The following is a 56,719-nucleotide window of genomic DNA, read 5'->3' on the forward strand; positions in this document are numbered from 1 at the left end:
CGCCCAGCTTCGTCAGCTTGGCTTCGCGCTCCTGCGCAGCAAAAAGGTTGGGTTTCATCATGGCAGAGTCGTCAAGGTTGATGCGCTGACATCATGCCACGGCCGGGCCGGTTTTTCGAGGCCCCCAGAAATCTTAGATTCGTCAACTTCCGCTTTGGGGCGCAAGCGGACTCACAGAGCTTCCCGACGAGTTAATTCATAACCGGTGCTACGACCGCCGGCGGTGGTTTTGCGTAGTAAACCTTGCTTGAGCAGATCGTTGATGTCGCGGAGCGCGGTGTCGGGAGAGCATTTGGCGATGGCGGCCCATTTGGCGCTGCTCAGCTTGCCGTCCATGCCGTCCAGTAATCTGTTGAGAAGTTTGATTTGGCGCTCGTTTAGGGCGATACCGGAGCAGTCACGCCAGAATCAGGCCTTGGTCAACACGGTGTCAAGGCTGGCGTGGGCTTGGTTGATGGCGTGGTGCAGCACGTCGAGGAACCATTAATAACCATGCTGTCACGTCCATGGTGCCCTTCTGCGTGCGTTCAAGAATAGCGTAGTAGGCTTTGCGTTCGCGTTGGATCTGCGCGGAAATGCTCTAGAAACGCTGGCGGCCGCCGTCGGCACGGGCCAGCAACAGGTCGCCGATGGCGCGGGCGATCCTGCCGTTGCCGTCATCGAATGGATGGATGGTGAGGAACCACAGATGCGCCAGGCCTGCTTTAACGAATAGCGGCTCGTCGGTTGGCGTCTCGATCCACTCAAGCAAGCGGCTCATCTCCTTGTCCAGTTGCGATGCGGGCGGCGCTTCAAAATGCAGGCGCTGCCGCCCCACCGGGCCGGATACGACTTGCATTGGAGCGGTCGCATCGTCACGCCAGCCGCCGACACGGATGCGCGTGAGACCGGAGTACCCCGTCGGGAACAGTGCGGCATGCCAGCCGAACAGACGTTCGCGGGTCAATGGTGCCTGGCAATTGCCGGTGGCGTCCAGCACCATGCCCACCACGCCGTCGACGTGGCGATCCACCGGTGCCAGTGCGCCGATGTCCAACCCAAGCCGGCGCGCGATGGACGAACGTACCGACTGCACATTCAGGCTCTGGCCTTCTATCTCACTGGTCTTCACCGCATCGTCCGTCAATGCGGCGAGGCTGACCTGGTCACGCAGCGGCATGCCGACATCGGCCATCCTGCCTAACAGAAAACCATGGGCATGGCTGACTTCCGCCATGGGCGTGGACAAGGCCGCCAGGTCAAAACGCCACCGTGGCCACGGCCGTCCCGCCAGATGTAATCTCCGCATTTCATGCGGAGATTATGCGCTTATTCACTGCACGCGGAAGCACGCATGTCGTGGACAGACCGTTCCAGATTAACAACACCGCTTCAGCTATGTAACGGAGCGCCCACCCATTTCGCCATTTAACATTGTAATATAGGCATCGATTAGCACCCATCTATGCAGCACTCCAGAGGAGACGGCATGGTCTCATCCCGCAGCTTATCGGCTTTATTGGTTTTGAGTACGCTTGCCTGTCGCGCTTACGCGCAGCAGGAAGCCAGCCCCCCTCCTCCGCAGCGCGCGCCCGATACGATGGAGGCGCGTACTTTGGCTTGCGTCGGCTGTCATGGCGACAAGGGCCGTGGCGTCGCCAATGTCTATTTCCCGCGCCTGGCAGGCAAGCCGTCCGGCTATCTGTACAACCAGCTGATCGCGTTCCAGGAAGGCCGCCGCCGCTATGCGCCGATGAATTATCTGCTGGCCTATCTGCCGCCGGCCTACCTGAAGCAGATGGCCGATTACTTCGCCGCCCAGAGTCCCGATCCGATCCCCATTGCGGCCCCGTCCGCGCCGCCGGCCATCATCGCCCAGGGCCAGCAGATCGTCACCAAGGGCCTGCCGGACAAGAAAATTCCCGCCTGTACCACCTGTCACGGCGCCACGCTGACCGGCCGCGAACCGGGCATCCCCGGCCTGCTCGGCCTGCGCACCGATTATGTCAGCGCCCAGCTCGGCGCCTGGCGCTACGGCACCCGCACCGCGCTGGCGCCGGACTGCATGCAACTGATCGCCTCCACGCTGTCGGAGCCTGAAGTGGCTGCCGTGTCTTCCTACCTGGCCACGCTGCCGGTGCCGGCCAACGACAAGCCGGCCGCCGCCAATACCCCATTGCCGATGGGCTGCGGCAGCCAGAGTCCGCATCTGGCGGCGGGGGCCAAGCCATGATCAAGCGCATTCTGCTCGCCCTCTTGCTAATCCTGCTGGTGCTGGCCGGCGCCGCTTGGTGGCTGATGCAGCGTGGCGCGTCGGCGCCCGAGACCACCGTCAACATCGCGCAGATCGAGCGCGGCAAATACCTGGCGCAGGCCGGCGATTGCATCGCCTGTCACACGGTGCCGGGCCAGGCCATTTTCTCCGGCAACCGCGCCATGCCTACGCCGTTCGGCAACCTCTACGCGCCCAACATCACGCCGGACAAGGACACCGGCATCGGCAAGTGGACGCCGGCGCAGTTCTACGACATGCTGCACACTGGCCGTTCGCCGGACGGCAAGCTGCTCTACCCGGCGATGCCGTTCGCCTCCTACACCAAGGTCACGCGCGAGGATTCGGACGCCATCTTCGCTTACCTGATGTCGGTGCCGGCGGTGCACAAGGTCAACCGCGAGCATGAGCTGCGCTTCCCGTACAACAATCGCAGCCTGCTGATCGGCTGGCGCACGCTGTATTTCCAGGAGGGCGAATACAAGACCAATCCACAGCAGTCGGTGGAATGGAATCGCGGCGCCTATCTGGTGCAGGGTCTGGGCCACTGCGCGATGTGCCATTCGCCGATCAACGCGCTGGGCGGTTCGGCCGAGGCCAAGGCTTTCCAGGGCGGCCTGATTCCGATGCAGAACTGGTACGCGCCGTCGCTGACCTCCAACCGCGAGGCCGGCCTCGGCAACTGGGCGCTGCAGGACATCATGGATCTGCTGCAAACCGGCGTCTCGCATCGCGGTACGGTCTACGGGCCGATGGCGGAGGTGACCTTCAACAGCCTGCAATACCTGAGCGACGCCGACGTCAAGGCGATGGCGGTCTACTTGAAGAGCCTGCCGGGCGACGACCCGCCCGCGCCACCGCCGGCGCCGCTGACCAACGACGTGCAGCAGCAGTTCGCCGAAGGCCAGCGCATCTACGAGGCGCACTGCGCCACTTGCCACGCGGCGGACGGACGCGGCATGCCGCCGCACTTCCCGCCGCTGGCGGCCAACCAGTCGATCCTGATGAGTTCGTCCGTGAATCCGGTGCGCATGATCCTCAACGGCGGCTATCCGCCGGGCACGCGCAAGAACCCGATGCCCTACGGCATGCCGCCGTTCGCGCAGGACCTGAACGATGCGCAGGTGGCGGCGGTGGCCACCTACATCCGCAATGCCTGGGGCAACGGCGCCACGCCGGTCACGCCGCAGCAAGTCAACCAGCTGCGCAGCGCGCTGCTTGAATAGGAGGACTGCCATGATCGTGGAACCCGATACGCCGGTGGAAACCGAGGCGGCCAATCAGCAGCGTGTGGACGCCATCGTGGCGCGCGGGCCGGGCGGCGCGTTCGCGCTGGCCGGCGTGGCGCTGGCGGTCGTCATGCTGATCTGGTTCGCCTTCTACTTCCTGGTGTTTGTCGCGCGCGGAGGTGCCTAGATGAATGACCAACAGACCGCCGCCCACGTTGCCGAGCGGGCGGAAACGCGCTGGGCGTGGGTGGTGGGCATCGTCATCGCCACGCTGCTGTGCATGATGGCCTACATGAGCCTGCACTGGATCACCATGCCGCCACAGCGCATGGAAACCGTCAATCCCGGCACGCTGCACCTGGCCGGTGAATTTGTCGAGGCCAATCTCGGCAGCGCCGCCGAGGCCGACGGCAGCGTCACCGTGCGGCTGGTCGGCAACCAGTATTCGTTCTCGCCGCAATGCGTACTGGTGCCGGTCGATACGCCGGTCACCATCCGCGCCACCAGCGCCGACGTGGTGCACGGCTTCAGCGTCACCCACACCAACATCAACGTCAACCTGGTGCCGGGCTATGTGTCGACCTTCCGCGCGCGCTTCCGCGAAACCGGCGAGCACACCATGCCCTGCCATGAGTTCTGCGGCGTCGGCCATGCCGCCATGTGGGCCCACGTGAAGGTGGTCGACAAGGAAACCTTCGCCCGCCAGGCGCAATCGAAACGGAGGCTGAGCTGTGCTGAACGTTCCTAACCGGCGCCTGGTGCTGGCCCATTTCTGGCTGGCCTTCCTGGCCTTCTTCCTGGCGCTGCTGCTGGGCGAATGGCAGATGTTCATCCGCAGCCCGCTGTCCAACTGGCTGGGCAATCCCGAACTGTATTACCGCTCCGTCACCGCGCACGGCTCGGCCATGGGCTATGTGTTCCCGACGCTGGTGGCGATGGGCTTCGGCTACGCCATCGTCGAACTGGCGCTGAAGCAGACGCTGGTCGGCCTGAAGTGGGCCTGGGCCGGCTTCGCGCTGGTGGTGGTCGGCACGGTGGTGGCGATGGTGCCGGTGGCGCTGGGCAAGGCCTCGGTGCTGTACACCTTCTACCCGCCGCTGATCGGCAATGCCTTTTACTACATCGGCGTGGTGCTGGTGGTGGTCGGCTCGTGGATCTGGGTGGCGCTGATGGCGGTCAATCTGCGCGTCTGGCGCCGCAATCACCCCGGCGAGACGGTGCCGCTGGCGATGTTCGCCAACAACGCCGGCGCCTATCTGTGGGCCTGGACCTCGGTCGGCGCGGCGATTGAAATCCTGTTCCTGATCCTGCCGGTGGCGCTGGGCTTCAAGAGCACCATCGACGCCGGCCTGGCGCGCGTGTTTTTCTCGTGGACGCTGCACGCCATCGTCTACTTCTGGCTGATGCCGGCGTATATCGCCTTCTACACGCTGGTGCCGCGCGCCATCGGCGGCCGGCTCTACAGTGACGCCATGGCGCGCATCTCCTTCGTCCTGTTCCTGGTGTTCTCGATGCCGATCGGCGTGCACCACCTGTTCCAGGACCCGCAGGTCGGCAGCGGCGTCAAGTTCCTGCACGCGGTGTTCACCGCCATGGTCTCGGTGCCGACGCTGCTGACCATCTTCACCATCTGCGCCTCTGTCGAGATTGCCGGACGGCTGCGCGGCGGCGCCGGCCGCTTCGCCTGGATCGCCAGGCTACCGTGGAAAAATCCGCTGATGCTGGCGGTGGCGCTGTCGTTCATCATGCTGGGCTTCGGCGGCGCCGGCGGGCTGATCAACATGAGCTATCAGCTCGACTTCGCCATCCACAACACGCAGTGGATCACCGGCCACTTCCACCTGATCTTCGGCGGCGCCATCGTCATCATGTATTTCGCCGTCGCCTACGACCTGTGGCCGCACCTCACCGGCCGCGCGCTCGATTGCTGGCAGCTGATGCGCGTGCAGCTGTGGCTGTGGTTCATCGGCATGATGGTGGTGACGCTGCCGTGGCACTGGGTCGGCATCCTCGGCATGCCGCGCCGCATGGCCTACTACGACTACAGCGCCGCCGATCTGGCGCCGATGGCGGTGTCGGTCATCATCACCTTCAGCGGCGGGCTGCTGTTGCTGGCGTCCGGCGTGCTGTTCCTGTGGATACTGTGGCGCGGCCACCGCGCCGCGCACATCGAGCTGCCGCCGTTCCGCTTCAGCGCGCCGGTGCATGCGACCGCGCGCATTCCGGCGGCGCTGAACGGCTTTGCACTGTGGCTCGCGCTGATGATCGGCCTGAGCCTGATCAACTACGGCTTCCCGATCGCGCAGTTGCTCAACACCCCGAATACCGCCGTGCCGGCCGTTCCGATCAGGTGATGCCATGCAAGAACCTTCCGTCCTTTCCCTGAAAAACCGCTGGACGCGCTACAGCGTCGTCATCGTGCTGGCGACGGCGCTGGTGGCGGCGGCGGTCGGCTTCATCTGGGTGCCGTTGGCCAATAATCGTCAGGCCGGGCTGTCCCTGTGGGACGCCATCTGCAGCGCCGCTGGCGTTGCCGGCGGCGCCACATCGAGCGCGCTGGGCGACGACGCGGCGGCGCGGCCCAGCAACGTCATCGTCAGCGCCACCATGATGCGGCCGGCCAACGCCGAATCGATCGGCCGCGGCGCCACGCTGGCGATGCGCTGCACCATGTGCCACGGCATTCGCGGCGTCAGCGAAGCCAACTCGCCCAACCTGGCCGGGCAGATCGAAGGCGCCATCTACAAGCAGCTGCGCGACTATCAGTCCGGCCACCGCGTCAGCGCCATCATGCAGCCGATGGTGACGCCGCTGAGCGACCGCGACATGCGCGACCTGGCGGCCTACTACGCCTACCTGCCGCACGAGCGCGAGCCGGGCGCCGCCGGGCGCACACCGCCGCAACTGGTCAGCAACGGCGCGCCGATGCGCAACATCGGCGCCTGCGCCAGCTGCCACGGCGGCTACGCCCAGCAAACAGCCACGCCGATCCTGGACGGCGAGCCGGAAGCCTACATCCGCAACCAGCTGCACGCCTTCCGCAACGGCGCCCGGCGCAACGACCTCAATCAGCAGATGCGCAACGTCGCGCGCCAGCTCACCGATGCCGAGATCGCCGAGCTGGCGGCCTACTATGCGGCGCGCTAGACCAGCCAACGGATGCCAATAAAGTATCGGTCCACACAAAAAAGTGATTGGATGCGCAAGCGGTTTCGTCCCATCATCTGCGGAAAAATACCACGGAGACGATGAATGAAACGCTTGGCTTTGACGCTGGCCGCAATCCTGTTGATGTCGAACGCGCCGGCGGCGCCGGTACTGCACAATCCGCTGGTGCCGCAACGCGCCGATCCGCATGTGACGCTGCATAGCGACGGCTATTACTACTTCACCGCCACCGTGCCGGAGTATGACCGCATCGAACTGCGGCGCGCCAAAGACCTGAACGATCTGGGCCGGGCCGAGGTCAAAACCATCTGGCGCCAGCACGCCACCGGGCCGATGGGCGCGCATATCTGGGCGCCGGAGATTCATCACATCGACGGCAAGTGGTATGTGTACTTTACCGCCGGCCAGGCGGAGAAACCGTGGGAGATCCGGCTGTATGTGCTGGAGAACGCGTCGGCCAATCCATTTCAGGGAGAATGGATCGAGCGCGGCCAGCTGAAAACCGGCTGGGAAACCTTCTCGCTGGACGCCACCACCTTCATCGTCGGCAAGCAGCGCTATCTGGCCTGGACCCAGCGTCCGCCGGCGCTCGACAAGCAGCTGACCGCGATTTATCTGGCGAAGATGGATACGCCGCTGTCGATCACCGGCCCGGCCGTCATGCTCAGCCAGCCCGAACTGGCGTGGGAAAAGATCGGCTTCGATGTCAACGAGGCGCCGGCGGCGCTGGTCAAACATGGCCGTGTGTTCATGACCTATTCCGCCAGCAAGACCGACGCCAATTACGCGATGGGCTTGCTGACGGCCGACGCCGGTGCCGACCTGATGAATCCGGCATCATGGAAAAAGTCGCCGACGCCGGTGTTTGTCAGCAGCGCCGAAAACGGCCAGTACGGTCCGGGGCACAACGCCTTCACCACCACGCCGGACGGCAAGACGGACATTCTGCTCTACCACGCGCGCAATTACCGCGATATCCAGGGCGATCCGCTGCACGACCCCAACCGCAACACCCGCGCGCAACCGATCCAGTGGCGCGTGGACGGCACGCCGGACTTCGGCGTGCCGGTGGCCGACCAGCCGCGCCAGGGCGCCGGCGTGGACAAAAAACAAAGACTTAACGACTCTGGCATAAAATAGCGGCTTTCTCACATTGCGCCGGTGCGCCACCCACATGGAAATTGCCATACTACTGGGATTGATTTTATTGAACGGCCTGTTTGCGATGGCCGAAATCGCGCTGATGACGGCCCGCAAGGCCAAGCTGACCAAGCAGGCCGACAGCGGCGACCGCAACGCCGCCGCCGCCCTGCAACTGGGCGAAGATCCCACCAAGTTCCTGTCCACCATCCAGATCGGCATCACCTCGATTGGTGTGCTCAATGGTATCGTCGGTGAAGCCACGCTGGCCCGGCCATTCGGCGAGTGGATGCTGTCCCACGGCGTGCCCGAAAAATGGGCCGACAACGCCGCCACCGCGTCCATCGTGGTGATCCTGACCTATTTCTCCATCGTGCTTGGCGAGCTGGTGCCCAAGCGTCTGGCGCAGCTCAATCCGGAGCCGCTGGCGCGCCTGATCGCCCGCCCAATGCAACTGCTGGCCCTGATCGCCCGCCCGTTCGTGCGCCTGCTGTCGGCCTCGACCCAACTGGTGCTGCGCCTGCTCGGCGTGCGCAACACCGGCCCGCAAGCCATGACCGAGGAAGAACTGCACCTGATGCTGGAGGAAGGTTCGGATTCCGGCGTTATCGAGGAGCAGGAGCACCAGATGGTGCGCAATGTGTTCCGCCTGGACGACCGCCAGATCGCCTCGTTCATGATCCCGCGCCGCGACATCATCTACTTCGACGTCGATGAAGACCCGTCCGTCAACCTGGGCCGCTTCAACGCCAGCACGCACTCGCGCTTCCCGGTGCTGCGCGGCGGCTGGCGCCAGGTGCTGGGCGTGGCCAGCGCGCGCCAGATGCTGATGCAAACGCTCAACGGCAGCCCGCTCGACCTGTCGGTGCAACTGGAAGAGCCGGTGTTTGTGCCGGAAACCCTGACCGGCATGGAATTGCTGGAACACTTCAAGCAGTCCGGCGCGCAGCTGGCGTTCATCGTCGACGAGTACGGCGAGGTGCTGGGCATCGTCACGCTGCAGGACGTGATGGAAGCCATCACCGGCGAGTTCAAGACGCCACATCCGGAGGAGGCATGGGCGGTGCAGCGCCACGACGGTTCATGGCTGCTGGACGGCCTGATTCCGATTCCCGAACTGAAGGATCGCCTGGCACTGCGCGACGTGCCGGAAGAGGAACGCGGCCGCTACAACACGCTGAGCGGCATGGTGATGCTACTGCTGGGCGACATTCCGCGCACCAGCGACCGCTGCCACTGGCAAGGCTGGGACTTCGAGGTGGTGGATCTGGACGGCCTGCGCATCGACAAGGTGCTGGCCACGCGCCAGGAAGCCCCAGTCACGCCGGAGCACGGCGCACACGCGGCCTGAGGCGTGGTCAGGGCGCGGCCCGGTCCTGCCCCGGCAACTGCCCCGGCAACTGCCCCAGCAACTGCCGCACCCGCCTGTCCAGCCCATCGGCGGTGAACGGCTTGGTCAGCACCTGCGTGCCCGGCGCCAGGTGGCCGTGATTGAGCACGGCGTGCTCGGCATAGCCGGTCACGAACAACACGGGCATGTCCGGGCAGCGCGCGCGGACAGCGTCGGCCAACTGGCGGCCATTCATGCCGTTCGGCAGCCCGACATCGGTGACCAGCAGATCGATGTCCGGATGCGCGCCCAGCACGACCAGCGCGCCGGCGCCATCTTCCGCCTCGACCACATCATAGCCAAGATCGGCCAGCACCTCGACCGCGACCAGCCGCACCAGTGGCTCGTCGTCCACTACCAGGATTTTCTTGCGCCACAGCGCCGGCGCCGCTGACGGCGTGGCCGGCGCGGTGTCGTCACTTTCAGCAGCGCCGGCGTGGCGCGGCAGCAGCAACGACACCGTGGCACCCCGACCGGGAGCGGAATCGATGCGCACCGTGCCGCCGGACTGGCCGGCAAAGCCGTACACCATCGACAGCCCCAGCCCGGTACCTTGGCCGGCAGGCTTGGTGGTGAAGAACGGTTCGAAGGCGCGCGCCAGCACCTCGGGCGTCATGCCGGCGCCGGTATCGCTGACCGACAGCGCCACATAGTCGCCGGCGGCGACACCGTGCGACGCCGCCGCCTGCTGATCCAGCGTGCGGTTGGCGGTGGCGATGGTCAGCTTGCCGCCATCGCTCATCGCATCGCGCGCGTTGAGGCACAGATTAAGCAGCGCGTTCTCGATCTGGCCGATATCGACAAAGGTATTCCACAGGCTGCCGGTGGCGACGGTCTCGACGGCGATCGACGGTCCCACGCTGCGGCAGATCAGCTCTTGCATGCCGCCGACGATGCGGTTCAGGTTGGACGGTTTGGGGTCGAGCGTTTGCCGGCGCGAGAAGGCCAGCAGGCGCTGGGTCAGCGCCGCCGCGCGCCGCACCGCCGATTGCGCGCCGCTGACGTGGCGTTCCAGATCGCCCATGCGGCCTTGCGCCATACGGATCTTCATCAGCTCCAGGCTGCCGCCGATGCCGGCCAGAATGTTGTTGAAGTCGTGCGCCAAGCCGCCGGTCAGCTGGCCGACCGCCTCCATTTTCTGTGCCTGGCGCAACGCGTCCTCGGCTTTGAGCAAGGCGGCGGTGCGTTGCTCGACCCGCTGTTCCAGCGTGTCGTTGAGTGCCCGCAGCGCCGCCAGCGCACGGTCGCGCTCGGCCTCAAGCGCGCGCTTGCCTTCGATATCGATCAGCACACCGGGGAAAGAGCCGGGCTGGCCATCGGCCGTCAGCTCGACGCGGCCATTGGCCTCCAGCCAGCAATAATTGCCGTCGCGGCGCCGGGTGCGGTACTGGTGGGCGTAGGCGCCGCCACGGCTCAGCGCCGCCGTGATCGCCGCCATCAAGCCGGCGCGGTCGTCCGGGTGCACGCGCTCGATCACGTCCGGCAAAGTCAGACCGGTCTGCGCGCGGGCCGGCGCAAAACCGAAAGCGGCGGCAAACCCCTCGTCGATGCTGAACCGGTCCGACGGCACATCCCACACCCAGGTGCCGATGATGGCGCCGGCCGCCATCGCCAGCTGCACGCGCTGCACGTTTTCCCGCAGCGCCGCCTCGGTCCGCTTACGCGCGGTGATGTCGCGGAACAGCACCGACACCTGCCCCATTTCCACCGGCCCCAGGCGGGTGGCGGACACCTCGATGTGACGGCCGACGGCCTGGAATTCCTGCTCAAAACGCAGCGTCTCGCCGGTGCGCAGCACCTTGCCGTAGAGGTCGAGCCAGGTCTGGGCATTGTCCGGCTCGATTTCGCGCAGGCGCTTGCCGACGATGTCGCCGATGCCGGTGTGGCGCTGGTAGCCGGAATTGGCCTCGATGTGCAGATAGTCGCTGAGCGGCCCGTGCGGGCCGTCGATGAACTGAATGATGCAGAAGCCGTCATCAATCGCCTCGAACAACGCGTGACGCTGCAACCGGCCAAGGGCCAGCAATTCTTCCAATGCCGCGCGGCTGAGCGATGACAAGTCCCTGTTCAAAGTAGCGCCTTCCGTGTTGAGCAGCAATGATTATAACTGCGCTACCCGGTCGCCACACAGGCGTGCGCGTCAGTCCAGCGGCGTCTTGCTCAGTTCGGACCGCTCCAGTATGGCCTGCACCACGTAGCGCGGACGGGCGCGCACCTGCTGATAGATGCGGCCGATGTATTCGCCCAGCAGGCCGATGCCGAACAGAATAATGCCCATCAGGAAGAACGTCACGGCGAACAGCGTGAACACGCCCTCCGCCTCGGCGCCCAGGAACAACCGGCGCGCCAGCAGCAGCACCACCAGCACGGCCGAGGCCAGCGACATCAGCATGCCCAGCATCGAATAGAACTGCAACGGCACCAGCGAGAAACCGGTGACCAGATCGAAGTTCAGGCGAATCAGGCTGTACAGCGAATACTTCGACTCCCCGGCCGCCCGCTCCTCATGCGCCACCACCACCTCGGCGGGATGGCGGGCGAAGCGGTAGGCCAGCGCCGGCACGAAGGTGTTGACCTCGCCGCAGCGGTTGATCAGGTCGACCACATTGCGGCCATAGGCGCGCAACATATTACCCTGGTCGGTGATCTGAATGTTGGTGATCTTTTCGCGGACCCGGTTCATCGCCTTGGAGGCCCAGGTGCGCCAGGCGGCGTCCTGGCGCTTGCGGCGGATCGAACCGACGTAGTCGTGCCCCTCGCGCATCTTTTCCACCAGCACGCCGATTTCCTCCGGCGGGTTTTGCAGGTCGGCGTCCAGCGTCACCATGATGTCGCCCCTGGCCGCCTCGAAGCCGGCCAGAATCGCCATGTGCTGCCCGTAGTTACCGTTGAACAGCACCACGCGCGTCACATCCGGCCGCAGCCGGAACTGTTCGGCGAGCATGCCGGCCGAGCGGTCACGGCTGCCGTCATTGACGAAAATGACTTCGTAAGAGGTGTTGAGCCGCTCCAAGGCCGGATACAGACGCGTGAACAAGGCCGGCAAACCGGCCTCTTCGTTATAGACAGGAATGACTATCGACACTTCGGGTAATGGCAGATCGCGGTTCATGATCGGACAAGGGCTTGTAAAACCCCGATTGTCCGCCAACGATCATTAACAGCGCATTAAAACGGCGCTGGCAATCCGGCCGGCAGGGGGATGGCAGGGTGATAAACGCACGAAATCCCAAGCTGCTTTACAATAGCGCAATGTCCTCCATCCTGCATCGCCGCGTACTTGTCGCCTGGATCGCCTTGCTGGCCATCCTGTTCGGCGCGCTCGCGCCGGCGGTTTCGCATGCGATGACGGCCAAGGGCCAGCCGCCGCAATGGCTGGAGCTGTGCGGCGCCAACGGCATCAAGCGGGTGCAGTTGCCGGATGACGGCGCGCCCAAGCAGACCGATCTCATGCAGCACATGGAGAAGTGTCCTTACTGTGCCGCCCACGCCAGCCCGCAGGCGCTGACGCCGCCCGCGGCCTTCAGCTTTGCCGTCATCGGCGGACACGACCTCTACCCGACCCTGTTCCACCAGGCGCCGACGCCGCTGTTCTCGTGGGCCGCCGCCAAGCCGCGCGGGCCACCCGCCACTTCCTGAGTCCATTCCCGCCGTTTTTACATGGCGGTGCCAGCGTTCGCTTGCGCCGCAGGAATCTCTACAAGGAAGTTTCAAATGTCTTCATCTGCAAAAATATTGGCGCGGGCGGCGTTGCTGCCGGCGTTGCTGGGCGTCGCGCCATTCGGCATGGCCGAGGAAAATACCGACGACGCGGCGCTGGTGCTGGGTCGCGTGGAAATCACCGCGCAACGCAGCGGACCGATGGCGGCGCGCAGCGTGCTCAGTTCGGTCGATATCCTGGGCCCGGAGCTGATCCAGGATCAGCAGGCGCAGCACACGTGGGAACTGCTGGCGCGCGCGCCGGGCGTCATGCTGACGCAATTCCGCCAAGGTAACGAATCGGGCAAGCTGTCCTTCCGCGGCTTTAATGGCGAAGGCGAGGTCAACGCCGTCAAACTGCTGATCGACGGCATCCCCAGCAACGACAACGGCGGCGGCATGCCCTTCCTCGACATGCTGTTTCCGCTTGAAATCAACAGCATCGAGGTGGTGCGCGGCACCAACGACCCGCGCTACGGCCTGCACAATATTGCCGGCAACGTCAACGTCAACACCCGCCTCGGCGGCAACGACACCGAGGTGCGCTTCGGCTACGGCAGCTTCGCCACCCGCCAGGTGCAAGTGGCGCAGGGCATCGAGAACAAGCACTGGACGCAAAACTATTTCGTCGGCTACAGCAAGTCCAACGGCTACCGCGACAACAGCGAGTTCGACAAGCTGACCGTCGGCGGCAAATGGTTCTACACCAGCGACGACGGCCGCACCCGCTCGGGCCTGATCGTGCGGCATACCGAGAGCAACGGCGACGAGCCCGGTTATCTCGAAGCCAGGGATGCGCGGAATGACCCGACCTCCTCCTACGCCTACGCGCGCGCCACCGGCGGCAACCGCGAGATGACCCAGCTCAGCCTGCACCTCGACCATCAGCTCAGCGACCAGCTGTCGCTGGCGGCCAAGCTTTACCGCAACGCGGTGCAGGATCAGCGCTGGCTGCGCTACTCCAGCATCACCTCGCAGCAGGAACGCGTGATCGATGAAACCCACGCAGGCCTGTTGGCCAGCCTGACCTATCGCCTGCCCGGCGCCGCCATCGAGGCCGGCGTCAACGCCGAGCATCAGCACGACGCCAGCCCCCGCTACAACACGGTGGATCAGGTGCGCGTGAGCACCACGCGCGACCAGCACTTCCGCTTCGACACCTACGGCGCCTACGTTCAGGCGGTGCTGCAACCGCTGCCCGGCGTCAAGCTGATTCCCGGCTACCGCGTCGACAAGATCGAGGGCGACTTCGACGACCGCGCGCGCAATGTGCACTACGGCATCCAGGACTACGGCCTGATCAAGCAGCCCAAGTTCAGCGCGGTCTACTCGCCCAGCGACGCCGCCAGCATCTATGCCAACTGGGGCAAGACCTTCCAGGTCGGCGCCGGCGCGGCGGCATATCAGAGCACCAACAGCGCGCTGCGTCCGTCGATCAACGAGGGTTGGGAAAGCGGCGTCAAGTTCACCCCGGTCGATTGGCTCAACGGCCGCGTCGCGCTGTGGCGTCAGGACGCCTCGGACGAGGTCAAGCGCCGCCTCAACGATCCGGCCGGTGGCTCGGAGAATGTCGGCAGCACGCGCCGCGAGGGTGCCGACCTGCAGTTCAATCTGCGCGCCGGCGACAATGCGTCGGCGTGGCTCGGCTATTCGTGGCAGCGCTCGCGCATCACCCGGCCCGATCCGGCGGCGCCGGCCACGCTGGGCAAGCAGATCGATCACCTGCCCGGGCGCCTGTACTCGGCCGGTTATGAACTGCAGGCGACGCCGGCGCTCAAGCTGTCGGCCTGGGCCAACGGCCAGGGGGATTACTACCTGACCACCGCCAACACCGGCAACAAATATGGCGCCTACACGCTGCTGAACGCCAGCGCCAGCTACCGGCTGTCGCGCCAGTGGACGCTGGAGCTGCAAGTGAAAAACCTCGCCAACCGCTACTACGAGTACGTCTGGCTGAACGACCAGACCCGCCACGCGCCGGGCGATGGCCGCGCCGTCTATGTCTCGGCCAACCTGAGCCTGTGAGCATGAAGCGCTGGCTGTTCCTGGGCCATCGCTGGCTGGGCATCGTGCTGTGCCTGTTCTTCGCGATGTGGTTTTGCTCCGGCATGGTGATGATGTACGTCGGCTACCCGAAGCTGACCGAGGCCGAGCGGCTGCACCATCTGCCGCCGCTGCCGGCCGGCGCGCCGCTGCTCGGGCCGCAACAGGCGCTGGCGCGGGCCAGCGTCAGCGGTCCGTTCGCCGAGCTGCGGCTGGCGGTCGCCAGCGCCGGCGCGCCGGTCTACCTGGTGCGACCGACCGCCAGCCAGTCGACCATCGTGATCGATGCGCGCACCGGACGGCGCGCGCTGGTGACGGACGCGCAACGCGCCGTCGCCAGCGCGGCCGCCTATGCCGGGCCCGGCGTCGGCGTGCATTATCTGGACATGATCGACGAGGACGCGTTCACGCATCCACGCAGCATGGACCGCTATCGTCCGCTACACCGCGTGCAGCTCGACGATCAGGCGCACACGCTGCTGTACATCTCCGCCCGCACCGGCGAAGTGGTACGCGACGCGTCGCGCAGCGAGCGCCTGTGGAATTACGCCGGCGCCTGGATACACTGGCTGTACCCGTTCCGTGGCGGCCTGTTCGACCGCTACTGGGCCGACATCATCAACTGGTCGGCGATCGCCGGCACGGTCATGGTGCTGGCCGGCGCCACGGTCGGCATCCAGCGCTGGCGTTTTTCGCAACCGTACCGCAACGGCAGCCGCTCGCCCTACCCCGGCGCCCTGATGCGCTGGCACCATATCGGCGGCCTGTTGTTCGCGGTGGTGGCGACCACCTGGGTGTTCAGCGGCCTGATGTCGATGAATCCGTGGCGTATCTTCACCAGCAACGCCTCGCAGTTGCGCATGACGGCCATCGAGCAAGGCGCGCTGCAACCGTCCGCGCTGGATGCCACGCCGGCCGCGCTGCTGTCCGCCGCCGGCGGTGACGTGCGCGAACTGCGCTGGATACGGGTGCTGGGCAAGACCGTGGTGCTGGCTCAGCCGCCCAGCGGCAAGCCGTTGCTGCTCGATGGCCGCAACGCGCAACCGGTCGGCATCGACCGGCAGGCACTGGTGAGCGCCGCGCGCGGCCTGCTGCCCGCGCCGCTGCTGGAGGTTGAAACGCTGTCGGCCTACGATTTTTATTACTACAGCCGCGATGAACACAGCATGACCAGCACCAGCGTCAAGCCGCTGCCGGTGTTGCGTCTGGCGTTTGCGGATGCGCAGGCGAGCTGGATCTATCTCGATCCGCACACCGGCCTGGTGGTCACCCGCTGCGACCGGCTGCAGCGCTGGAGCCGCTGGCTGTTCTCGCTGCTGCACAGCTGGGATTGGTTGCCGCTGGTGGAGCGCCGCCCCTTGTGGGACGGCGTGCTGATCCTGTTCAGCCTGGGCGGCGTGGTGATGAGCCTGACGGGCATCGTCCTCGGCTGGCGCCGGCTGGGGCGCAAGCTGCGGACTTAGCGTTCAGGCGGTGGCGCGGGCGCGCAGCCAGCCGGCGATTGCCGGCAGAATAGACAGCACCACAATGCCCATCACCACGGCGGTCAGGTTTTTGCTGATCCAGGGAATGTTGCCGAACAAGTAGCCCGCCGACACCAGACTGCCGATCCACAGGAAGGCGCCACTGACGTTATAGGCCAGGAACAGCTTGCGCGGCATCGAACCCAGCGCGGCGACGAACGGCGCCAGCGTGCGGACGATCGGCACGAAACGGGCCAGGATGATGGTCTTGCCGCCATGCTTGTCGAAGAATTTCTGCGTATGGACCAGGTGCTCCTGCTTCACGAATGGAATCCTGCTGGTATCCAGCGCCCGGCTCTTGAACCAGGCGCCGATGCTGAAATTGAGCGCGTCGCCGGCAACAGCGGCGATAAACAGCAACACGCATAGTGTGATCGGGTCCAGCAAGCCCTTGGCGGCCAGCGCGCCGGCGATGAACAGCAGCGAATCGCCCGGCAGGAACGGCATGACCACCACGCCGGTTTCGATGAAAATGACCAGGAACAGGATCAGGTAGACCCAGTCGCCATGTTGGTCGATCAGCTGCGCCAGATGCGCGTCCAGATGTATGAACCACGCCATAAAGGTGGCCAGCAACTCTTCCATCAAAATCCCCTTGGTCAAAAGAGCCTGAATTGTAAAGGGATTATGATTAAAAAGGTATTAAAGTTGGCCAACTCAAGGCGACGCTTGCACCGTGCTATGCACCATGACAACGGCATCCCGCAGGCCGTCAGCCGTCACGCGCACCTTGATCGCCCCCGCCGTCCCCGGCTTGGCGCGCACGATGCCCAGCGCCAGCCCGTTGAAAGCGGCCCGTTCCGGCGACTGGAACGATGCAAAGCTGGTGGCGTCGCCATTGTCGGTGGCCACCAGTTCGCCCGGACCTTCCACCGTGAAACGCACGCGGTTGCTGGCGCGTGGCGCGGTGGCGCCAAGCTGGTCGGTGACGCGCACGCTGATGAAGGACAAATCCTTGCCGTCGCCGGCGATGACGCCCCGGTCCGCCGTGGCCTCCAGCGCCGCCGGCGCGCCGGTGGTCTTCACCGACGAGCGCGCCCACTCCTTGCCATCCTTGTAGGCCACCACGCTGATCTCGCCCGGCTCGTACACCACATAATCCCAGCGCAGGCGATAGGCGTAGGGCGCCTTCTTCAGCCTGCCCTGCGACTTGCCGTTGACGAACAGCTCGGCCTCGTCACCCGAGGTGAACACATGCACCGGCGTCACCTCGCCCACGCGCTCCGGCCAGGTCCAGTGCGGCAGGATGTGCAGCGTCTTTTCCTCCGGACGCCAGCGCGATTTGTACAGGTAGTAACGGTCTTTCTTGAAACCGGCCAGATCGAAGATGCCGGTGTAGGCGCTGCGCGCGCCGTAGTACGGCGTCGGCTCGCCCAGATAGTCGAAGCCGGTCCAGACGAATTCGCCGGCGGTGTACGGGTTCTGGTCCAGCGCCGCGAAGGCGCGGTCGGCCGAACTGCCGAAGTCGGCCGCGAACAATTCATAGGCGCTCACCTGCATGGTTTTCGGATCGCCGCCGATGCCGGGCCGCACCGCCGCGCTGGTCACGCCCGGCACCGGGAACTGGTACTCGCCACGGCTGGACACCGCCGACGCGCTCTCGCTATGCAGTATCACCTTGTCCGGAAACCGCGCGCGGAACATCGGGAACTTGCCCGGCAACGTGCGGATGCCCGTGCCCTGATAGTTCAGGCTGATGACATCGACGGTGGTCGGCAGCGGCATGTCGGCCTGGGCCCAGTTCATGGCGTTGGTGGTCGGCCGGGTCGGATCCTCCTCATGCACGATGGCGGCCAGCTTGCGGCCGATGTCGGCGCCGGCCTCGCCGGTGTACTGCTCGCCCACCTCATTGCCCACGCTCCACATCACCACCGACGGATGGTTGCGGTCGCGGCGCAGCATCGCGCGCAGGTCCTGCTCATGCCAGTCGGGGAAGATCAGATGGAAGTCCAGCGGCGTTTTCTTGCGCTCCCACGAGTCGAACACCTCGTCCACCACGACCATGCCCATGCGGTCGGTCAGTTCCAGCAGTTGCGGATCGGGCGGATTATGACTCATGCGGATGGCGTTGGCGCCCATCTCCTGAAGCAACGTCAGCTGGCGTTCAGCGGCGCGCAGGTTGAAGGCGGCCCCCAGCGCGCCGAGGTCGTGGTGATTATTCACGCCACGGATCGGAATGTGCTCGTCGTTGACGTACAGGCCGGCATTCGGATCGAAGCGCAAGGAGCGGATGCCGAACCTGGTCTCGTACTTGTCGACCACGCGGCCGCCGCTGCGCACGGTGGTGACGGCGACATAGCGGTGCGGCCGCTGCGTCGGCAGCGGCCCCCACAGACGCGGCTTGTCGATGGTGGCGGCGCCATGGAGCACGGCGCCGGCGCCCGGCGGCACCGGCGTGCGCGGCGTGACCACGGTGGCCACCGCCGCGCCGCTGATGGCGCCGTGATCGTCCAGCGCGTACAGCTGCGTGGTCAGCTCGGCCTCGGCCGGGGTGTTGCCGTCGTTGTCCAGCGTCACCTGCCACGCCACCTGCGCCGATGCGCGCGAGACCTGCGGCGTGGTGATGTGCACGCCCCAGTGGCCAACGTGCAGCGGCGCGGTCTTGGTCAGCCAGACATTGCGGTACAGGCCGGCGCCCGGATACCAGCGCGCCGATTCGGCGGTGTTGTCGAGGCGGATGGCGATCTGGTTGTCGGCGCCGGCCTTCACATACGGCGTCAGGTCGATGCGGAACGAGTTGTAGCCATACGGCCAGCCGCCGGCCAACTGGCCGTTGACCCACACACTGGAATAGGCCATGGCGCCGTCGATGTCGAGGAACACCGATTTGCCCTGGTCGGCGGCGGTCAGCGTCAGCGTCTTGCGGTACCAGGCCGGGCCCCAGGTTTTCAGGCGGCCCATGCCGCCATACGGGCCGGTGGTGAGGAACGGGCCTTCGATGGCCCAGTCATGCGGCAGTTGCACACTGCGCCAGGAGTGATCGTCAAAACCGGCCTGGGCGAATGGCGCCACAAGCGCCGGGCCGTTGGCGGGACGGGTGTAGCGCTTGGCCGGGTCCTTGATGAAGGCATTACCAGTCGGCATGATCCACGGCTTCAGCAACGCGACCTGGCCTCGCGCGGCGCGGACCGCCTCTTCCGGCATGGCGTCGGCCTGCTTGCCATCGGCCGACTGCCGCACGTCGGGGCGAATGTCGTACAGATAGGGGGCGGAATTGCCATCCGGGTCGCCCAGATGAAAGCGCCAGCCATCGTTGAACAGCATGCGCTGGCGTGGCGCCAGGTGGTCCGCCGCCATCGCAGGCGCCATGGCCGCGACCAACGCCGTCAGCATGGCCATGGCTACGCCCCGCCAGAAATAGTGTGCCTTCATTACACGCCTCCAAAAAATTGCGGCTTACTTGTCCCTGATGTCGATCTTCAAGCTGTAGCTGGCGCGCTGCGCGCTGCGCGCGGCACTTTCCATCAGGTAGACGCTGATCTTGTAGTCGCCGTCCCGCGCCACCTTGGCGCGGTAGCGGTTGCCGTCACGCGAGCCGACGAACAGCGCTTCGGCGTCGCCGGGGCCGCTGATGTTGAAACAATTGGCGCGCAGATTGGTTTTCAACGTCACCGCCAGCGACTGCCCCGCACGCAGGCGGATGCTGTACTCGGCCGTTTCATGCCCGCGCAGTTTGCCGCGCATGGTCTTGGTTTGCGGCGTGCCGCTCAGCTCGGTCATATGCCGCGCCAGTTGGCCGGCGGCCTGCGCCGGAGCGGAAGTCAGGACCAGCGCGCTGCACAGCGTGGCCAGTAGCAACGGGATTTTCATGTCAAACCTTGTAAGGTGGTAACTAAATTTCGTGCAACCATATCACATAGCTACTATTGCGGGCGCTGAGGGCGCCACGCGGCGGCCATGCAGACACACCGGGACGCATGCGTTACACTCACCTTTTTATCCGGGGAGAAGCATGTGGCAGGCAGGCGGGTTGCAGCATTATTGCTTGGCGTGGCCATGTCATTCGGCGCTGCCGCCGATCCCGGCCACGGCGCCATCGCGCCGGCCGCCGCCGGCACGGTCACCGTCGTCGGTCCGTGGGAGCTGACCGGGCTGGAGCCATCGCGCAGCGGCTATATGTTCACCCGCATGGAGGTGGCGCAAACGCTGCTGGACGTTGATGACCATGGCCGCTTGCAACCGGCGCTGGCCAGTGGCTGGGAAGTGTCGGCCGACCAGCGCGAATGGCGCTTCTTCATCCGCCAGGGCCGCACCTTCCACGACGGCACGCCGGTCACCGCCTGGACCGTGCTGACCTCGCTGAAACGCGCGCTGACCACGCCCGGCGTACTGCAACTGGTCAGCATCAGCGACCTGTACGCGGAGCGCGGCGCGGTGGTGGTGAAGTTGGCCAAGCCGCTGGCGCCGCTGCCCTATCTGTTCACGCATTACAGCACGCTGGTGCTGGCGCCCGCCTCGTTCGGCGCCGATGGCCGGGTGACGCGCATCATCGGCAGCGGCCCGTACCGCATCAAGACCATCCGCCTGCCGCAGCAGTTCGATACCGAGCTGTTCGACGGCTGGAACGGCCCGCACCCGCAAGTGGCGGCGGCGCGTTACATCAGTGTCTCGCGCGCCGAAACGCGCGCGCTGATGGCGCAAAGCCACCAGGCCGACCTGGCCTTCACCCTCGATCCGCCCAGCATCCGGCGGTTGCGGCGCCAGTCCGGCGTCGCGCTGAAAGCGCAGGATTTGCCGCGCACCACCTTCCTGAAACTGAACGCCAGCCATCCCTTCCTGCGCGACGCGCAGGTGCGGCAGGCGATCAGCCTCGGCGTGGAGCGCGACGGCATCGCCCAGGCGCTGTTGCGCGATGCCGACCTCGCCGCCACGCAGTTGTTCCCGCCGGCGATGGCGCAATGGCACCAGCGCACGCTGCCGCCGCTGCGCCACGACCCGGCGGCGGCCAAGCGCTTGCTGGCCGAGGCCGGCTTCAGGCCGGGGCCGGACGGCATCCTGTGGCGCGACGGCCGCCGCTTCGCGCTCACGCTGCACACCTTTGTCGACCGGCCCGAGCTGCCGCTGATCGCCACCGCGATTCAGGAAGAAATGCGGCAGATCGGCATTGCCGTCAGCGTCATCGTCGGCAACTCCAGCGACATCCCGGCCGGGCACCGCAACGGCACGCTGGACATGGGCCTGGTGGCGCGCAACTTCGGCACCACGCCCGATCCCACCGCCACGCTGATCGGCGACTACAGCGCCGGCGGCGGCGACTGGGGCGCGATGAACTGGCACGATCCGCTGCTGGACCAGGCGCTGGCACAGCTGTCCAGCGGCGAGGACAGCCGACACAGCGATGTCCAGCGCGCCACTGTGGCGCAACGCCTGCAAGCGCAACTGCCGGTGATTCCGATCGTGTGGTACCGGCAAACGGTGGCGGTCTCCACCCGCCTCGACGGCCTGAGCATCGATCCGTTTGAACGCAGCTACCGCCTCTCCACCCTGACATGGCGCCGATGACTGCCCTCGCCTCCCTGCGACGCTGGGCGCCGCTGCTCGGCCGTCGCCTGCTGCAAGCGCTGCTGGTCGCGCTGCTGGTCGGCACGCTGTGCTTCTTCATGACGCGCATGCTGCCGGGCGACACCGCGTTCCGCATCGCCGCCGGCCGCTACGGCTACGACATGGTCGACGCCGCCGCCGCCGAAGCCGTCCGCGCCGAACTCGGCCTGAACCGCCCGCTGCTGGCCGCGCTGGCGGACTGGTGGGGCCGCCTGCTGCGTTTCGACCTCGGCGTGTCGCTGGTGACGGCGCAGCCGGTGACCACCGAAATCGCGCTGCAACTGGGGCAGACGCTGCGCCTGTCGGCCTGCGCCATCGTGCTGTCGCTGCTGCTCGGACCGGTGCCCGGCGTGCTGGCCGGTCTGCGTCCCGGCGGCTGGCTGGACCGCGCGACGCTGGCGCTGTCGACAGTGCTGCGCGCGATGCCGCCGTTCGTCTTCGGCCTGATGCTGGTACTGGTCTTCTCGGTCGAACTGAACGCCCTGCCCGCCGCCGGCCACACCGACTACGGCAGCATCGCCCTGCCGGCGCTGACCTTGGCCGCCGGCCTGGCCGCCGTCTCCTCGCGCGTGGCGCGCGACGCCATGGTGTCGGTGCGCGGCAGCGCCTACTACGCCTTCGCGCTGACCAAGGGTCTGTCGCCATGGCAGGCGCTGCTGAGCCACGGCGTGCGCAATGTGGCCACCCCAGTGGTGGCCTACGTCGGCGTGCAACTGGTGTACCTGATCGAAGGCGTGGTGCTGGTGGAAACCATCTTCGCCTGGCCCGGCATCGGCCACGCGCTGGTGCACGCCATCTTCGGCCGCGACGTGCCGATGATCCAGGGTACGGCGCTGGTGCTGGGGCTGATGTTCGTGCTGTTTAACGCCCTGGTCGATCTGGCGTGCGCGGCGATCGACCCACGGCGCCGTCCACGATGAATAACGACCTCGATATCCTGCTGGCGCCGCCGCCAGCGCGCCGCTGGACCGGCGCCCGCGTCACCGGCGCGCTGCTGCTGTTGCTGATCGCCGCCTTCGCCCTGCTCGGGCCGTGGCTGATCGGCGTCGATCCGGCGCGCCAGACCTTGAGCCGCTTCCTTGAGCCACCAAGCCTGGCGCACCCGCTCGGCCTGGATCACCTTGGCCGCAGCATGCTCGCCCGGCTGGCGGACGCGTCGCGCCTGTCGCTGTCGATGGCCGCGCTGAGCGTGCTGAGCGCCGCCATTCCCGGCACCTTGCTGGGTCTGCTGGCGGCGTGGCATGGCGGCTGGCCGGAGCGCGTGCTGACGGCAGTGGCCGACGCTGTGCTGGCCCTGCCCGGGTTGCTGCTGGTGCTGCTGCTGGCGGCCTTCGCCCCCGGTCACTTCTGGCCGCTGTACGTCGGTATCTCGCTGGCGCTGTGGGTGGAATATTTCCGCGTGGTGCGCGCGGCCGCTTCGATTTTGCTGGCCAGCCCGCAGGTGGAAGCGTCGCAACTGCTCGGCTTCGGCTCGCTCTACGTGGTGCGCCGGCATCTGCTGCCCGAACTGCTGCCGCGCCTGCTGACACTGATGCGCTTCGGCTACGCCGGCGCCGTGCTGGCGATGGCCGCGCTGGGCTTTATCGGCGTCGGCCTGCAACCGCCAACGGCCGAGCTGGGCGTGATGATGATCGAACTGCTGCCGTACTACAGCGAGGCGCCGTGGCTGATCGCGTCGCCGATGCTGATCCTCTTCTTCACCTTGCTGGGCATGCTGCTGCTCGGCGGCGAGCGCAAGCCATGAACAGCCATCCTCCAACGCCGCTGAGCGTGCACAAGCTATCGATCGGCGCCGGCACGCAGACACTGGTGAACAATGTCTCGCTGCACATTCCCGCCGGTGGCGTGCTGACGCTGCTGGGCGAAAGCGGCTCCGGCAAGTCGCTGCTGGCGCAGGCGATGATGGGCAACTTGCCGGCGCCGCTGACGTGCTCCGGCACCATCGACATCGGCGCCCGTCACTTCGACGCCGCCGACCTGCGCGCCCGGCGCACGCTGTGGGGGCGCACGCTATCGCTGCTGCCGCAGGAACCCTGGCTGGCGCTCGATCCAACCATGCGTGTCGCCCGGCAAATCGGCGAGGTGCACGAGTTTGTGCTCGGCCGCAGTGAGGACCAGGCCGCGGCCGCCGCGCACGCCGCACTCACCCGACTGAACATGGCGGACGCCGCCGCCAAGTACCCGTTCCAGATTTCCGGCGGCATGGCGCAGCGCGTGGCCTTCCTCGCCACGCACGCGGCCGGAGCGCCGGTGCTGATCATCGACGAACCCACCAAAGGTCTGGACAGCGACCGCCGCAACGACGTGCTGGCGATGCTGCGCGCCGCCATCGAGGACGGCGTCACGCTGCTGGCCATCACGCACGATGTGTGGCTGGCGCGCCAGCTCGGCGGCACCATCGTCGTCATGCATAGCGGCGCCGTGGTCGAACAAGGCGCCGCCGCCGACGTGCTCGGTGCGCCGCGGCACGCCTACACCCGCCGGCTGCTGGCGGCCGAGCCGGCGGCCTGGCAGCGTGAGACCGGCCCGGCCGATCTGCCGCCGGTGGTCCGCATCGACGCCATCGGCAAGCGGTTCGGCGCGCAGCAGTTATTTGCCAACGTGTCGACCGACATCAGGCAGGGGGAATTCGTCGCCATCACCGGCCCCAGCGGCTCAGGCAAAACGACCTTCGGCAATATTATGCTGGGATTGCTGAAGGCCGATAGTGGCAGCGTGCGCCGCGCCGACGGTCTGGCGCGCACGGCGTTTCAAAAGATTTATCAAGACCCGGCCGCCGCCTTCGCGCCCACGGTGAGCTTGCGCCGCTCCTTGCAAGATCTGCTGGAGCTGCACCGCCTTTCGTGGGATGAGCTGACCACGCTGATGCAACGCCTGCGGCTGCCGAACGCCCTGCTGGATCGCCTGCCCAGCCAGGTCTCCGGCGGTGAGCTGCAACGCTTCGCCATCGCGCGTGTGCTGATGCTGCGGCCGGCGCTGATCTTCGCCGACGAACCAACCTCGCGCCTTGATCCGCTGACGCAGCAGGAAACCCTGTTCCTGCTGCGCGAGCACGCGCAGCGGCACCAATGCGCGGTGTTGCTGGTGACGCACGATCCCGACATCGCCGCCAGGCTGGCGCAACGGCAAATCAGCCTGCGGCCAGACGCAGCGTTTTAGCCGCGGCCACCATATTGGCCAGCGCCGGCAACACCTCCGCCCACTGACGGGTTTTCAGGCCGCAGTCCGGATTGATCCACAGGCGCTCGGCCGGCACGCGCTCGGCGGCTTTCCGCATCAGCTGCACGATGTGCCGCTCGCTTGGAATATTGGGCGTATGGATGTCGTAGACGCCGGGGCCGATCTGATTCGGGTACTTGAAGTGCTCGAAGGCATCCAGCAACTCCATGGCCGAGCGCGCCGTTTCGATCGTGATGACGTCGGCGTCCATGTCGGCGATCGCGGCGATGATGTCGTTGAATTCCGAATAGCACATGTGGGTATGGATCTGCGTGCGGTCCGCCACGCCGTTGGCGCTGAGGCGGAAGGACGCGACCGCCCAGTCCAGATACGCTTGCCATTGCGACTGGCGCAGCGGCAGCCCTTCGCGCAGCGCCGCCTCGTCGATCTGGATCACCTGCACGCCGGCCCGCTCCAGGTCCAGCACTTCCGCGCGGATGGCCAGCGCCAGCTGCGTGCAGGATACCGAGCGCGGCTGGTCGTCGCGGACGAAGGACCAGTTCAGCATCGTCACCGGGCCGGTCAGCATGCCCTTCATCGGCTTGGCGGTCAGCGACTGGGCGTAGCTGATCCACTCGACGGTCATCGCCTTGGGGCGCTGGATGTCGCCGAACAGGATGGGCGGCTTGACGCAACGCGAACCGTAGGATTGCACCCAGCCGAACTGGCTGAAGGCATAACCGTCCAGCTGCTCGCCGAAGTATTCGACCATGTCGTTGCGCTCGGCTTCGCCGTGGACCAGCACATCGAGTTCCAGCGCCTCCTGTTCGCGCAGGCTGCGGGCGATCTCGGCCCGCATCGCGGCCTGGTAAGCGCCTTGGTCCAGTTGGCCGGCCTTGAACGCGCTGCGGGCTTGGCGAATCTCGGCGGTCTGCGGGAAGGAGCCGATGGTGGTGGTCGGATAGGCCGGCAGCTTCAGCAGCGCGGCCTGCTCGGCGGCGCGCTGGGCGTAAGCGCTGTTGCGTTGGCCGAGACTGGCATCGATGGCGGCCACCGCTTGCCGCACGGCGGGATGATGCACACGCGGCGAGGCGCGGCGCGCGGCCAGTGCGGCGGCATTCGCCGCCAGTTCATCCTTGACCGCGACGCGGCCCTCGCGCAGGGCGCGCGCCAGCACCTGCAGTTCGTCCAGTTTTTGCAGCGCGAAAGCCAGCCAGGATTTGATCTCGGCATCCAGCGTCTGCTCACTATCGAGATCCACCGGCACATGCAGCAGCGAACACGACGGCGCGATCCACAGGCGCTCGCCCAGGCGCTCGGCCAACGGTTCAAGCCAGTCCAGCACCTGGTTCAGATCGGTCTTCCAGATGTTGCGGCCGTTGATGACGCCCAGTGACAGCACCTTGTGGTCGGGCAGCAGGTTCAGCAGCGGGCGGATATCGTCGTGGCCGTTAATCGCATCCACGTGCACGCCGGCCACCGGCAGGTTGGCCAGCAGGTACAGATTGTCCTGCAACTGGCCGAAATACGTCGCCACCAGAATCTTGACGCGGCAAGCTTTCAGCTGGTGGTAAGACAGGTTGAAGGCATGCTGCCAGTCCGTATCCAGCTCGGTAACCAGCACCGGCTCATCGATCTGCACCCACTCGACGCCCTGCGCCGCCAGCGTGTCCAGCAATTGCGAGTAGGCCGACAGCAGCGATGGCAGCAGCGCCAGCTTGTCGCTGTCGTCCCTGGCCTTGCCGAGCGCCAGATACGTCACCGGTCCGATCAACACCGGCTTGGCCTTGACGCCTTGCGCCTTCGCCTCGGCCAACTGCGCCAGCAGACGCGACGCATCTAGCTGGAACCCGGTGCCGGCGCTGAACTCCGGCACGATGTAGTGATAATTGGTGTCGAACCACTTGGTCATCTCGCCGGCCGCCACGCCGCCGCAGCAAGCTGCGTGCTCTTCCACCGAGCGGCCACGCGCAACGCGGAAGTAATTGTCCAGCGCGTCGCCATGGAAATCGTGCACGCGCTCGGGCAGATTCCCCAGCGTGAAACTCATGTCCAGCACCTGATCGTAGAACGAAAAATCGCCGACCGGCACCAGATCCAGCCCGGCCTGATGTTGCCAATGGCGCTGGCGCAGTTCGGCGCCGGTGGCCAGCAACGCCTCGCGCGAGGAAGCGCCCTGCCAGTAAGACTCCAATGCGAACTTCAGTTCGCGCTTGGCGCCGATGCGGGGAAAGCCGAGGTTGTGAACGATGGTCATGCTGTGTGCTCCCAATGAATAATCGAATGGACGCATGGTAAAGATCACAAACAATGAAGTAAAATGGTCTTTTCTCACACATCCATGAGCAAAATTCATGCTTGAGCGCATCCACCTCGCCACGCTGCTGGAGGTTGAAAAACAAGGTTCCCTGACCGCCGCCGCCGAAGTGCTGCACGTCACCCAGTCCGCGCTGAGCCACAGCATGAAAAAGCTGGAACAGCAACTCGGCACCGCCCTCTGGCTGCGCGAGGGCCGCAACCTGCGCCTGACGCAGGCCGGCCAATATCTGCTGGCCGTGGCCCAGCGCATGCTGCCGCAGCTGATCCTGGCGGAAGAGCGTCTGCGTCAGTACGCCCAAGGCGAGCGCGGCACGCTGCGCATCGGCATGGAGTGCCATCCCTGCTATCAATGGCTGCTGAAGATCGTCTCACGCTACCTGGCCGCGTGGCCACTGGTGGATGTGGATGTGAAGCAGAAATTCCAGTTCGGCGGCATAGGCGCGCTGTTCGGCTTCGAGATCGACTTGCTGGTCACGCCCGACCCGCTGTTGAAACCCGGCCTGCGCTTCGAGCCAGTGTTCGACTACGAGCAAGTGCTGGTGGTACACAAGGATCATCCATGGGCCGGACAGGAGGAAGTGGCGCCGGACCAGATGAACGAGGAAACCCTGATCACCTACCCGGTGCCGATCGAGCGGCTGGACATCTACAACATGTTCCTGCTGCCGGCCAACGTAACGCCGCGCAAGCACAAGACCATCGAGACCACCGACATCATGCTGCAAATGGTCGCCAGCGGGCGCGGCGTGACGGCGCTACCGAAATGGCTGGTGACCGACTACGCGCCACAGCTGCAACTACGCACCCTGCGGCTGGGACCGAACGGCATTCAGAAGCACATCTACCTCGGCGCGCGGGAGTCGGACTACCATACCGACTACCTGCAATCGTTCATCGAATTCGCCCGCCAGGCGGACCGCTACCCCTTGGTTCAGTCAATGACTACGCCGCACGCGGAGTGAGCGTGAGCAGGAATTAGCGCATCAAATCCAGAAATCGTCCAATCGGAAAAATCAATGCGTTGTGTACAAAAATGCTGACTGTTCAACACAAAGTCGTCCCCCTACACTCAACCCACTTATTGACCGTCAGATGACCACGAGATGGGCAACGATGATTTATTTCAGCGCTCACCATTTTCGTAAGGAAAACCTCACCAATGTTCAAGCGCACCGCTGCCCTCCTCGCCACCGCACTCTCGCTGCACAGTTTGCCGCTGAGCGCCGCTCCGCTGCCAGTATTGGCGCCCTCCAGCGCCAACAGCGACGTCAAGCAACTGCATGTTGACGGGCGGCCGTTCCTGATGCTGGCGGGCGAGCTGCATAATTCGAGCGCGTCATCGGACGCCTATATGGCGCCAATCTGGCCCAAGCTCAAGGCCATGCACCTGAATACCGTCGTCACCACCCTCAGCTGGGAGATGGTCGAACCACGCGAAGGCGAGTACGACTTCCGCTCACTCGACAGCCAGCTGGTCGCCGCGCGCGATAATGACCTGCGCCTGGTACTGATCTGGTTCGGCTCGTTCAAAAATGCCCGCTCGACCTATGCGCCTGGCTGGATCAGGGCCGACCGCGCGCGCTTCCCGCGCGCTGTGATCGAGCCGGTCAAGCCGCAGCGATTCACCTATGCGGGCGCGATGCCCAATCCGGTGCTGTCGCCGTTTTCTCCGGCGTTGCAGGAGGCCGAACGCAAGGCGTTTACGGCACTGCTGCGCCACCTGAAAAAGGCCGATCCCGACCACACGGTCATCATGATCCAGGTCGATAACGAGATCGGCCTGCTCGGTGACAGTCGTGACCGCTCACCACTGGCGCAACGCCAGTGGGAACAGCCAGTGCCATCGCAGTTGATGGACTATCTGGCGCGCCACCGCGACCGGCTGCGGCCCGAACTTGCCGCGCTGTGGGGTCGCCAGCAATTCCGCCGTCAAGGTAGCTGGGCCCAGGTGTTCGGTACCGACTGGCAGGCGCACGAAGTGTTCATGGCCTGGGCTTACGGTCGCTTCATCGATGCCGTAGTGCGCGACGCGGCGCAAGAGCTGCCGCTGCCGCTGTATGTCAACGCCTGGCTTGGCCCCCAGCCAGGGCAACCCGAGGCCGGCGACTACCCCAGCGGCGGCCCCGTGCCGCGCGTCGCCGACGTGTGGAAGGCGGCCGCGCCGCCCATTGCATTCATGGCGCCCGACATTTACATCGATGATTTCAAGGGCGCGCTGGCCGGCTTCGATCGGCCGGGTAATCCGGTCTTCATCCCGGAAGCCCGCTTCCAGACCGGCAATGCGTTCTGGGCCGTGGGCCGTCACAAAGCGTTGGGCTTTTCTGTCTTCGGCATCGAAGATGGCTTTCCAGGTAACCAGCTGTCACAGGCCTATGACGCACTAGGCGCCATGGGAGCCGTCATCACGACCGCCCAAGCCAATAACGGCATCCGCGCCGTGCTACTGGACGACGCCACACCGGTGAAGGAAAGCCTGGCCGGTTACGACCTCTTGCTACGCGGCACGGCTGCCACCACCGCCAAGATGCTGCTCGATGCCGGCATTCCGATTCCGCCGCAAGCGGCAACGCCGGTTGCGGAAACCGTCAACTCGTCGCATGGCCCCTCCTTTTCCGACACCCGCCCTTTCGGCATCGTGGTGGCGGGCAAGCAAGGCGAGTTTTTCCTGGTCGGACACGATTTCACCAGCGATTTTTCCCGCAACGGCAAGCCGGTCGAAATCGATGTTGTCGAAGAAGGCAAGTTCGTCGCGGGCAGCTGGGTGCCGGGCCGGCGCCTGAACGGCGACGAGCGCTTAAGTCTGCTGCCTTTAAACAAGATCACGACCATCCGCATGCAATTGCTTCAGACGGTCGATTAATCAGCAACAACAATAATGGGAAATACGCCGCAGTCTAAAGGCTGCGGCGACGCCCCAACGCAGCGGGCCTAGCGATGCGGTAACGCCAACCCGCTGTTCTGGATAGCCTCGGTGGCATACGGGGTGGTCAGAAACGCGACGAAGCGGGTTGCCGCCTCGACGTTCCTGGCTTTGGAGGAGACCGCGGCGGTCACCAGGCTGGCTTTTTGCAGCGCCTCCGGCAGCGGCCCCACCACGGTCACGCCTGGCTCCAGGCGCAATTCGCTCAGCTGTTGCAGCCCCAGCTCGACCTCGCCGGCAGCCAGCGCTTCACCAACGAATTTCCGGCCCAGGATGACTTTGCTTTTGGGCGTGACCTCTTTGGCGATACCGAGCTTGTCAAGCATGACAGTGGAAATGTAGTGACCGCTGGCGCCCTCGGAGTAGCCGATCGACTTGGCCGCGAGCAGGGTTTTGCGCACCGCATCGACGCTGCCGATGTCCGGCAGCGGTTGCCCCTTTTTCACGGCGACGCCAATCTGCGAGATGGCCACGTCGCGCCGCTGCAAGGGCACAAAATAGCCGCCGCGAATCAGTTCATCCATGCCCTTGTCGACCATGATCAAGACGTCGACCGGCTCACCGCTCTTGATGCGCACCTGGCTGGCCTCGGGCGAGTTGCCCGACGACGGCCCCCAGGACATGGTCAGCGTGTGACCGGTTTCGCGCTCAAACTGCGCGGCGATCTGCGCGAACGAGCCTTTCATGATGCAGGTGGTGAGCACCTTGATGTCATCGGCGCGGGCAGCGCCGGCCATGGCCAACGCGCCGCATGCGGCCAGCACCAGTTGCTTGAGTGGGTGGGAAATCATTGTCAGTCTCCTTGTCTTATCGTTGAAAGATGCCATCGTTTACTTTTATTTCCACACGCCGATCATCGGCCAGTACAGGAACATCGCCACCAGGATCAACGCGTACATCAGGACCGTCAGCGGCAGGCCGAGCCGCATCATGTCGCGGCTGGTAAAGCCGCCGGCGCCGTAGGCGATCATCGCCGGCGCCGAGGTCACCGGGATCACCGCCGTGCACTGCGCCACCAGCGACACGCCGAGCACGATGCCGGTGATCGGGATCGCCGGATTGTTCAGCGCCAGCAGGAAGCTGATGATGGCGGGCGTGATGGCGGTCAGGCACGACGTGATGCTGGTGAAGCAGAACCGCACAAAGAACATCACCACGAAGATCGTTAGCGCAAGCAACGAGACGCTGAGCGTGCCCATGCCCGACTCCACGAACGTCACCTGCGCCACCCATTTGGCGGCGCCGGTCCGGGTAAACATCTCCGCCATCGATATGCCGGCGCCGAACAGCAGGATCGAGGTCCAGTCCATGCGCTTGTACAAGTCGTTCCAGGTCGTGACGCCGATGTGGGGCAGGATCAGCAACAGCACCGCCAGCACCGAGATCACCGCCGCCTCGATGTGATGGAGGTGGTCGGTGGCCCACAGGCCGATGGTCAGCGCCATGATGCAGGCGGCGCGCACCTCGGCCGCCGACATCGGGCCCATTTCACTGACGCGCTCGTTCAGGTAGGCACGCCCGCCAGGCAACTCCGTCACCTCGAACTTGAACATCCGCACCACGAGAAAATACAGGCCCACCGAGTACGCTATCGTGTAGGGCAGCAGGTCGATCAGCCACTGCGTGTAGCTGATACCGGGCAGGCCGGCCCCGGTCAGAAAATTGACCAGCACCGGATTGGGCGCGGCGCCGGTCAGCACCCCCACGCCGGTCACCGAGGGCAGGATGGCGGCGAGCAGCAGCATGGCCTTGCCCACCTGGCTGTTGACCGGCAGGCCGAACGCGGCGATCAGTCCGAGTACGATCGGCACCAGCGTCGCGGCGCGCGCGATGACCGACGGGATCAGTAAGGTCAACGCGAACGACGTGATGATGATGCCGGCGAGCATGGCGTTGACCTTGGTGCCGACCAGCCGCAGGATCAGGTAGGCGACGCGCTTTTCCAATCCGGTCGAGGTGATGGCGGCGGCGATGGCCAGGCCGGCCGCGACGAACAGCCAGCCGCTGTTGGAAAAGCCGCTCAAGGCCAGCGAGACCGCCTTGCCGGTGCCGAGGGTAATCCCCCCAATTTCAAAGCTCTCCCCCCTTGGACAGGCAAAAATAGGGAGTCCATTGCGTACCTTTAACGCTGCCTTCGGAAGATTGCCAAGCCAAACGGCAAAGGTATTCGGCTTTTGAGTGGGCGCTTCAGGTCTGGCGATTCGTATTGTGAGTGAAGATTTACCATGGTTCCAGGCCATACAAAGGCATCGACAAGCTTCGTACCTCCTGAATTCCTAGTGATTTAATACAACAGGCTAAACTACTGGTGATTGCCGAATGGAAAAGGCGAGGCCAAAATCTGTAAGTGGCTTTTGTATTGGAGAATTCAATGAGTAATGACGGACGGCTGGACGCGGAATGGGTAGCACTAAACGCTTTTCGTGAGCTTGCGAAAATCGCGACAAAAGGGGATATGGCGAAGGCGACCTATGACAACGCTTTTGATCTCGGAGGCGAACTATATCCCGAATTGCTCGGCCCCGAATCTAGCATTTTGAAACGTGCTCGCGAAAGCGATCTTGCAAAAGAATATCGGCAGCGGGCGGCGGTGGAATCAATGAAGCAGCCGGAGAAAAAGGAGAAAGTTTCCGCTGCGGAACTTCTGGACAGCGAAATTGAGGTTTTGTCCGGGCTATTGGCAATAGCAAAAAAAGAGAAAGTCGGCAACAGAACAAAGGTTGACCAACTGAAACGTAAGCTGGCGTCCTTTCAGCACGCTCGGCAGGAGGTTGGCGCACAGGCTCACACTGAAAATCAGTTGATCTTTCGAGACGCTTACAACTTAGCTCGCACAGTTCCACCATTTGCATCGGGAAAGGCGCATCGCGATTTTAGACTACCAGATGCCAATGTTTTGCGGGTACGAGTCCTCCACCCGGATAAACCCGAACACGTTACCGGGGCCGACATAATTTATGAGCGTCATAGCCCATCGGAGGACAAAGCAAGTGTTGTAGCCATTCAGTACAAAATATGGGAGAAAAAGAAGCTGTCCCTTGGAGACGAGCGTATGAAGAAGCAGTTAGCTCGACTGGCCACATTCACGTGTGCAAATGGTATTTGCAAGTACGCCGAAGGGGATAACGAATACCGCTTTCCCTGTTGTGCCGCCTTCTTGCGGCCTACGGACAAGCTGCAGAATACAGACCAAAGCTTTCTTTCATCAGGCGAACATCTTCCTATCTGCCAGATCCCCAAGTTCAAGTCGGGAAATGGTGATGGAACCCTAGAGTACAAGAAGATTAAGGACGTGTCCTTATCAGCCGAAATGTTTGAACAGCTTTTCAACAAAGGAAAAATTGGATCTAGACTTCTGACTTATGACGAACTAAGGGAAATCTACCAGAAGCATAAAGTTGTCTCTTCGGAGGATTCGGTAATCATATACGCCCAAGAGTTTGAGTCGCTTTATGATAGTTCCGATGAATCTGATGAGTAATTAGAGCCGCGCTGGCCATAAGTTAACAACGACGCAGTGGCATGCCCCAGTCCGGCCGACGCGGCGGGCGGCAGGGAAATCCTGTAACGTTCGAAAAACCCGCGTACTCACTGGGAGAATCGCGGGCTTCGGGACGTTGCGGCACTGCTTGAAATCATTTCTTGGCGGAAACGGTGGGATTCGAACCCACGATACAGGTTTTGCCCGTATGCTTCCTTAGCAGGGAAGTGCCTTCGGCCACTCGGCCACGTTTCCAAGTCGATTACTCAACTATCTCCCCATGAGTGGATGGGCAGACCGGCAATATAGTATAGATGGAAACGCGTTTGGTCAAGGCGAGCAGCAACACGCCTCAGCCCGGGGCCGCCGCCTGCCCTCCTCCACAATAATCGGCCCACGCCTGCATCAGCACGATGCGCTTGGAGAACAAATCACCGCGCTGGCAGGCCGCCTCGACGCGATCCGGCAGGCTGTGTGCCAAGGCGTGCTCACAGACCTCGCGCGGAAAGGCATTCCCGGGCGCCTCCGGCCGACCAGTCGCGGAACGTCGAGCGGAAACCGTGGACGGTGATGTCGGGCCTTCCCATGCGCCGCAACACGGCGGACAGGCTCATGTCGGACAACGGTTGGCTCTTCTGCCCCGGGAACAGCAGGCCATCCCGACCTGGCAAGCCGCGCAGCAGCGCGATAGCGGCATCCGACAGGGGCACGCGGTGCTCGCGGCCCGCTTTCATGCGCGCGGCAGGCACTGTCCATAGCCGCTGCGGGAGATTGACCTCGCCCCACCCTGCGCCGCGCGTCTCGCCAGAGCGGGCGGCCGTCAGGATGGTGAACTCTAGCGCCCTTGCGGAAACGCCCTCCTTGCGGCGCAGATCGGCCATGAACGCCGACATGTGCAGCCAGGGCAGTGCCGGGTGGTTCTTGACCGGCGCCACCTTGTTCGGGTTGGCGAGCAGGAAATCCAGGTGGCCGCGCCAGCGCGCTGGATTATCGCCGTGCCGGAACTTGCTGACGGTAGCCCAGTCCAGCACGCTCTCAATGCGCCCACGCAAGCGGGTGGCCGTCTCGGTCTTGGTGGTCCAGATCGGCGCCAGCACCTTGACCACAAGCTCGGTATCGATCGCGTCCACTGGCAGCGCGCCGATCACCGGCGTCGCGTAGGTGGCCAGCGTGCTGCTCCACTGTGCCGCGTGCTTGGGATTGCGCCAGCTACTGCTATGCGCCTTCAAGTAGGCCGCGGCACACTGGTCGAAGGTCATCTGGCGCGCCCGCGCGACGATCTGCGTGGCGCGCGCCTGGCGGCGCTCCACGAGCGGATTGCGGCCTTCGGACAGCAACTGGCGGCAGTCCTGCTCCAGCTCCCGCGCGCGGGACAAACTGACGAATTCGCACGATCCCAGGCCCATTTCGTGGCGCTTGCTGCCAAAGCGGTAACGGAAAATCCAGCTCTTCGTCCCAACGGCGGAAACCTGCAGCACGAGGCCGCGCCCATCGGTGTAGTAGCCGGGGTCCTTGGCATGGCGTACGCTCAGTGCAGTGAGCCGGTTCGTGGCTGGCATACCCCACCTCCAGAATGGCGCTTGGAGGCCATTTTAGCGTCCGTGGTGGCGTCGGTATTGATGCAAAAGGGTATGGTGCAGGGGCGAGAACAGCGAAAATGCCGGTGGGGTGGCCAAGCGCGCGCGTTGGTCCGCCCTGTTTTCCTACCCACCCGCCTACCCACCCAGAGGGGGTGGACTTGGGCGGATAATGGCAGACGTCACTGGACGATAAAAACGCCGTTTCTCCTACGAGAAGGCCGAAATGAAAAAACCCGCCGAAGCGGGTTTTAGGTGTTATGGCGGAGACGGTGGGATTCGAACCCACGATACAGGTTTTGCCCGTATGCTTCCTTAGCAGGGAAGTGCCTTCGGCCACTCGGCCACGTCTCCTAGTCGATTACTCAACTATGTCTGTCAACTAAACCACCGCAGAGCAGACGACCGCCATAGTATAGACCGAGACCAGTTTGGTCAAGGCAACTCGGCGGCTTTTTTGGAAAAATTTAAGCCTTTTCCAGTTCGAACGCCTTGTGCAGCGCGCGCACGGCCAGTTCCATGTATTTCTCGTCGATCAGCACCGAAATCTTGATCTCCGAGGTCGAGATCATCATGATGTTGATGCTCTCTTCCGACAGCGTGCGGAACATCTGCGAGGCCACGCCCACGTGCGAGCGCATGCCCACGCCCACCACCGAGATCTTCGACACTTTGGCGTCGCCGGCGATGCTGGCCGCGCCCAGGCGGTCTTTCTCGGCGTTCAGCACGTCCAGCGCGCGCTGGAAGTCGTTGCGCGGCACGGTGAAGGTGAAGTCGGTCTTGCCATCCACCGACTGGTTCTGGATGATCATGTCGACTTCGATGTTGGCGTCGGCCACCGGGCCCAGGATGTGGTAGGCCACGCCCGGACGGTCCGGCACGCCCAGCACGGTGATTTTGGCTTCATCGCGGTTAAAGGCGATCCCGGAGATGACTGCTTGTTCCATGTTTTTATCTTCCTCAAACGAAATCAGGGTGCCCGAGTTGGCTTCCACTTCCAGGTCCAGCATCGGGTCGGTCAGCGACGACAGCACGCGGGTCGGCACGCGGTAGTTACCGGCGAATTCGACCGAACGGGTCTGCAGCACTTTGGAACCGAGCGACGCCAGTTCCAGCATTTCTTCAAACGTGATCGCCTTGAGGCGGCGCGCTTCCGACACCACACGCGGATCGGTCGTGTACACGCCGTCAACGTCGGTGAAGATCAGGCATTCGTCGGCCTTCATGGCGGCGGCGATGGCCACTGCCGAGGTGTCCGAGCCGCCCCGGCCCAGCGTCGAGATGTTGCCGCCCTCGTCCACGCCCTGGAAGCCGGTGATGATGACGATCTTGCCGTCGTCCAGGTCGCGGTTGACTTTTTCGTCGTCGATCGACTGGATGCGGGCCTTGGTGAATGCGGAATCGGTTTTAATCGCGACTTGCCAGCCGGCGTAGGAGACGGCTTTCTTGCCGATCGCCAGCAGCGCCATCGACAGCAGGCCGACCGACACTTGCTCGCCGGTCGAGGCGATCATGTCCAGCTCGCGCGGGTCCGGCTGCGCCTGAATTTCCTTGGCCAGGGCGATCAGGCGGTTGGTCTCGCCCGACATTGCCGACGGCACCACCACAATGCGGTGTCCGGCGTCATGCCACTTGGCGACACGCCGCGCGACGTTCTTGATACGGTCCGTCGAACCCATCGACGTACCGCCGTATTTGTGCACGATTAAAGCCATAACAGTGAGTTTTCCGCTCAAATAAAGGTAAATGGAACCCTTAACTCTACATGTCGCAATGCAAAATAACAAGTCAAAAAACTCATAATCTCATACTGAATAGGCATATCTACATACAAAATTCGGCAGAATGCGCCGCAATCTCTACTCCGCTTGCCAACGCAGCCGGATACGCCCGGCGCCGTGGCCGATCTGGTGGCAGTCCATGCCGATGCCGGCGGCGAACAATAGCTGCCCCGCGCTCTTCACCACTGGCAGCCGGCCGCGCTCCCAGGCGGGGATGTTCAGCGCCTGGTAGTGGTACTTGACCGGCCGCGTGGAACGATTGGGCGCCAGCTTGAGTTTTTCGCCGCCGCGACGGAATTCGATCACCAGCGCTTGCGCGCGCAGCCACGCCGGATCGAGTCCGTCATCGGCGGGATCAAAATACAACACCCCGCCGTAGGCCGGGAAGGCCAGTTCGGTTTCGCCGTTCCAGCTGAACCCGGTGCCGGGCTTGTCGTCGAACTGGTCTTCGCGCGTGCCGTCGAGGTCGTCCAGTTTGGGCGTCAGGTGCAGGCGGTTGCGGTAGCGGCGCACGTGGCAGTCGGGATGGGTGACCAGCAACTGGGCGTCGTAGCGGGCTTCCAGCAGCTGGGTCAGCATTTCGGCCAGCCAGGCGGTGCTCGGCATGCTGTAGCCACGGGTGGCGAACCAATGACGCAGCAGGTTGTAGGCGCGGTCCTGGCTCAGCGCGCGCAGCTTGCCGATGTCGAGGTGCTCGCCGTCGCGGCTGGCGGCCAGGTCTTGTTCGGCCAATTCGGCCAGCAGGCGCGTGGCGGATTGGGCATGCTGGGCGCTGCGGGCAAGGCGCTCCTGGAAGCCGGGGAAGTGCTGCGCCAACGCCGGCATGACGGTGTGGCGCAGCGCGTTGCGGGCGTAGCGCGGGTCGTCGTTGGATTCGTCGTGAATGTGGCGGATGTGGTGCTGGGCGGCGTAGGCTTCCAGCTGCTTGCGCGACGCTTGCAGCAGCGGGCGCGCCATGACCAGATCATCGTTGTGCAGCAGGCTGGCGGCGGTGTTGGCGGCGTCCATGCCGGACAGGCCGGCCGGGCCGGAGCCCCGCAGCAGTTGCAGCAGCACGGTTTCGGCCTGGTCGTCTTGATGGTGCGCGGTCAGCAGCAGTTGCACGTTGTACTCTTTGCACAGCGCGCCGAGGGCGGCGTAACGGGCTTTGCGGGCGGCGGCCTCGGTGCCGGATTGCTTTTGGTCTTGCAGCTGGATGCGGCGCGCTTCGAACGAAACGTTCAGCGCGGCGCATTCGTGTTCGCAGTGGGCCAGCCAGGCGTCGGCGTTGGGGCTGAGGCCGTGGTGGATGTGAAAGGCGCACAAGGTCAGCTCGTTGCGCTGGGCGTAGGCGTAGGCCAGGTGCAGCAGGGCCGACGAGTCCAGGCCGCCGCTGAGGGCGATGGCGAGGCGGGTTTTGCCGCCCTCGCCTGCCGCGCGGACGGCTTGTTCGAAGGTGGACTCTAGGGTTGGCTTTTGCTGCTTCAATGGGGCTCCGAAAATGCAAACCGGGAGCGGCGCGGTGGCGGGCTCCCGGTGGTGTTCTATGGATTCCGGATTTCGCCCGAATGACGTGCGCGCCTTTGCGGCGGCGGCGTCGCACCGGCGCAAGCCGGTGTCCATGCTGAGTGACTTATTCCTGTGGCGTGGTCTCTTTGAACTTGCCGTAGCTCATCAGCTTGTCGTGACGCGCTTCCAGCAAATCCTTGGTCTTCATGCCGTGGAACTGGCGCAGCGAGTCGGCCAGCGCGCGTTTCAGCATGGTCGCCATCTGCTTCGGATCGCGATGCGCGCCGCCCAGCGGTTCGGTGATGATCTTGTCGATCAGGCCGATGGCTTTCAAGCGGTGCGCGGTCAGGCCCAGCGCTTCGGCCGCATCGGCCGCGCGTTCCGAGGTCTTCCACAGAATCGAGGCGCAGCCTTCCGGCGAAATCACCGAGTAGGTCGCGTATTGCAGCATCAGCACCTGATCGGCCACGGCGATCGCCAGCGCGCCGCCGGAGCCGCCCTCGCCGATGATGGTGGCGATCAGCGGCACTTTCAGTTCCGCCATCACGTACAGGTTGTGGCCGATCGCTTCCGACTGGCCGCGCTCCTCGGCGTCGATGCCGGGGAAGGCGCCTGGCGTGTCAACGAAGGTGAACACCGGAATGCCGAACTTTTCGGCCAGCTTCATCAGGCGCATGGCCTTGCGGTAGCCTTCCGGCTTCGGCATGCCGAAGTTGCGCATGGCGCGCTCTTTGGTGTCGCGGCCCTTCTGGTGGCCGATGACCATGCAGGACTGGCCGTTGAAACGCGCCAGACCGCCGACGATGGACTGGTCGTCCGCATAGGTGCGGTCGCCGTGCAGTTCGTGGAAATCGGTGAAAATCTCGTTCACATAGTCCATCGTGTACGGACGTTGCGGGTGACGCGCGATTTGCGAAACTTGCCATGGCGTCAGCTTGGCGTAGATGTCTTTGGTCAGTTGCTGGCTCTTTTTGGCCAGACGGTCGATCTCCTCAGAGATATCGACTGCCGAATCGTCCTGGACGAAACGCAATTCTTCGATCTTGCCGTCGAGTTCAGCAATCGGTTGCTCAAAATTGAGGAAAGTCGTTTTGGTCATTGTACCTCCGTGTTTATTCTCATCTGTGAGGGCGGCGCAGCTCGTCAAAAGAGCGCACCCAGCCCTCGCACAGCGATTAGAGCATCTATTCTACAGCAACCGGGTCCAAACTACGCCACAAATACCAGGTGGCGACGGTCCGGTAGGGTTCCCAGTTGGCCGATACCTCGCGCGCGTCGCTGCGCGAAACTGGTTCGCCAGAGAAATAATTCTGGCTGATGCCCTGGATCAGGCCAGGGTCGTCCAGCGGCAGCACATTCGGGCGCAAGAGATTAAATATCAGAAACATCTCGGCTGTCCAGCGGCCGATACCGCGGATCTGCGTCAGCTCGGCGATGACGGCCTCGTCGTCCATCTGATCCCACTGGGCCGTATGGACGCGCTTGTTCTTGAAGTGATCGGCCAGGTCGAGGATGTACTCGGTCTTGCGCTTGGACAGGCCGCAGGCGGCCAGCGGCTCGGCGCCGGCCTTGATGATCTGCGCCGGCGAACACTTGGGGCTGATCACCAGCAGCTTTTTCCAGGCGGCATCGGCCACCTTGGCGGTCACCTGCTGGCCGACGATGGAACGCGCCAGGGTGGTGAACGGATCGTGATGGCCGCGCAGATGCAGGTCGCCAAACTGGGGGATGAGCTTGTTCATGATGCGGTCCCGCTTCATCAGCTCAAGCTTGGCTTGCTCCCAGTATGGCGGCACGCCGCCCTCGATATCCCTGGCGATGACCATGTTATGCGCGGCGCCAGTTGGTGGTGCCGTCGGGCTTGTCTTCGAGGATGATGCCCTGGGCCAGCAGTTCGGCGCGAATCCGGTCCGATTCGGCGAAGTTGCGGGCTTTTTTGGCTTCCGCCCGCTGGACGATGGCCGCCTCGATGGCGGCGTCGTCCGTGCCCTCGCCCGCGCCGCCCACCGCCGCCTGGCGGAACTGCTGCGGCGTGCGCTCCAGCAAGCCAATCAAGCCGGCCAGCGCCTTCAACTGACGCGCGGCGACCGGCGATTTCGACTTGTTGACCTCGGTGGCCATGTCGAACAGCGCGGCCACCGCCAGCGGCGTGTTGAAGTCGTCGTCCATCGCCTCGGCGAAGCGGACCGCGTGGGCCTCTTGCCAATCCAGCGGCAGATTGTCGCCGTCCACGCCGTCCAGCGCGGTGTACAGGCGGGTCAGCGCGCCGCGGGCGTCGTCCAGATGGGCGTCCGAATAGTTCAGCGGGCTGCGGTAGTGGGCGCGCAGGATGAAGAAGCGCACCACTTCGGCGTCATACTTCTTCAGCACGTCGCGGATGGTGAAGAAGTTGCCCAGCGACTTGGACATTTTCTCGTTATCAACGCGGACGAAGCCGTTGTGCACCCAGTAGTTGACCATCTGACGGCCGAACGCGCCTTCCGACTGCGCGATCTCGTTCTCGTGGTGCGGGAACTGCAGGTCGGCACCGCCACCGTGGATGTCGAAATGCTCGCCCAGCAGCGCCGAGCACATGGCCGAGCACTCGATATGCCAGCCCGGCCGGCCCTTGCCCCACTTGGAATCCCACTTGGCCTCGTCCGGCTCGGATTCCTTGGCGGCCTTCCACAGCACGAAATCCAGCGGATCGCGCTTGCCGGTGTTGACGTCGACGCGCTCGCCGGCGCGCAGGTCGTCCAGCGACTTGCCCGACAGGCGGCCGTATTGCGGAAAATTGCGCACCGCGTAGTTGACGTCGCCATCTTCGCTCTGGTAGGCCAGATCCTTGGCTTCCAGCTGTTCAATCAGCGACAGCATCTGCGGCACGTACTGCGTGGCGCGCGGCACCAACGTCGGCGGCAGAATGCCCAGCGCGGCGGTGTCCTCATCCATGTACTGGGTGAAACGGGTGGTCAGCTGGCTGATGGTTTCACGGTTTTCCACCGCGCGCCGGATGATCTTGTCGTCGATGTCGGTGATGTTGCGGGCGTAGGTGACCTGGTAGCCGGAGGCCATCAGCCAGCGGTACATGACGTCGAAAGCCATCATCATGCGGGCATGGCCGATGTGGCAGTAATCGTAGATGGTCATGCCGCATACATACATGCGGACTTTGCCCGGCTCGATAGGAACGAATGTCTGCTTGTCACGCGCCAGCGTGTTGTAAATCTTTAAATTGCTCATCGGACTCTTGCGTTTTGCTGAAGGCCTCGGGCAATACAATGGCCGGCGCACTGGTGAAACCGCGCGCACCTGTCGTCATTGTGTGCCTGGGGGAACCTCGGGAATATACTTGTTTCCACCTTCTACGGGGTAGAATGGAACAAGTATAGCATTGATAAAAACAGCTTAGGCCTCATCTGTAACGGGATTTTGCCTACGCGACATAACCAGAGGAAGCACGATGCACCAAAAACTGATGACCGCCCTCGCCGGCCTGGCCCTGTCCGGCGCCGTCTGGGCCGCGCCGGCCCCACAGGTCGAGCTGAAAACCACCATGGGCGACATCGTCCTGGAGCTGGACCACGACAAAGCGCCGAAATCAGTCGACAACTTCCTCACCTATGTGAAATCCGGCTTCTACAAGAACACCATTTTCCACCGGGTCATCGACGGCTTCATGATCCAGGGGGGCGGCTACGATGAAAAACTCAAGGGCAAGCCGACCAACAAGCCGATTCCTCTGGAGTCGAACAACGGCCTGACCAACGTCAAATACTCGCTGGCCATGGCGCGCATGGGCGATCCCAACTCGGCCACGTCGCAATGGTTCATCAACGTCGAGGACAATCCGGGCCTGGACGCGCCGGGTCCGGACGGCACCGGCGGCTATGCGGTGTTCGGCAAGGTGATCAAGGGCCAGGAGACGGTCGACAAGATCAAGGCGGTGCTGGTGGATGACAAGGGCATATTCCAGAACATCCCGGTGATTCCGGTCACCGTGAAGTCGGCGACGATTCTCAAGACACCAATCCAGCCAAAACAGTAAAATAGCGGCCTTGCCGTGAAAACCTCCATCATTTAGGACAACAACATGACCAAAGTAATCATCAAAACCAACCTGGGCTCCATGACCGCCGAACTGGACGCTGAAAAAGCGCCTAAATCGGTCGCCAACTTCCTGGCCTACATGGAAGCCGGTCACTACAACAACACCATCTTCCACCGCGTGATCGACGGTTTCATGATCCAGGGCGGCGGCTTTGAGCCAGGCATGAAGCAAAAGCCAGCCGACACCACCGTGGAAAACGAAGCCAAAAACGGCCTGAAGAACGACACCTACACGCTGGCCATGGCCCGCACCTCGGCGCCGCACTCGGCGTCGGCGCAGTTCTTCATCAACGTGAAAAACAATGCCTTCCTGGACTACCCAGGCCAGGACGGCTGGGGCTACGCCGTATTCGGCAAAGTCGTGGAAGGCACCGACGTGGTGGACGCCATCAAGAAAGTCAAAACCACCCGCAGCGGCATGTTCGCCGACGTGCCAGCGGAAGACGTGATCATCGAAAGCATCGAACTGGCAGCCTGAGCGATGTCTGAAGTCTGCGCGCTGTTCATATCCGATCTGCATTTGCAGCCCGCGCATCCCGCCACCACGGCAGCGTTTTTCGACTTCCTGGAGCGGCATGCGCGGCACGCGCAGCAACTGTACCTGCTCGGCGACCTGTTTGAGTACTGGGCCGGCGATGACGACATCGCCGATCCGTACCACGCACAGATCGTGACCGCCCTGCGTGCCTTGAGCGACGCCGGCGTCATGCTCTACTGGGTCGCCGGCAACCGCGATTTCCTGGTCGGCGCCCGCTTCGCGGAAGCCGCCAACCTGACTTTATTGCCCGAAACCTGGGTGACCGACATCGCCGGCCAACGGGTAGTGCTGCTGCACGGCGACGCCCAGTGCACGCAAGATACCCAGTACATGGCATTCCGCGCCATGGTGCGCCAGCCCGCGTGGCAGCATCAATTCACCGCCCTGCCGCTGGCACAGCGCAAGGCCATCATCGCCGGCCTGCGCGCCGACAGCCGCAAGGAACAAGGCGGCAAGTCCTACGAGATCATGGATGTGACGCCGGCGGCGATCGCCGAGGTGTTTGAGCAGACCGGCACCCAAGTCATGATCCACGGCCACACCCATCGCCCCGCGCTGCACCGCGTTGGCGACAAGCTGCGCTACGTGCTGCCGGACTGGGAGCCCGACGCCACACCGCCGCGCGGCGGCTGGATCGCCATCGACAGCGATGGCGTCATCACGCGCCACGACCTCGGCGGCGCGGTGCTCAGCGCCTAGCCGACGCCATCGACGCCATCGCCGTATTCAGGCGGCGCACCAGTTCCTGATTCAGCTCGCGCGTGTGACGCGCCCAGCGCTCCATGGTGCGCTGCAATTCCACATACAGTTGATTGGCCGTGTCCACGTCGCCGATGCCGGCTGCCCAGATGGCGTACTCGGCCTGCACCGTGAAGCTGTTATGGCGACTCATCGCCTGCTCGAACTCGGCGCGCGCCTCGTCCTGACGGCCGCTCGCCGCCAGCGCCTGGGCCAGCAACAGCGACACCTGCTCCGGCCGGAAGTTGCCATCCTTGCCGCGGATGGTCTGCAAATACGCGACCGCCGCCGCGGCGCGGCCGCATGCCAGCGTGGCCTGCGCCGCGCCAAAGCGAATTTCCAGATCGCCCGAGAACGGGCCTTGCAGACAGGCTTCGTAGGTGGCCGCCGCTTCCTCGGCGTTACCGGCCGCCAGCAAGGCGCTGGCCAGACGCATCTGGTTCTGCGCGGTCGGCGTGAATTCATAGGCGTCGCGCGCCTCCCGCAGGTCACGCCCCGGATCAAGCGTCTTGGCGGCAACGCTGACCGCCTTGCGCGCGCCGTGCTGAATCTTCGAATTCGGCAGGTAAATCGCGAAGAAATACACGATGCTGCCCAGGCCGGGGAACAGGAACAAAATCACCACCCAATACAGCGGCTGGTTGTTACGGATCGCGTGGATAGCAAAGAAGATCGCCACCAGCACGTGAATCCCGATACCAAAAATTTCCATGAAAACTGCCTCAACAATGATTGAATGGGGAGCATTGTAGCCGCTCTTAAGATTCAGTTCATGTGCGCCATGCCATACTGTCGGCATGCGCATACTCCTGGTTGAAGACGACGCCTCCCTCGGCGACACCATCCTGTCCTGGCTTAAAATGGACCAGTACGCCGTGGACTGGGTGCGGCGCGGCGACTCCGCGCAGACCGCGCTGATGACGCACAGCTACGACTGCGTGCTGCTCGACCGCGGCTTGCCCGGCCTGTCCGGCGACGCCTTGCTGGCGCAACTGCGTGCCGCCAACAATCCGGTGCCGGTCATCCTCATCACCGCCTTCCATGCACTGACCGACCGGGTCGAGGGCCTGGACCTGGGCGCGGACGACTACCTGGTCAAGCCTTTCGAGCTGGAAGAAATGTCGGCCCGCATCCGCGCCGCCGTGCGGCGCGGCGCCCGCCAACCCGGCAAGGCGCTGACGCATGCCGGCATCGCCCTCCATCCCAACAGCCGCCAGGTGACGCTGGACGACACGCCGCTGACGCTGACCGCGCGCGAATTTCACGTCCTTTACGCGCTGCTGCTGCGCAAGCACAGCATCGTCAGCCGCGCGCAAATCGAGGAAGCGCTGTATGGATGGGGCGACGAAGTGGAGAGCAACGCCATCGAAGTCTACATCCACAACCTGCGCAAGAAGCTGGGCGCGGCGCACATCGTCACCGTGCGCGGTCTCGGCTACCGCCTGAAAACCGATGGCGACTGACGCCGCTCCCGCCTGGTCGCTGCGCCGGCGTTTGCTGGCCGCGATCATTGCCGCCAGCAGCGTGCTATGGCTGGCCAGCCTGGGCATCGTCACCGTCATCGCCTGGCACGAAACCACCGAGGTGTTCGACGACGCGCTGGAGGAATCCGGCTACATGATCATGGCCGCCACCACCGACTGGGACGAGCGCGGCCTGCTGTCCGAATTGCGGCCCGACAGCCGCGCGCGCAAGGTGGACATGCAGTACCAGATCGTCGTCAACGGCCGCGTCATCCAGCGCACCGGCGGCGCGCCGGCGCATCCCTTCATCAACGGCTTCAGCAAGCACGACGGTTTTGCCGATGCCGAGGCGGACGACCGCCGCTGGCGCGTGTTCGTGGTGCGCAACCAGCAGCGCAACGTCGAGGTGCAAGTCGGCCAGAAATACACGAAGCGGCTGGACATCCTGGAAGAGCTGGCCGAGCACTTGTGGCTGCCGGTAGCGGGCATGCTGGTGCTGCTGGCCGTCGTCTGCTGGCTGCTGACTGCCCTCGTGCTCAGGCCGCTGCGCCAGACCGCCGCCGCCATCGCCGCCAAGACGCCCGACGACCTGACGCTGGTGCCCGCCGCCGGCCAGCCAAACGAGCTGCGCCCCATCGTGCACGCGCTCAACGGCGTGCTGGGCCGGCTCGATCACGCACTGCAAGCCGAACGGCGCTTCACCGCCGACGCCGCGCACGAACTGCGCACGCCGCTGGCCGGACTGCACATGCACGTGCAGCTACTGCAACGCCAGCATCCCGCACTGGCGGCGCCATTCCAGAAACTGCGCCAGGACATCGGCCGCAGCACAGCACTGGTCGACAGCCTGCTGACGCTGGCGCGGCTGGACCCGCTGGCGCGCGAGGAGCTGATACGCGAACCGGTGGCGCTGGCGCCGCTGCTGACGCGACTGCGGACAGCCCATGCCGCCGAGGCGGCGCAACGCGGCATCACACTGGAAGCGCATTGCGCGCTGGAACAGGTCCAGGCCCACCCTGTCCTGCTGGACATCGCCCTGCGCAACCTGGTGGAAAACGCCCTGCGCTATTGCCCGGACGGCAGCCGTATCGAAATCCAGGCCGGCTGGCACCACGACCAGGCGCGCATTACCGTGCGCGACAACGGCCCCGGCGTGGACGCGACCAGCATCCAGCGGCTGACCGAACGCTTCTTCCGCGTGCTCGGCCAGGACGCCAGCGGTAGCGGCCTGGGGCTCTCCATCGTCAAACGCATCGCCGACTTACACGGCATGACGCTGCATTTCGGCCCTGGCCTGGACGGGCGCGGGCTGGCCGTGACGCTCGATCTGCCGTCCGCTTAAGATACGGTTAATGTCCGCCCGTTGTAATGGACCTGTACTTTCCGACAACGCTTAAAGGACACATCATGAACAACCTGCTCCGTCTCTCCTGCCTGGCCACGCTGCTGGCCGGCTCGGCTTTCGCCATCGCCCAGACCGGCGGCTACACCGGTCCGTCCAACCACACGCCGGCGCCGGCCTATGCCGGCCCGTCCAGCGTGCCACTGATGACGGCCAAGGAGTTGCTGGCCAAGGGCAAGGACGACCAGTACGTCACGCTGAAGGGCAGGGTCACCAGCCACAAGGGCGGCGAGGACTATGAGTTCACCGACCAGAGCGGCAAGATCACGGTGGAGATTTCCGCCAAGCGCTTCCCGGCCGGCCAGACCATCGACCACAACACGCTGGTGGAGCTGACCGGTGAATTCGACAAGGAGCTGATCGGCGAATCCACGCTGGACGTCAAGCAGATCAAGCTCGTGGCCAAGTAAGGCTTACGCCGCCACCGTTGCCGGCTGACGCATCCAGGCGGCGGTGTAGCGGGCCAGGCGGCCGAGGAACAGACCGTTGAACACGCCATACAGCAGAGTGATGGCGGTGGCGAACAGCAGGTTGTGCGCCAGTTCCGGCTGGATGGCCGACAGCACGGCCACGCTGTACTTGGTGGCAAAGATCGCCATCATCAGGCCCAGCGGCATCCAGCTGCCACGCTGGAGAATGGTGCCGGCGGCGCGGTCAACGCGGACTTCGCGGGTCGAAAGCGTCCAGATCAGCGTGCCGGACACGGCGGCGCCAACCGCCCACACCGCCCATACCATCTGGCCCAACGGGCCGCCGCCGCGGATGCCCGATACGGCCAGGCCCAGCATCACCAGCGGGATCAGCGCCACTTTCAGCAGCGAGGTTGCGCGGTCCTTGCTGGCCAGCCAGCCGCGGTACATCAGAAAGGCCAACAGGGCCCAAACGTAGAGGGGGGTGTGGGAAATGATTTGCTGGATCATGGTGTGGCTCCGTCAAGTGGGATTCGATGGAGCGACTATGCGCCGGCGCGGCACGGCACGGTGTGCGATGCGATGAATTGCGTCGGCGCGGCGCGAAATGCGACTGGCCGGCGCGAAATGCGGGCTTATTGCGCCGGTTGCAGCTTGGCCACCAAGCCGCCGGGACGGGTATCGATGCCGGTCAGCACGAACTGCACGCCGGCGTAACGCAACTCCTCGGGTTTGAAGGTGTGCAGCGGCATGTCGCGGATCAGCTTGTCGCTGAGCAGATTGGCGACACTGGCCAACTGTTGCTGCTTGCCTTCATCCATATTATCGACAATGAAGCGATCGACATGGGCGTCGGCAATGTAGACGGCGTTACGGGCGCTGTCCACTCGCAAGCGGCCGGACACCAGCATGCTGCCATGCCATGACTGGCGCGCCAGCAGCGGCGCCACGCCGAGGTCGACGGCCAGCGCCACGCGGTCATTCTCCGGCAGCACCGACAGGCGTGGATGGCTCAACTCCACCTCGAATACGCCCAGCACGCGCTGATGCAGTGGAAACTTGCGCTCCAGGCTCGATTGCAGACGCTCCTGCGGCAGCTCCACCTCGCGCGGGCCGATCAGTCCGGCGCAAGCGGCCAGCAGACTGACCAGCGTCAGTGGCGCGGCGAATTTGACGTAGCGTTTAAGATTCATTGAACATCCCTCAAAAATTCGGAACCCTGCGCATTATATGACGCCGACGAGAATAGCTTGTGCCGGTTGGAGCATCAGCCCCGCCGACGCCTTCCTGCTGCGTCTGCGAGAACACTTCGGCTGCATGCTGGCCTGCGAAGCGCGCCACGGCAGCTGGTTCAGCGACAGCGCCACCGCGCTGCTGCAACGCCACCGCGTCACCCGCGTGATCGCCGATCCGCCGGCCGGCCAGCCCGGCCCCTACGTCGCCACCAGCGACGACGGCTACATCCGCCTGCACGGCAGCCCGCGCATGTACTACTCCGCCCATGACGAGCCCTACCTCGCCGGCGTCGCCGAGTGGCTACAAGGCCGCAACACCTGGTGCATCTTCGACAACACCGCCGCCGGCGCCGCCATCCTCAATGCCCTGCGACTGCAAAAAATACAACGCGCCGGTTAAGCCATGCTTGTTTTTTTGATTTCTAGTGTTATAGTTCACTACAACACCACTTCATTAACACACGTAAGGGGTAACGATGTATGTGGCATGACAACGCGCCGATCTATCGGCAGCTGAAAGACAAGGTGGTCGGCATGATGCTCGACGGCCTGCTGAAACCCGGCGACGCCCTGCCCTCGGTCAGACAGGTGGCCGCCGATTATCAACTCAACCCGATCACGGTCTCGCGCGCCTACCAGGAGCTGGTGGACGAGACGCTGGTCGAAAAACGGAGGGGTTTAGGTATGTATGTGACTGATGGCGCCCGCGACAAACTGCTGGCCAGCGAACGTGAACGCTTCCTGCGCGAGGACTGGCCGACCATGCTCGAACGCATCCGCCGCCTCGGGCTGGATCTGGAAACGCTGTTGACAGCGGCGCCGGGAGGTGCGGCATGAGCGCCGTCGTTTCCGCCAACAAACTGGTCAAGCGCTACGGCAAACAGACCGCGCTGGACGGCACCAGCTTCAACGTCGAAGCCGGCCGCATTGTCGGCCTGATCGGGCCCAACGGTTCCGGCAAGACCACCACGCTGAAGGCCATTCTCGGGCTGACGCAGTTCCAGGGCGAGCTGTCGGTACTGGGACTGGATCCGCGCACCCAGCGCGAGGCGCTGATGAACGAGGTGTGCTTCATCGCCGACGTCGCCATCCTGCCGCGCTGGCTAAAGGTCCGGGAGGCGATCGACTTCGTTGAGGGCGTGCATCCGCGCTTTGATCGCGCCAAGGCCGAGAAGTACCTCGCCAACACCAAGCTCAAGCCGGAGATGAAAGTCAAAGCCATGTCCAAGGGCATGGTGGTGCAGCTGCACCTGGCGCTGGTGATGGCGATCGACGCCAGGCTGCTGGTGCTGGACGAGCCGACGCTGGGGCTGGACATCCTGTACCGCAAGCAGTTTTACCAGAACCTGCTGGAAGACTACTTCGACGAAAACAAGACCATCCTGATCACCACCCACCAGATCGAGGAGGTCGAGCACATCCTCACCGACCTGCTGTTCATCGAGAACGGCAAGATCGCGCTGGCGGCCTCGATGGACGAGGTGAGTGAGCGCTTCACCGAGGTGATGGTCGAGCCGCAGTTCGCCGCCGCCGCCAACGCGCTGCAGCCGGTGAGCCAGCGCACCGTGTTCGGCAAGCCGGTGATGCTGTTCGACGGCGCCGACCGCGCGCAACTGGCCAACTTCGGCGAACTGCGCACGCCGAGCGTGGCCGATCTGTTTGTCGCCACCATGAAAGGAAGCTACGCATGAAAACCATGAAATGGCTGCTCAAGCGCGAGATGTGGGAAAACAAGGGCATGCTGCTGTGGACGCCGCTGGCGATCGCCGGCGCCATCGTCGCCCTCGTGTTGAGCGCGCTCGTGATGAGCCACACGTCGAACCTGCGGATCGACGGCCAGAACCTCGCCACCGTCACGATTGAAGGCCAGGTGCGCACGCGCATCGCCGAGACGCTGGTGCAGGTCTACATCGGCACCGGCCTGCCGGTGTTGATGGCGCTGGGTCTGCTGGTGTTCTTCTACTGCCTCAGCGCGCTGCATGACGAGCGCCGCGACCGCAGCCTGCTGTTCTGGAAATCGCTGCCGGTGTCGGACTTCGCCACCGTGCTGTCGAAAGCGCTGTTGGCGCTGGTGGTGGCGCCGCTGATCACCATCGGCATCACCATCGCGCTGGGGCTGGTGATGCTGCTGGCCACCTGCCTGACGCTGCTGGTGCACGGCACCAATCTGTTTGGCGAAGTGCTGTCGTCGCCCGACCTGTACCTGTCGCCGCTGCGGCTGATCGGTCTGCTACCGGTGTACATCCTGTGGGCGCTGCCGACCGTGGGCTGGCTGCTGATGGTGTCAAGCATGGCCCGTTCCAAGGTGTTCCTGTGGGCGGTCGGCACACCGGTGATCATCACGCTGCTGCTGGTGTGGGCGCAGAAGGCGCTGATGTTCGGCGTCGACGCGCTGTGGTTCGCCTACCATATCACCAACCGCATCCTGTTGGGCGTGGCGCCGGGTTCGTGGTTGGTGTTCGGCGGGGACCGCATCCACCTCGCCCACGCAGAGCGCAAGCTGCCGCTGCCGGACGCGATCTTCAACGCCTCATGGTCGACGCTGGCCGGGCCCGGCGTGTGGATCGGCGCGCTCGCCGGCATCGTCATGATTGCGATGGCGGTGTACATGCGGCGTCGCCGTGAAGAAGTCTAGGCTGCTGTGGCTCCTGCTGCTGCCATTGCTGGCGGCGGCGGCGCCGGAACCGGACGCGGAGCAGAGTCCGATTGTGGTGGTCAACGGCACCCGCAGCCCGGACCTGCAGCCATATCGCTACATGCTGTCCGGCCTGGCGGCGTTTGAGGACCAGCATGCGCTGGCGCCAAACGCCACCGAAGTCGGCTTTCGGCTGATGCTGCGCGACAAGGCGCCGGCCGACGCGATGGAAGGTGTTACGGTGCGCATCGTCGGCAGCCAGAGCGACATGCCGCTGCCGTTGGACGAGTCGCAGCGCTTTGTGTTACCGCGCGACGAGACGGCGGAGGAAGAAAACGCCGACATTGTACTCAACAAGAACAAGCGCTACTTCAGCTTCGGGCCGGAGGTGCGCAGCGCCGGCGTGCCGGCCGGCATGCGGCGCCTCGGCGATATTCGCCTGGAGTGCCGCGTGCTGGTAGCGATCGGCAAGAACTATATCCCGTTCATGCTGCGCGCCATGATCAACACGCTGACGCTGAGCACCGACTGGTGCGGCTGGAAGGACTTCAAACTCGGCGTGCGCAGCGATGGCCCGGTGACCCGCGCCACGTTGCTGGACGGCGAGACGCGCGTGCCGCTGGCGGTCAGCAAGGACGGCAAATCCTACAACGTCCCGGTCGGCAACAAGCAATACGCGGACGACGCGCTGATCGAGGTTGAGTGAAAAACCGGTGTCAGGTCTGACACCGGTTTTTATTCGAACTGCTTGCGGAATTCGGCGAACTGCGCGGTGAGTTCTTCGACTTGCTGGCGCAGTTGCTGCACTTCCTGCTCCAGCGCGCCGATGCGCGTGCCTTGTCCGCCGCCGCTGACGGAGCCGCCCAGGCTGGCGGCGGTTTCTTCGCGCGCCAGCGCTTCTTCGCCGGCCAGCAGGTGGCCGTAGCGCGGCTCTTTGGTGCCGGGCGCCAGCGGCAGCCTGGATACCAGCGGCGGGTATTTGTCGATCAGGAATTGCAACGCCTGCTCCACCTCGGCCACCGTCTTGAAGTCGTGCAGACGGCCGCTGCGGGTACGGATCTCGCCGGCCGTTTGCAGGCCACGCAACATCAGTATCGTCAGCACGGCCAGCTTGTCCTGCTCCAGCGACCATTTGATCCGCATGCGGTGTTCATACTTGGTGACGCGCGCGCCGGCCTGCGTGATGCCGTTGACGTACTTGTGCTGCATCAGCCGCTGCAGCACTTCGGCCACCGCTTCTTCCGACAGCGCCATCACCGGGTCGCGGCTCGACAGCTGATTGCAGCCGTTGACCAGCGCGTTCAGCGACAGCGGATAGTTGTCCGGCGTCAGCGCTTCCTTTTCGGCCAGCACGGCCAGTACGCGGATTTCAAACGGGTCCAGTATTTCCAGGCCTTCCGGCGTTGTTTCCATATGCATGCGTCCTTAGTCGACAAGCTTGTTCAGTTGGTCGGAATTTAATTTATCACACTCGGGAACGCTCTGACACGACAGCCCGGCCGCCTTCATGCTGGCCACCAGCTGCTCGATGCGCTGCTCCTGCTTGACGGCGTTTTCGATCAGTCCGCGCAAGGCCTTCGACAGCGGGTCGTCGCCGTTCGGCGTCACGCCGTAGGCGGCGAACGGGTTGGCGGCGGCGGTCAGGTCTTTCTGCACGATGTGGGCCGGGTTGCCGACCGCCGTCGCGCCCGGCGGCACCGGCTTCAGCAGAACGGCGTTGGAGCCGACCTTGGCGTATTCCCCCACCGTGAAGCCGCCCAGTACCTTGGCGCCGGCGCCGACGATGACGCCGCGCCCCAGCGTCGGGTGGCGCTTGGCGCCGGTGTGCAGCGAGGTGCCACCCAGCGTCACGCCCTGGTAGATGGTGCAGTCGTCGCCCACCTCGGCGGTTTCACCGATCACCACGCCGAAGCCGTGATCGATGAACACCCGGCGGCCGATGGTGGCGCCGGGATGGATTTCGATGCCGGTGACGATGCGCGCCAGGTAGGAGATGAAACGCCCCGGCCACTTCAGTCCGTGCGTCCAGCACCAGTGCGCCCAGCCGTGCATGACGATGGCCTGCAGGCCGGGATAGCAGGTCAGCACCTCCCAGGCGTTGCGGGCGGCGGGATCGCGTTCGATGATGCTGTTGATGTCTTGGCGGAGACGATGGAACATGGTTGTACGGGCTGAGAACCGAAACGCCTATGGTAGCGTATCCGGCGAGGAAGTGTTTGACGTGGGGTCGGACGGCATGTCGTCCCCGCGCGGGCGGGGATCCATGCCGGGCTCGCTGCGGCGAAGGCGGGTCAGCCTTCCTTGGCGATGCGCTGGCGGCGTGCCTCGTACAGACAGACGCCCGAGGCGACGGACACGTTCAGGCTCTCGACCGAGCCGAACATCGGGATGCTGACCAGCATGTCGCAGGTCTCGCGGGTCAGGCGGCGCATGCCCTCGCCTTCCGAACCCATCACCAGCGCGGTCGGGCCGGTGAAGTCGGCTTCGTACAGGCCTTTTTCGCCGTCGTCCGAGGTGCCGATCAGCCAGATGTCGCGCTCCTTGAGCTCGCGCAGCGTGCGCGCCAGGTTGGTGACGGTGATGTAGGGCACGGTCTCGGCGGCGCCGGAGGCGACCTTGGCGGCGGTGGCGTTCAGGCCCACCGCGCGGTCCTTCGGTACGATCACCGCGTGCGCGCCGACGCCGTCGGCCACGCGCAGGCAGGCGCCCAGGTTGTGCGGATCGGTGATGCCGTCCAGCACCAGCAGCAGCGGCGGGCCGTCGATGGCGTCCAGCAGCTCGTCCAGATTGCGCGCCAGCGCCAGCTGCGAGGCGAACGCGATCACGCCCTGGTGGCGGCGGGTGCCGACGATCTTGTCCAGCCGCGCCGAATCGACCGGCATCACGCGCACGCCGGCCGCCTTGGCGTTGGCGACCAGGTCTTTCATGCGGCGGTCGTCACGCGTGGCGTCGACGAAAATTTCTTCCACCGATGCCGCCTCGTGACGCAAACGCGAGGTCACCGCGTGGAAACCGAAAATCATTTTGTTCTTGCTCATTTATCGCTTCTTCTTACTTTTCTGGGCTGCGTTGGCGGCCCGTGGTTTGGCCGCCGGAGCGGCCTTGGTGGTGCGGGCCGGCTTGGCGGCCGGTTTGGCCGCGGATTTGCGGCTTGGCTTGGCGGCCGGGATCGCCGGACCCGGCTTGATATTGGCCTTGCGGTCGCGCGAACCAGCGTCGGCCTTGTCGGCACGCGGCGGCACCGCGTCGGCGCCGGCCAGACGCAGATCGATCTTGCGCGACTCCAGATCCACGCGCACCACTTGCACGCTGACGCGGTCGGTCAGCTGGAACTTCTTGCCGCTACGCTCGCCCTTGAGCTCGTGGCGGGCGTCGTCGTACTGGAAGTAGTCCTGGCCCAGGTCGGTGATGTGCACCATGCCCTCGACGAACAACTGGTCCAACTGCACGAAGATGCCGAAGGTGGTCACGCCGGTGATGATGCCGGTGTATTCCTCGCCCAGCTTGTCCTGCATGAAGTAGCACTTGAGCCAGTTCTCGACATCGCGCGAGGCTTCGTCGGCGCGGCGCTCGTTGGCCGAGCAGTGCACGCCCAGCGCGTCCCACACGGTCAGGTCGCCGGCGGCTTTTTTCTCTTTGCCTTCGGCCTTGTCCTTGGCCTGCTGCTTGCGGGTGGCGTTCGAGACGTTGGTGTTCAGCACGCTGGTGCTGGCGATCTTCGGCTCGTACTTCTTGCCCAGCAGGATGGCCTTGATGGCGCGGTGCGTCAGCAAGTCCGGATAGCGGCGGATCGGGCTGGTGAAGTGGGCATACGCCTCATACGCCAGGCCGAAGTGGCCGATGTTGTCCGGCGAGTAGACCGCCTGTTGCATCGAGCGCAGCAGCATGGTTTGCAGCAGCGACGCGTCCGGACGCTCCTTGATCTGCTTCATCAGCACGGCATAGTCGCCGGCGGCCGGCTTGTCGCCGCCGTTCAGGCTCAGGCCGACCTGCTTGAGGAAGGTGCGCACCTGCTTCAGCTTTTCAGCGGTCGGCGTGGCGTGGATGCGGTAGGTGCCGGGATGCTTGTGGCGGATCAGCAGATCGGCCGCGCACACGTTGGCGGTCAGCATGCACTCTTCGATCAGGCGGTGCGCGTCGTTGCGGGTGCGCGGGATGATCTTTTCGATCTTGCCGTTCGGATTGCAGACGATATAGGTTTCGGTGGTCTCGAAATCGATCGCGCCGCGTTCGGCGCGCGCTTTCAGCAGCGCCTGGAACACGTCGTACAGATCGGTCAGGTGCGGCACCAGGCCCGGACGGCGCGCCGCCTCGGGTCCCTTGGTGTTGCCCAGGATGTCGGCCACTTCGGTGTACGTCAGGCGCGCGGCCGAATGGATCACGGCCGGATAGAACTGGTAGGCCTTGACCTCGCCCTTGGCGGTGATGACAGCGTCGCACACCAGCGTCAGACGGTCGACCGCCGGATTCAGCGAGCACAGGCCGTTCGACAGTTTTTCCGGCAGCATCGGGATCACGCGGCGCGGGAAGTAGACCGAGGTGCTGCGTTCCAGCGCGTCGGCGTCGAGCGCGTCGTTCGGCTTGACGTAGTTGCTGACGTCGGCGATGGCGACGATCAGGCGGTAGCCCTTGGCGCGGCCGATCTTGATCGGCTCGCAGTAGACCGCGTCGTCGAAGTCGCGCGCGTCTTCGCCGTCGATGGTGACCAGCGGCACGTCGCGCAAATCGACGCGGTCGCCCCAGTCGGCTTCACGCACATGGTCCGGCAGTTTGTTGGCCTGCTTCAGCGCGGCGTCCGAGAAAATATGCGGCACGCCGAACTTGCGCACGGCGATTTCGATTTCCATGCCAGGATCGTCCAGCGAACCCAGCACTTCTACAATTTTGCCCACCGGCTGCTTGAAGCGCATCGGCTGCTCGGTCAGCTCGACGCTGACCACCTGGCCGGCCTTGGCCTTGCCGACTGAACCTTCGACCAGCACGTCCTGCGAAATGCGCTGGTCTTCCGGCGCCACGACCCAGGCGCCGTTCTCGTTGAGCAGGCGGCCGATGATGTGGGTGTTGGCGCGCTGCGTCACCTCGACGATAGTGCCTTCCGGGCGGCCGCGGCGGTCGACGCCGATGATCTTGGCCAGCACGCGGTCACCATGCAGCACTTTCTGCATTTCCTTTTCGGGCAGGAACAGGTCTTCGCCCGGCTCGTCCGGGATCACGAAGCCGAAGCCGTCGCGGTGGCTGCTGACGCGGCCGGCGACGAAGCCGGTCTGCGTGGCCAGGGTGTAGTGGCCGCTATCGTCGATCACGATCTGACCGTCACGCTGCATGGCGTTCAGGCGGCGGGACAAAACGGCCTGGGCGTCGGTGGCGACTTTCAGCGATTTCGACAGGGCGCGCAGGTCCAGCGGACCGTTGGCGCTGCGGAAGATACCGAGAATTTCCTCACGGCTAGGAATGGTATAGGTAGGTTGGCTCAAAAGTTTTCTAATTTTTTACGGGTTTG

At 64.5% G+C, this 56,719-nt stretch carries 51 protein-coding genes, 2 tRNA genes and 1 pseudogene; 29 read left to right on the forward strand and 25 right to left on the reverse strand.

The features are described 5' to 3' along the window. Window positions 1–171: 171 nt before the first annotated feature. A pseudogene (locus GTP44_RS08305) lies at window positions 172–1,293 on the reverse strand (Fic family protein). 175 nt (window positions 1,294–1,468) lie between these two features. Between GTP44_RS08305 and GTP44_RS08310 the strand changes: the two are divergent. The 8 genes from GTP44_RS08310 (at window position 1,469) to GTP44_RS08345 (ending at window position 9,139) form a co-directional block, all read left to right on the forward strand. Then, entirely contained in the window at window positions 1,469–2,212 is a 744-nt protein-coding gene (locus GTP44_RS08310; protein WP_161019075.1) for a c-type cytochrome, read from the forward strand. A 65-nt stretch (window positions 2,213–2,277) separates the two neighbouring features. After that, window positions 2,278–3,477, forward strand: coding sequence for a c-type cytochrome (locus GTP44_RS08315; protein ID WP_371867185.1), 1,200 nt, complete (start codon window positions 2,278–2,280; stop codon window positions 3,475–3,477). 10 nt (window positions 3,478–3,487) lie between these two features. Beyond that, complete coding sequence (locus GTP44_RS08320) at window positions 3,488–3,667, forward strand: hypothetical protein (RefSeq protein ID WP_161019077.1); 180 nt, start codon at window positions 3,488–3,490, stop codon at window positions 3,665–3,667. Next, window positions 3,668–4,228, forward strand: a complete 561-nt coding sequence (locus tag GTP44_RS08325) for a cupredoxin domain-containing protein (protein ID WP_161019078.1) — start codon at window positions 3,668–3,670, stop codon at window positions 4,226–4,228. It begins immediately after the preceding gene. After that, the gene (locus tag GTP44_RS08330) at window positions 4,212–5,834 is read left to right on the forward strand and encodes a cbb3-type cytochrome c oxidase subunit I (RefSeq protein WP_161019079.1); all 1,623 of its coding nucleotides are present in this window, start codon (window positions 4,212–4,214) and stop codon (window positions 5,832–5,834) included. Before GTP44_RS08325 ends, GTP44_RS08330 begins: the two co-directional genes overlap by 17 nt. Window positions 5,835–5,838: 4 nt before the next feature. Beyond that, complete coding sequence (locus GTP44_RS08335; protein WP_161019080.1) at window positions 5,839–6,627, forward strand: c-type cytochrome; 789 nt, start codon at window positions 5,839–5,841, stop codon at window positions 6,625–6,627. A gap of 105 nt (window positions 6,628–6,732) precedes the next feature. After that, the gene (locus GTP44_RS08340; protein ID WP_161019081.1) at window positions 6,733–7,788 is read left to right on the forward strand and encodes a glycoside hydrolase family 43 protein; all 1,056 of its coding nucleotides are present in this window, start codon (window positions 6,733–6,735) and stop codon (window positions 7,786–7,788) included. Between the two features lie 34 nt (window positions 7,789–7,822). Further along, window positions 7,823–9,139 (forward strand): hemolysin family protein, encoded by a 1,317-nt coding sequence (locus tag GTP44_RS08345; protein ID WP_161019082.1) that lies wholly within the window; start codon window positions 7,823–7,825, stop codon window positions 9,137–9,139. A 7-nt stretch (window positions 9,140–9,146) separates the two neighbouring features. Here the strand turns inward: GTP44_RS08345 and GTP44_RS08350 are convergent, their stop codons facing one another. Next, entirely contained in the window at window positions 9,147–11,237 is a 2,091-nt protein-coding gene (locus tag GTP44_RS08350) for an ATP-binding protein (protein ID WP_371867180.1), read from the reverse strand. An 81-nt stretch (window positions 11,238–11,318) separates the two neighbouring features. Beyond that, window positions 11,319–12,290 (reverse strand): glycosyltransferase, encoded by a 972-nt coding sequence (locus tag GTP44_RS08355; RefSeq protein ID WP_160988719.1) that lies wholly within the window; start codon window positions 12,288–12,290, stop codon window positions 11,319–11,321. A gap of 140 nt (window positions 12,291–12,430) precedes the next feature. On the opposite strand from GTP44_RS08355, the gene GTP44_RS08360 reads away from it, so the two are divergent. The 3 genes from GTP44_RS08360 (at window position 12,431) to GTP44_RS08370 (ending at window position 16,383) form a co-directional block, all read left to right on the forward strand. Next, a complete protein-coding gene (locus GTP44_RS08360) occupies window positions 12,431–12,817 on the forward strand; it encodes a DUF2946 domain-containing protein (RefSeq protein WP_161019084.1) in 387 nt (128 codons plus the stop codon). A gap of 75 nt (window positions 12,818–12,892) precedes the next feature. Further along, the gene (locus GTP44_RS08365) at window positions 12,893–14,902 is read left to right on the forward strand and encodes a TonB-dependent receptor (protein ID WP_161019085.1); all 2,010 of its coding nucleotides are present in this window, start codon (window positions 12,893–12,895) and stop codon (window positions 14,900–14,902) included. Between the two features lie 2 nt (window positions 14,903–14,904). Then, window positions 14,905–16,383, forward strand: coding sequence for a PepSY domain-containing protein (locus tag GTP44_RS08370; RefSeq protein WP_161019086.1), 1,479 nt, complete (start codon window positions 14,905–14,907; stop codon window positions 16,381–16,383). A 3-nt stretch (window positions 16,384–16,386) separates the two neighbouring features. Here GTP44_RS08370 and GTP44_RS08375 read toward each other — a convergent pair whose 3' ends face one another. The 3 genes from GTP44_RS08375 to GTP44_RS08385 all read right to left on the reverse strand — a co-directional run bounded on the left by GTP44_RS08375 (window position 16,387) and on the right by GTP44_RS08385 (window position 20,253). Beyond that, window positions 16,387–17,028, reverse strand: coding sequence for a VTT domain-containing protein (locus GTP44_RS08375; RefSeq protein ID WP_202412636.1), 642 nt, complete (start codon window positions 17,026–17,028; stop codon window positions 16,387–16,389). A gap of 72 nt (window positions 17,029–17,100) precedes the next feature. After that, on the reverse strand, window positions 17,101–19,815 hold the full coding sequence (gene galB, locus GTP44_RS08380) for a beta-galactosidase GalB (RefSeq protein ID WP_202424028.1): 2,715 nt from the start codon (window positions 19,813–19,815) through the stop codon (window positions 17,101–17,103). 24 nt (window positions 19,816–19,839) lie between these two features. Next, the gene (locus tag GTP44_RS08385) at window positions 19,840–20,253 is read right to left on the reverse strand and encodes a hypothetical protein (protein ID WP_161019087.1); all 414 of its coding nucleotides are present in this window, start codon (window positions 20,251–20,253) and stop codon (window positions 19,840–19,842) included. A gap of 186 nt (window positions 20,254–20,439) precedes the next feature. Between GTP44_RS08385 and GTP44_RS08390 the strand changes: the two genes are divergently transcribed. From GTP44_RS08390 to GTP44_RS08405, 4 genes are read left to right on the forward strand one after another with little or no spacing between them, the layout of a single operon-like run. Continuing rightward, the gene (locus GTP44_RS08390; protein WP_161019088.1) at window positions 20,440–21,945 is read left to right on the forward strand and encodes an ABC transporter substrate-binding protein; all 1,506 of its coding nucleotides are present in this window, start codon (window positions 20,440–20,442) and stop codon (window positions 21,943–21,945) included. Continuing rightward, a complete protein-coding gene (locus GTP44_RS08395) occupies window positions 21,942–22,904 on the forward strand; it encodes an ABC transporter permease (protein ID WP_202412634.1) in 963 nt (320 codons plus the stop codon). The genes GTP44_RS08390 and GTP44_RS08395 overlap by 4 nt, the downstream gene beginning before the upstream one ends. After that, window positions 22,901–23,728, forward strand: a complete 828-nt coding sequence (locus GTP44_RS08400; protein WP_161019089.1) for an ABC transporter permease — start codon at window positions 22,901–22,903, stop codon at window positions 23,726–23,728. The genes GTP44_RS08395 and GTP44_RS08400 overlap by 4 nt, the downstream gene beginning before the upstream one ends. Beyond that, window positions 23,725–25,143: an ABC transporter ATP-binding protein gene (locus GTP44_RS08405; protein ID WP_161019090.1), complete on the forward strand. Its 1,419-nt coding sequence runs from the start codon at window positions 23,725–23,727 to the stop codon at window positions 25,141–25,143. Before GTP44_RS08400 ends, GTP44_RS08405 begins: the two co-directional genes overlap by 4 nt. Here GTP44_RS08405 and metE read toward each other — a convergent pair. After that, complete coding sequence (metE, locus tag GTP44_RS08410) at window positions 25,115–27,400, reverse strand: 5-methyltetrahydropteroyltriglutamate--homocysteine S-methyltransferase (protein WP_161019091.1); 2,286 nt, start codon at window positions 27,398–27,400, stop codon at window positions 25,115–25,117. The genes GTP44_RS08405 and metE overlap by 29 nt on opposite strands. A gap of 97 nt (window positions 27,401–27,497) precedes the next feature. Here metE and GTP44_RS08415 point away from each other — a divergent pair, with 97 nt between their 5' ends. Both GTP44_RS08415 and GTP44_RS08420 read left to right on the forward strand, forming a co-directional pair. Then, window positions 27,498–28,424, forward strand: a complete 927-nt coding sequence (locus tag GTP44_RS08415; protein WP_160988709.1) for a LysR family transcriptional regulator — start codon at window positions 27,498–27,500, stop codon at window positions 28,422–28,424. A gap of 197 nt (window positions 28,425–28,621) precedes the next feature. Further along, complete coding sequence (locus GTP44_RS08420; RefSeq protein WP_161019092.1) at window positions 28,622–30,322, forward strand: GH35 family beta-galactosidase; 1,701 nt, start codon at window positions 28,622–28,624, stop codon at window positions 30,320–30,322. A gap of 68 nt (window positions 30,323–30,390) precedes the next feature. Here GTP44_RS08420 and GTP44_RS08425 read toward each other — a convergent pair whose 3' ends face one another. After that, a complete protein-coding gene (locus GTP44_RS08425; protein ID WP_161019093.1) occupies window positions 30,391–31,173 on the reverse strand; it encodes a molybdate ABC transporter substrate-binding protein in 783 nt (260 codons plus the stop codon). Window positions 31,174–31,218: 45 nt separating this feature from the next. Next, window positions 31,219–32,622, reverse strand: a complete 1,404-nt coding sequence (locus GTP44_RS08430) for an SLC13 family permease (protein ID WP_161019094.1) — start codon at window positions 32,620–32,622, stop codon at window positions 31,219–31,221. 131 nt (window positions 32,623–32,753) lie between these two features. On the opposite strand from GTP44_RS08430, the gene GTP44_RS08435 reads away from it, so the two are divergent. Beyond that, on the forward strand, window positions 32,754–33,863 hold the full coding sequence (locus GTP44_RS08435) for a hypothetical protein (RefSeq protein ID WP_161019095.1): 1,110 nt from the start codon (window positions 32,754–32,756) through the stop codon (window positions 33,861–33,863). A 162-nt stretch (window positions 33,864–34,025) separates the two neighbouring features. On the opposite strand, the gene GTP44_RS08440 is transcribed toward GTP44_RS08435, so the two are convergent. The 9 genes from GTP44_RS08440 to cysS all read right to left on the reverse strand — a co-directional run bounded on the left by GTP44_RS08440 (window position 34,026) and on the right by cysS (window position 41,931). Continuing rightward, window positions 34,026–34,118 (reverse strand) — tRNA-Ser (locus GTP44_RS08440). Window positions 34,119–34,215: 97 nt separating this feature from the next. Beyond that, window positions 34,216–34,344, reverse strand: a complete 129-nt coding sequence (locus GTP44_RS27825; protein WP_267875226.1) for a hypothetical protein — start codon at window positions 34,342–34,344, stop codon at window positions 34,216–34,218. A 7-nt stretch (window positions 34,345–34,351) separates the two neighbouring features. Next, complete coding sequence (locus GTP44_RS08445; protein ID WP_229256841.1) at window positions 34,352–35,422, reverse strand: tyrosine-type recombinase/integrase; 1,071 nt, start codon at window positions 35,420–35,422, stop codon at window positions 34,352–34,354. Between the two features lie 279 nt (window positions 35,423–35,701). After that, a tRNA-Ser gene (locus tag GTP44_RS08450) sits at window positions 35,702–35,794 on the reverse strand. Between the two features lie 113 nt (window positions 35,795–35,907). Continuing rightward, the gene (locus tag GTP44_RS08455; RefSeq protein WP_160988680.1) at window positions 35,908–37,155 is read right to left on the reverse strand and encodes an aspartate kinase; all 1,248 of its coding nucleotides are present in this window, start codon (window positions 37,153–37,155) and stop codon (window positions 35,908–35,910) included. Between the two features lie 144 nt (window positions 37,156–37,299). After that, window positions 37,300–38,688 (reverse strand): tRNA lysidine(34) synthetase TilS, encoded by a 1,389-nt coding sequence (tilS, locus tag GTP44_RS08460; RefSeq protein ID WP_229256842.1) that lies wholly within the window; start codon window positions 38,686–38,688, stop codon window positions 37,300–37,302. A 145-nt stretch (window positions 38,689–38,833) separates the two neighbouring features. Further along, window positions 38,834–39,808, reverse strand: coding sequence for an acetyl-CoA carboxylase carboxyltransferase subunit alpha (locus GTP44_RS08465; protein WP_160988678.1), 975 nt, complete (start codon window positions 39,806–39,808; stop codon window positions 38,834–38,836). Window positions 39,809–39,893: 85 nt separating this feature from the next. Next, a complete protein-coding gene (locus GTP44_RS08470; RefSeq protein WP_160988677.1) occupies window positions 39,894–40,535 on the reverse strand; it encodes a DNA-3-methyladenine glycosylase family protein in 642 nt (213 codons plus the stop codon). A 1-nt stretch (window position 40,536) separates the two neighbouring features. Then, entirely contained in the window at window positions 40,537–41,931 is a 1,395-nt protein-coding gene (gene cysS, locus GTP44_RS08475) for a cysteine--tRNA ligase (protein WP_161019097.1), read from the reverse strand. Window positions 41,932–42,151: 220 nt separating this feature from the next. Between cysS and GTP44_RS08480 the strand changes: the two genes are divergently transcribed. Genes GTP44_RS08480 through GTP44_RS08490 form a run of 3 tightly spaced genes read left to right on the forward strand, consistent with a single transcriptional unit; the run spans window position 42,152 to window position 44,035 of the window. Continuing rightward, window positions 42,152–42,736 (forward strand): peptidylprolyl isomerase, encoded by a 585-nt coding sequence (locus GTP44_RS08480; protein WP_161019098.1) that lies wholly within the window; start codon window positions 42,152–42,154, stop codon window positions 42,734–42,736. Between the two features lie 45 nt (window positions 42,737–42,781). After that, window positions 42,782–43,276 carry a peptidylprolyl isomerase gene (locus GTP44_RS08485; protein ID WP_160988674.1) on the forward strand — a complete coding sequence of 165 codons (495 nt, stop codon included), beginning with the start codon at window positions 42,782–42,784 and terminating at the stop codon, window positions 43,274–43,276. A gap of 3 nt (window positions 43,277–43,279) precedes the next feature. Further along, window positions 43,280–44,035 (forward strand): UDP-2,3-diacylglucosamine diphosphatase, encoded by a 756-nt coding sequence (locus GTP44_RS08490; protein WP_161019099.1) that lies wholly within the window; start codon window positions 43,280–43,282, stop codon window positions 44,033–44,035. Here the strand turns inward: GTP44_RS08490 and GTP44_RS08495 are convergent. After that, window positions 44,025–44,786 (reverse strand): tetratricopeptide repeat protein, encoded by a 762-nt coding sequence (locus GTP44_RS08495; RefSeq protein ID WP_161019100.1) that lies wholly within the window; start codon window positions 44,784–44,786, stop codon window positions 44,025–44,027. The two genes, GTP44_RS08490 and GTP44_RS08495, sit on opposite strands and share 11 nt — an antisense overlap. Window positions 44,787–44,871: 85 nt before the next feature. Here GTP44_RS08495 and GTP44_RS08500 point away from each other — a divergent pair, with 85 nt between their 5' ends. The 3 genes from GTP44_RS08500 to GTP44_RS08510 all read left to right on the forward strand — a co-directional run bounded on the left by GTP44_RS08500 (window position 44,872) and on the right by GTP44_RS08510 (window position 47,349). Continuing rightward, window positions 44,872–45,537 carry a response regulator gene (locus GTP44_RS08500; protein ID WP_161019101.1) on the forward strand — a complete coding sequence of 222 codons (666 nt, stop codon included), beginning with the start codon at window positions 44,872–44,874 and terminating at the stop codon, window positions 45,535–45,537. Next, window positions 45,527–46,879, forward strand: a complete 1,353-nt coding sequence (locus GTP44_RS08505) for an ATP-binding protein (protein WP_161019102.1) — start codon at window positions 45,527–45,529, stop codon at window positions 46,877–46,879. The genes GTP44_RS08500 and GTP44_RS08505 overlap by 11 nt, the downstream gene beginning before the upstream one ends. Window positions 46,880–46,944: 65 nt before the next feature. Next, window positions 46,945–47,349, forward strand: coding sequence for a YgiW/YdeI family stress tolerance OB fold protein (locus tag GTP44_RS08510; RefSeq protein ID WP_161019103.1), 405 nt, complete (start codon window positions 46,945–46,947; stop codon window positions 47,347–47,349). Between the two features lie 3 nt (window positions 47,350–47,352). On the opposite strand, the gene GTP44_RS08515 is transcribed toward GTP44_RS08510, so the two are convergent. Beyond that, a complete protein-coding gene (locus GTP44_RS08515) occupies window positions 47,353–47,859 on the reverse strand; it encodes a DUF6622 family protein (protein WP_161019104.1) in 507 nt (168 codons plus the stop codon). A 125-nt stretch (window positions 47,860–47,984) separates the two neighbouring features. Then, complete coding sequence (locus GTP44_RS08520) at window positions 47,985–48,542, reverse strand: DUF1439 domain-containing protein (protein WP_161019105.1); 558 nt, start codon at window positions 48,540–48,542, stop codon at window positions 47,985–47,987. A gap of 37 nt (window positions 48,543–48,579) precedes the next feature. On the opposite strand from GTP44_RS08520, the gene GTP44_RS08525 reads away from it, so the two are divergent. The 5 genes from GTP44_RS08525 (at window position 48,580) to GTP44_RS08545 (ending at window position 51,925) form a co-directional block, all read left to right on the forward strand. Further along, on the forward strand, window positions 48,580–48,984 hold the full coding sequence (locus tag GTP44_RS08525) for a DUF72 domain-containing protein (RefSeq protein WP_161019106.1): 405 nt from the start codon (window positions 48,580–48,582) through the stop codon (window positions 48,982–48,984). 80 nt (window positions 48,985–49,064) lie between these two features. Then, window positions 49,065–49,421 (forward strand): GntR family transcriptional regulator, encoded by a 357-nt coding sequence (locus tag GTP44_RS08530; protein ID WP_160988665.1) that lies wholly within the window; start codon window positions 49,065–49,067, stop codon window positions 49,419–49,421. After that, on the forward strand, window positions 49,418–50,275 hold the full coding sequence (locus GTP44_RS08535) for an ABC transporter ATP-binding protein (RefSeq protein WP_161019107.1): 858 nt from the start codon (window positions 49,418–49,420) through the stop codon (window positions 50,273–50,275). Before GTP44_RS08530 ends, GTP44_RS08535 begins: the two co-directional genes overlap by 4 nt. After that, a complete protein-coding gene (locus GTP44_RS08540) occupies window positions 50,272–51,219 on the forward strand; it encodes a hypothetical protein (RefSeq protein ID WP_161019108.1) in 948 nt (315 codons plus the stop codon). The genes GTP44_RS08535 and GTP44_RS08540 overlap by 4 nt, the downstream gene beginning before the upstream one ends. Continuing rightward, window positions 51,206–51,925: a hypothetical protein gene (locus tag GTP44_RS08545; RefSeq protein ID WP_161019109.1), complete on the forward strand. Its 720-nt coding sequence runs from the start codon at window positions 51,206–51,208 to the stop codon at window positions 51,923–51,925. Before GTP44_RS08540 ends, GTP44_RS08545 begins: the two co-directional genes overlap by 14 nt. Before the next feature lie 29 nt (window positions 51,926–51,954). Here GTP44_RS08545 and GTP44_RS08550 read toward each other — a convergent pair whose 3' ends face one another. The 4 genes from GTP44_RS08550 to rnr all read right to left on the reverse strand — a co-directional run bounded on the left by GTP44_RS08550 (window position 51,955) and on the right by rnr (window position 56,693). After that, window positions 51,955–52,632 (reverse strand): YceH family protein, encoded by a 678-nt coding sequence (locus GTP44_RS08550; RefSeq protein WP_160988661.1) that lies wholly within the window; start codon window positions 52,630–52,632, stop codon window positions 51,955–51,957. Window positions 52,633–52,644: 12 nt separating this feature from the next. Continuing rightward, window positions 52,645–53,379, reverse strand: coding sequence for a serine O-acetyltransferase (gene cysE / locus GTP44_RS08555; RefSeq protein WP_160988660.1), 735 nt, complete (start codon window positions 53,377–53,379; stop codon window positions 52,645–52,647). A 131-nt stretch (window positions 53,380–53,510) separates the two neighbouring features. Further along, a complete protein-coding gene (gene rlmB / locus GTP44_RS08560; RefSeq protein WP_160988659.1) occupies window positions 53,511–54,257 on the reverse strand; it encodes a 23S rRNA (guanosine(2251)-2'-O)-methyltransferase RlmB in 747 nt (248 codons plus the stop codon). Then, window positions 54,258–56,693: a ribonuclease R gene (gene rnr / locus GTP44_RS08565; RefSeq protein ID WP_161019110.1), complete on the reverse strand. Its 2,436-nt coding sequence runs from the start codon at window positions 56,691–56,693 to the stop codon at window positions 54,258–54,260. It abuts the gene before it with no gap. Window positions 56,694–56,719: the final 26 nt, after the last annotated feature.

The organism is Duganella lactea (genome assembly GCF_009857505.1).
Classification (GTDB): Bacteria; Pseudomonadota; Gammaproteobacteria; order Burkholderiales; family Burkholderiaceae_D; genus Rugamonas; species Rugamonas lactea.

Bases quoted from the DNA above. Each gene is read 5' to 3' on its own strand.
- GTP44_RS08310 (WP_161019075.1), top strand. From the start codon at position 1,469: ATGGTCTCATCCCGCAGCTTATCGGCTTTATTGGTTTTGAGTACGCTT.
- GTP44_RS08315 (WP_371867185.1), top strand. From the start codon at position 2,278: ATGCAGCGTGGCGCGTCGGCGCCCGAGACCACCGTCAACATCGCGCAG.
- GTP44_RS08320 (WP_161019077.1), top strand. From the start codon at position 3,488: ATGATCGTGGAACCCGATACGCCGGTGGAAACCGAGGCGGCCAATCAG.
- GTP44_RS08325 (WP_161019078.1), top strand. From the start codon at position 3,668: ATGAATGACCAACAGACCGCCGCCCACGTTGCCGAGCGGGCGGAAACG.
- GTP44_RS08335 (WP_161019080.1), top strand. From the start codon at position 5,839: ATGCAAGAACCTTCCGTCCTTTCCCTGAAAAACCGCTGGACGCGCTAC.
- GTP44_RS08340 (WP_161019081.1), top strand. From the start codon at position 6,733: ATGAAACGCTTGGCTTTGACGCTGGCCGCAATCCTGTTGATGTCGAAC.
- GTP44_RS08345 (WP_161019082.1), top strand. From the start codon at position 7,823: ATGGAAATTGCCATACTACTGGGATTGATTTTATTGAACGGCCTGTTT.
- GTP44_RS08355 (WP_160988719.1), bottom strand. From the start codon at position 12,290: ATGAACCGCGATCTGCCATTACCCGAAGTGTCGATAGTCATTCCTGTC.
- GTP44_RS08360 (WP_161019084.1), top strand. From the start codon at position 12,431: ATGTCCTCCATCCTGCATCGCCGCGTACTTGTCGCCTGGATCGCCTTG.
- GTP44_RS08365 (WP_161019085.1), top strand. From the start codon at position 12,893: ATGTCTTCATCTGCAAAAATATTGGCGCGGGCGGCGTTGCTGCCGGCG.
- GTP44_RS08370 (WP_161019086.1), top strand. From the start codon at position 14,905: ATGAAGCGCTGGCTGTTCCTGGGCCATCGCTGGCTGGGCATCGTGCTG.
- GTP44_RS08375 (WP_202412636.1), bottom strand. From the start codon at position 17,028: ATGGAAGAGTTGCTGGCCACCTTTATGGCGTGGTTCATACATCTGGAC.
- galB (WP_202424028.1), bottom strand. From the start codon at position 19,815: ATGAAGGCACACTATTTCTGGCGGGGCGTAGCCATGGCCATGCTGACG.
- GTP44_RS08385 (WP_161019087.1), bottom strand. From the start codon at position 20,253: ATGAAAATCCCGTTGCTACTGGCCACGCTGTGCAGCGCGCTGGTCCTG.
- GTP44_RS08390 (WP_161019088.1), top strand. From the start codon at position 20,440: ATGTCATTCGGCGCTGCCGCCGATCCCGGCCACGGCGCCATCGCGCCG.
- GTP44_RS08395 (WP_202412634.1), top strand. From the start codon at position 21,942: ATGACTGCCCTCGCCTCCCTGCGACGCTGGGCGCCGCTGCTCGGCCGT.
- GTP44_RS08400 (WP_161019089.1), top strand. From the start codon at position 22,901: ATGAATAACGACCTCGATATCCTGCTGGCGCCGCCGCCAGCGCGCCGC.
- GTP44_RS08405 (WP_161019090.1), top strand. From the start codon at position 23,725: ATGAACAGCCATCCTCCAACGCCGCTGAGCGTGCACAAGCTATCGATC.
- metE (WP_161019091.1), bottom strand. From the start codon at position 27,400: ATGACCATCGTTCACAACCTCGGCTTTCCCCGCATCGGCGCCAAGCGC.
- GTP44_RS08415 (WP_160988709.1), top strand. From the start codon at position 27,498: ATGCTTGAGCGCATCCACCTCGCCACGCTGCTGGAGGTTGAAAAACAA.
- GTP44_RS08420 (WP_161019092.1), top strand. From the start codon at position 28,622: ATGTTCAAGCGCACCGCTGCCCTCCTCGCCACCGCACTCTCGCTGCAC.
- GTP44_RS08425 (WP_161019093.1), bottom strand. From the start codon at position 31,173: ATGATTTCCCACCCACTCAAGCAACTGGTGCTGGCCGCATGCGGCGCG.
- GTP44_RS08430 (WP_161019094.1), bottom strand. From the start codon at position 32,622: ATGGCCTGGAACCATGGTAAATCTTCACTCACAATACGAATCGCCAGA.
- GTP44_RS08435 (WP_161019095.1), top strand. From the start codon at position 32,754: ATGAGTAATGACGGACGGCTGGACGCGGAATGGGTAGCACTAAACGCT.
- GTP44_RS08445 (WP_229256841.1), bottom strand. From the start codon at position 35,422: ATGCCAGCCACGAACCGGCTCACTGCACTGAGCGTACGCCATGCCAAG.
- GTP44_RS08455 (WP_160988680.1), bottom strand. From the start codon at position 37,155: ATGGCTTTAATCGTGCACAAATACGGCGGTACGTCGATGGGTTCGACG.
- GTP44_RS08465 (WP_160988678.1), bottom strand. From the start codon at position 39,808: ATGACCAAAACGACTTTCCTCAATTTTGAGCAACCGATTGCTGAACTC.
- GTP44_RS08470 (WP_160988677.1), bottom strand. From the start codon at position 40,535: ATGGTCATCGCCAGGGATATCGAGGGCGGCGTGCCGCCATACTGGGAG.
- cysS (WP_161019097.1), bottom strand. From the start codon at position 41,931: ATGAGCAATTTAAAGATTTACAACACGCTGGCGCGTGACAAGCAGACA.
- GTP44_RS08480 (WP_161019098.1), top strand. From the start codon at position 42,152: ATGCACCAAAAACTGATGACCGCCCTCGCCGGCCTGGCCCTGTCCGGC.
- GTP44_RS08485 (WP_160988674.1), top strand. From the start codon at position 42,782: ATGACCAAAGTAATCATCAAAACCAACCTGGGCTCCATGACCGCCGAA.
- GTP44_RS08490 (WP_161019099.1), top strand. From the start codon at position 43,280: ATGTCTGAAGTCTGCGCGCTGTTCATATCCGATCTGCATTTGCAGCCC.
- GTP44_RS08495 (WP_161019100.1), bottom strand. From the start codon at position 44,786: ATGGAAATTTTTGGTATCGGGATTCACGTGCTGGTGGCGATCTTCTTT.
- GTP44_RS08500 (WP_161019101.1), top strand. From the start codon at position 44,872: ATGCGCATACTCCTGGTTGAAGACGACGCCTCCCTCGGCGACACCATC.
- GTP44_RS08505 (WP_161019102.1), top strand. From the start codon at position 45,527: ATGGCGACTGACGCCGCTCCCGCCTGGTCGCTGCGCCGGCGTTTGCTG.
- GTP44_RS08510 (WP_161019103.1), top strand. From the start codon at position 46,945: ATGAACAACCTGCTCCGTCTCTCCTGCCTGGCCACGCTGCTGGCCGGC.
- GTP44_RS08515 (WP_161019104.1), bottom strand. From the start codon at position 47,859: ATGATCCAGCAAATCATTTCCCACACCCCCCTCTACGTTTGGGCCCTG.
- GTP44_RS08520 (WP_161019105.1), bottom strand. From the start codon at position 48,542: ATGAATCTTAAACGCTACGTCAAATTCGCCGCGCCACTGACGCTGGTC.
- GTP44_RS08525 (WP_161019106.1), top strand. From the start codon at position 48,580: ATGACGCCGACGAGAATAGCTTGTGCCGGTTGGAGCATCAGCCCCGCC.
- GTP44_RS08530 (WP_160988665.1), top strand. From the start codon at position 49,065: ATGTGGCATGACAACGCGCCGATCTATCGGCAGCTGAAAGACAAGGTG.
- GTP44_RS08535 (WP_161019107.1), top strand. From the start codon at position 49,418: ATGAGCGCCGTCGTTTCCGCCAACAAACTGGTCAAGCGCTACGGCAAA.
- GTP44_RS08540 (WP_161019108.1), top strand. From the start codon at position 50,272: ATGAAAACCATGAAATGGCTGCTCAAGCGCGAGATGTGGGAAAACAAG.
- GTP44_RS08550 (WP_160988661.1), bottom strand. From the start codon at position 52,632: ATGGAAACAACGCCGGAAGGCCTGGAAATACTGGACCCGTTTGAAATC.
- cysE (WP_160988660.1), bottom strand. From the start codon at position 53,379: ATGTTCCATCGTCTCCGCCAAGACATCAACAGCATCATCGAACGCGAT.
- rlmB (WP_160988659.1), bottom strand. From the start codon at position 54,257: ATGAGCAAGAACAAAATGATTTTCGGTTTCCACGCGGTGACCTCGCGT.